Consider the following 57,671-nt stretch of genomic DNA (forward strand, 5'->3'; position numbering starts at 1 on the left):
GGGCAGAACTATATCGGCATCATCGATGTCGATGGCAACTGGCAGGTGATTATCCCGGCGGCGGCGCTGGGCAATCTCCCCGCCGGTTCGAATGCCATTACTGTGGCCGTCACGAACCTGGCGGGAACCACCGTCAATGAAACACGCGATATCGCGGTTGAGGCAGCGGGCACCGGTCCGGCCATCCCGACCCTGACCATCAACGATTTCGCCGGTGATAACCTGCTCAGCAACGAAGAAAAAGGCGTTGATCAGGTCCTGAGCGGCACCACCAGCAACATCGAAGCGGGGCAGGTCGTCACCGTGACGCTTGGCGGCCAGGTTTACAGCGCCAGCGTCGATGCTGACGGTGGCTGGAGCCTGACGGTGCCGTCCGCGGCACTGACGGCGCTGGCCGCTGGCGAGACCACCATCACGGTATCGGTCAGCAACGCTGCCGGCACCACGCTCAACGACACGCTGCCCATCAGCGTCACGGCACCGGTCACCTTACCGGGCGAGCCAACCGTCGCCATCAACCCGTTTGCCGGGGATGATATTCTCAGCAACAGTGAGAAAACCGGCGATCAGCTGCTGAGCGGCACCACCAGCAACATTGAAACCGGTCAGCCGATCACGGTAACGCTCGGCGGTGAGACGTTCAGCACCACCGTGGCCGCAGACGGCAGCTGGAGCGTCACCATTCCGGCCTCAACGCTGGCAGCCTTAGCCGCTGGCAGCGTTACGTTGAGCGTATCGGTCAGCGATCTGGCCGGCACCACGGTGAGCGAAACCCGTGATATCGCGGTAGAAGCCCCGGTGACCGCGCCGGGTACGCCGACCCTGAGCGTGGCGGCGTTTACCGACGATAACCTGTTAAGCAACGAAGAGAAGCTGGACGCGCAGGCGGTGTCCGGTACCACCACCAATGTCGAAGCGGGCCAGATCGTTACCGTGACGCTGGGCGGAGAGTCCTACAGCGGCACCGTCGGCGACGATGGCAGCTGGAATATCAGCATTCCGGCCGATGCGCTTGGCGCGCTGGCGAGCGGTTCCACCACCTTGTCGGTCACGGTCAGCAACGCAGCAGGCATCACCGCCAGTGACAGCCTGCCGATCACGGTTGAAGCCCCGGTCACCGTGCCGAATGCACCGGTTCTGACCATCAATACGTTTGCGGTCGATGATGTGCTGAGCAATGACGAAAAAGCCAGCGACCAGTTGCTGAGCGGCAGCACCACTAACGTTGATGCCGGTCAGATTGTCACCGTCACCGTTGGCGATCAGACCTTCAGCGCCGCGGTAGATACGGACGGTAACTGGAGCCTGACCCTGCCAGCCAGCGCACTGGCCGCACTGCCTGCCGGCAGCGCCACCATCAGCGCTACGGTCTCCAGCGTGGCAGGTACCGGGGCCAGTGAAAGCCGCGGTATCGCGGTAGAAGCTTCGCCTGAACCTGGCGTACCAGCGATTACGGTCAACGTTTTTGCCGCAGACGATCTGCTGGATAACAGCGAAAAAGCGGTCGATCAGACCCTGACCGGCAGCACCAGTAATGTCGAAGCGGGCCAGACGGTCACCATCACGCTGGCTGGCGCAACGTACACTACACAGGTCGGGCCTGAGGGGAACTGGAGCGCTCTGATTCCGTCTGCGGCGCTCAGCGCGCTGGCCGCGGGCAGCACCACACTTACGGTGAGCGTCAGCAACGCGGCAGGGACCGCTGCCACTGACAGCCGCGAGATCAACATTACACCACACCCGCGCCAGGTGAGCCGGGCGTTCTGACCATCAGCGAACCGTTGAGCGGCGATGGCTTCCTCAACCAGCAGGAGGCTGGCAACGATCTGGTGATCTCCGGTTCAGCAGTTGGCGTCGCCGCAGGACAGTCGGTGCTGGTGGCCTTTAACGGCAGCACCTACAGCGGCGTGGTCGGCAGCAACGGATTCTGGAGCGTCACCGTTCCGGCCAGCGATCTGACCGATATTACTGACGGCGTCCAGGCAGTGTCGGTGACCGCCATCGATGCCAATAACACCCTGCTGACCGATTCGGCGCAGCTCAACGTGGTGGTCAGCAATCAGCCACAGATCACGCTTAACGACAGCGCGCTCACGGATGGCATTCTCAACCGCGTCGACGCCAGCAGCGATCTGGCGATCGGCGGCAGCACCGGCAAAGCGGCGGCGGGTCAACAGGTCGAACTGGAACTGAACGGTAAAACCTACAGTGCCACGGTCAATCCTGACGGCAGCTGGAGCCTGGCCGTGCCTGCCAGCGATCTCGCCCTGCTGCCACAGGGGAGCAACAGCCTCAATATCACGGTGATTGATGAAGCAGGCAACCGCGTTGGAGACACGCTGGACTTCAGCGTCGATACCCGGTTGCCGAACCTGATTGTGGCACCGGTGGCCGGTGGCGATGGCATTCTCAACAGCAGTGAAGTGGCGGCCGGGCTGCCGGTCAGCGGATCCGGCGCTGCGCCGGGGGAATTGGTTTCGGTCACGCTGAATGACCAGACTTACACCACCACCGTGGATGGCTCCGGCAACTGGACGGTGACCGTGCCGTCTGACGCGCTGCAGGCGCTGGCGGATGGCAGCAGCTACCGTCTTGACGTCAGCCTGACCGATGCCAGCGGCAATATCATTACGCAAACCCAGCCGCTGGCGGTCAGTACCCAGTTGCCTGAGGCAACGGTGGCGGCACCGGGCGGTGACGGTGTGCTCAGCAACGGTGATCTGACGCAGCCGCTGCTGTTCAGCGGTACCGGCACGGCGGGCGATACGGTGTCGGTGGTATTGAACGACAAAACCTACACCGCCACGGTGGATGGCAACGGTAACTGGACCGCGTCGGTGCCGGTGTCCGATCTCGGCGCACTCACTAACCAGACCTATCCGGTGAGCGTTACCGTCACCGATCCGGCCGGTAACAGCAGTGACCTCTCGACCGAACTGCGGGTAGCTACCGCGGTGCCAGCTTTAACCGTCAACCCACTCACCGATGATGGCGTGATTAACGTTGCCGATGCGCAGCAGCCGCTGAGCGTCAGCGGCAGCGGTGATGAAGGCGATATTATTCGCGTCTCGCTCAACGGCCAGACCTACAGCGCCGTGGTGGCGCAGGAGGGGACCTGGAGTATCACTGTTCCTGCTGCCGATCTGGCTCTGGTGCCGAACGGTGCCCAGGCAGTGACGGTGGTGGCCACCGACAGTGATGGCAACGTCAGCCAGACGACGGATTTAGTGACCTTTGCCACCACGCCACCGCTGCTCGAAGTCTCAACCCCAGCCAGCGACGGCTATATCAACATCGCTGAGCACAGTCAGGATCTGACCATCGATGGCCGTGGCGGCAGCGCAGGCGATGCGGTGTCGGTCGACTTTAACGGCACGGTTTATACCGCGACGGTCGATACCAGCGGCAGCTGGAGCGTCACGGTGCCGGCTGCGGTAATCAGCCAGCTGGCAGACGCTATCTATCCGGTTAACGTGTCGATCAGCGATACGTACGGCAACAGCAGCAGCGTGCTGTCGGATGTTACCGTGCTGGCGGCGACCCCGCCGGCGCTGACCATTGATCCGGTCACGGCGGATAATCAGGTCGATAGTGCCGAACAGCTGAGTGATATTCAGGTTACCGGCACCGTCACCGGCGTACCGGCCGGGCAGCCGGTAGTGCTGGCGATTAACGGTCAGTCTTACGATGGTGTGGTCCAGGCAAATGGCGTCTGGAGCGTCACGCTACCGGCCGGATCGCTGGGCGCGGCCGGGGAGAAAACCTTTACCGTGGCGATCCTCGATGTCGCCGGTAACCCGGCGCAGCCTGCCAGCGGACAGTTCACCGTCATCACCACTAACGCACCGCTGCTGTCGATTGCGCCAATCGCCGAGGATAATCAGCTCAACGCGATCGAAGCGCAGAGCGATCTGACCCTCAGCGGCAGTTCAACCAACCTGGCCGTCGGTAGCGTGGTCAGCGTTACGCTGGTGCCGGGCGGCACCGTTTACAGCGGTACCACCGACGAAACCGGGGCCTGGACGATCACCGTGCCAGCCGGCGATCTGGCTAATCTGGCACAGGGCACCACCACGGTAACCGTGACCTCAGGCGAGGTTTCCAGCAGCCAGACGCTGCTGGTCGCCACCACGCCGCTGACCGCACCGGTCATCAATACGCCGTTTACTGACAGCATACTCAACAGTGAAGAAGCCAGCGCGGCGCAAACCCTGACCGGCACCATGACGCCGGGCCAGGCGGTTAGCGTCAGCGTGGGCGGCAGCAGCTATCCGGCAACGGTGGCGGCGAATGGCGACTGGAGCGTGGTTCTGCCGCCGTCGGCGCTGCAAGCGCTGGCGCAGGGCAGCAATCCGATCACCGTCACTACCACCGATCTGGCCGGCAACAGTGCCAGCACCACGGTGCCGCTGACGGTCGATACCGGCACACCAACGCTGGTGGTTAATCCGATTGCCACCGATGGCATTATTAACGGCGCAGAAGCTGACGCCGATCTGCCGATCAGCGGCACCGTCGCCCCGGGCAGCAGCGTGAGCCTGCTGCTGAACGGCGTCCCCTACGATGCCATTGTTGCTGACGATGGCCGCTGGACCGCCACCGTACCCCGCGCCGATCTGCAGGCGCTGACCGATGGCCGCTACGATCTCAACGTCACGGTGACCAGCGCCGGTGGCAACAGCAATACCAGCGCCTTGCCGCTGACCGTCGATACTGCCGCACCGGACTTCAGCCTCAATTCACCGGCCGGTGACGGGGTGCTGAACGGCGCAGAACAGGCGGCGGGCATCAGCTTCAGCGGAACCGGCAGTGAAGGCGATCGGGTCAGCCTGACGCTGAACGGCGTGACCTATACCGGCACGGTCAATGCCGACGGTAACTGGTCACTGGACGTGCCGCCAGCCGCCCTGGCGGGCCTGACTAACGGCAGCAGCTATCCGGTAGTGGTGACCGTCAGCGACACGGCGGGCAACAGCAGCAGCCAGAGCAGCACGCTGAACGTTGCGACCGCTGCACCGTTGCTGGTGGTCGATCCGATCAGCGGCGATAACGCCCTGAGCGTCAATGATCTGACGCAGCCATTGGTGATCAGCGGCACCGGTCAGAATGGCGATCGGGTTACGGTTGAATTTAACGATACGCTCTACAGCACCACCGTCGGCGCCAACGGTCAGTGGACGTTGCAAATCGCGCCGGACAATCTCACCGGGCTGCCGTCTGGCAGCAACCCGGTAACCGTCACCGCCACCGACGCCAATGGCAACCAGACCAGTCAGACCATCGATCTGAATGTGGTGAACGCACCTGAACTCCAGCCAACGTTGACCGTAGACAGTGATGCCTTTGCCGGCGATGGCGTTGTCAGCGCTGCCGAACAGCTGCAGCCGATTACCCTGCGCGGCACCTCCACCAACGTGGAAGCAGGACAGCAGGTCACCGTCTCTCTCAATGGAAGCAACTACAGCGGCGTGGTCGAAGCCAGCGGCAGCTGGAGCATCGTGCTGCCGGCTGGGGCGCTGGCCGGTCTGGCGGAAGGCAGCCAGACCCTGAACGTCAGCGTGATCAATGCGGTCGGCAACACCAGCAGCAGCCCGCTTAACTTCAGCGTGGATAATACCCAGCCTTCCGTTGCACTGGCCCCGATCACTGGCGATAACTACCTCAACGCCAGTGAACTGACTGGCGATGTGCTGGTCAGCGGCAGCACCAGCGGTCTGCCACAAGGCAGCATCGTAGAGGTGACCGCGAATGGTACCACCGTCACCACCACCGTGGCGGCCGACGGTAGCTGGAACCTGACCTTACCGGCTGGCACATTGACTAATGTCGCCGACGGCCCGCTGACCGTGACCACCACCGTCACGAATGCCGACGGTACGCCACTGGCGACTACCGACACGGTGGTGACGGTGATCGCCACCGCGCTGCCGGTTGCCACCCCAGGCGACGCGTTCGGGGACGGGGTGCTTAATGGCGCGGAAGCGGCGACCAGCGGCACCATCACCGGCACGACCGGCGTCAGCGGCGATGGCCAGGTGGTCAGCGTGACGCTGGATGGCGTCAGCTACAGCGGCACGGTCGATCAGGCCGGCAACTGGCAGGTGACGATTCCGGCTGAAGTGCTGTCAGCGTTACCGCAGGGTGAAACACCGTATACCGTGGTGGTCAGCGATGTGGCCGGTAACAGCAGCCAGGCGGGCGGGACGGTTGCGGTTGATACGCTGCCTCCGCCGCTGAGCCTGAATACGCCGTCAGGTGGCATCATTAATGCCGCAGAGAGCCAGCAGCCGCTGGCGCTGACCGGCAGCAGCGAAGCCAATGCCCTGATCTTCGCCAGCTTCAACGGCAGCAGCGCCAGCACCACGGCGGACGCGAACGGCAACTGGAGTCTCGATCTGCCCGCCACTATCTACAGCGGGCTGGGCAACGGCAACTATCCGCTGACCGTTACCGCCAGCGATGCCGCCGGCAACAGCACCAGTAGTAACACCAGTCTGGCGCTGAAAGTCGATCCTGCCAGCCTGCCAACCCTGACGCTGGATACCTTTGCCGGCAACAACGTGGTGGATGGTGCAGAGCGGCTGACCGATCAGCGTCTCTCCGGCACCGTCAGCAACGTCGAGCCAGGGCAACTGGTGACCGTGACGCTGGACGGCAACGTCTACAGTGCCGCGGTGCAGGCCAGCGGCGCCTGGAGCCTGACCGTACCGGCGGGCGCGCTGAGTGCGCTTAATGACGGCAGTGCCAGCTTCACGGTGGCCGTCAGCGACGTGGCGGGCAACACCGCCACCAACACCCTGGCCTTCGACGTTAACAGCAACGCCTCCGGCCTGGCGCTCAATGCACTGAGTGGCGATAACTACCTGAATGCCCAGGAACTGGCTGAGCCGCTGATCGTAACCGGCAGCTCGGTCAATGTGCCGCAGGGTGGCACGGTGACGGTATTGCTTAACGATGTCAGCTACACCGCGCAGGTCGCGGCCAACGGCAACTGGAGTCTGATCGTACCGGCCAACGCGCTGGCCGATCTGGCGGATGGTGCTTACACCCTGACGGTGACCGCTACCGACAGCGGAGGCGCGACGCTCAGCAGCGCGGCGACGCTCAACGTACTGGCCACCAATCTGCCCGATCCGACCATCACCAGTCCGTTTGGTGACGGCACGCTCAACAGCAGCGACATCACCAGTGCGCAAACCCTCAGCGGGACCACCGGTGCCAGCGGAGACGGCCAGAGTGTCAGCGTGGTGCTGAACGGCAACACCTATACCACGACGGCCGACGACAATGGCAACTGGACGGTTTCTGTCCCGGCGGTCGCCCTGGCGGATCTGCCGGAACAGACCGTCGGCTACACCGTGACGGTACAGGATGCGGCAGGCAACACTGCCAGCACCGACGGCAGTGTCGTGGTGGATCGCACGCCACCGGTGTTAACCCTTGATGCGGTGGCGGGTGATGACATCATCAACATCGCCGAAAGTACGGCACCGGTTATCCTGAGCGGCAGCAGCGACGCCGGTGAAGGGCAGCTGGTTACCCTGACGCTGAATAACCAGGTCTGGACCACCACCGTCAACGGAGAGGGCAACTGGAGCCTGACGCTGCCGGCGGGCGCACTGACGGATATTCCGGCCGGTCTCTATACCGTCACCGTCACCGTGCGTGATACCGCGGGCAACCCGGTCACCGAAACGCGAGAGATCAATCTGGCGACCGCCTCGTTGTCGGTCAGCATTGACACGCCATTCGGCGATGGCTATCTGAGCCGCAATGAAGCTGACTCCAGCCAGACGCTGAGCGGTACCACCGGATTACTGGGCGCAGGCCAGACGGTGAGCGTGACGCTGGGCGGCGAGAGCTATTCAGCGGTGGTTGATGCCCAGGGCAACTGGACGGTGACCCTGACGCCAGCCCAGTTGCAGACCCTGAGCGACGGTATTAATACCCTGGAGGTCAACGTCAGTGATGCCGCAGGCAACAGTGGCTCACTCGCCAGCAGCGTCACGGTCGATTTCACCCCGCCAGCGCTGAACGTGAATGCGATTGGCGGCGACAACACCATCAACTCACTGGAGCTGTTGCAGGATGTGGCGGTCAGCGGTACCGCCTCGGTTGCTGATGCCGGACAGATTGTCACCGTCAGCTTCCAGAATGTGGATTACCAGACCCAGGTGCTGTCAGACGGCAGCTGGCAGGTGACGCTGCCCGCCAGCGTGCTGCAGGGGCTGACGGATGGCAGCTATCCGATCGGGGTCTCGCTGACCGATGCCGCAGGCAACCAGACCAGCATCAGCCAGACGCTGACCCGTGATGCCGACAGCGCGACGCTGCCGACCCTGACCATCGGGCCTGTCAGCGGTGATAACTACCTCAATCAGGCTGAAGCAGGGCAGGATCTGACCGTCAGCGGCACCAGCACCAACCTCGCCGAGGGGCAGGTGGTGACGGTCACGCTGAATAATATCGACTACAGTGGCACGGTCGCGGCCGGTGGCGGCTGGACGGTGACCGTACCGGCGGCCGATATCGCTACTCTGCCGGATGGTGAGCAGGCGCTGGTGGTGGTGTCCGCTGATGTCGCCGGTAACCCGGCCAGCAGCAGTACCAGTCTGGTGGTGGTCGCCAGCGATCAGGCCCAGCCGACGCTCAGCGTCAACGTGGTGGCCGGTGATGATGTGATCAACGCCACTGAAGCGACCGGCGACGTGGTGGTCAGCGGCACCAGCACCCAGCTGGCTGGTGGCACCGCGGTCACAGTCACTTTCAACGATGTCGATTACAGCGCTACGCTCGACGCGAACGGCAACTGGACGGTGACCGTGCCCGCGACGGCCTTCAACGGCCTGCCGGCAGATTCCACCCAGACCTTCAGCGTGCGCGCCAGCGATGTGGCCGGCAACCCGGCCACGGCAACCCATGATGTCACGGTCAATACCACCTTGCCGGTGGTGACGGACATTGCGCTCAGTGCCGGCAGCAGCCTGAACCTGGCGGAGTCGTTGCAGGATCTGACCATCACCGGTAACACCGCAGAAGGTCTGCCGGTGGCGGTCACCTTAAACAACGTCACCTACACCACCACCGCCGGAACGGGCGGGAACTGGTCGGTCACCATTCCGGCCGCCGATCTCCAGCAGTTAGCCGATGGCTCACAAACCATCAGCGTGACGGTAACCGACCCAGCAGGTAACGTCACCACCGATACCACTACCTCGCTGGATGTCGCCTTTAATACCCTGCCGACCATCAGCCTGGCGGCGCCGTTTAGCGACGGGCTGGTGAGCGCCGCCGATGCGGCCGGCGAGCTGTCGCTGAACGGCAGCAGCAGTGTGACCCCAGGCACCATTGTCACGATCCAGGTCGGTGAGCAGACCTTCAGCACCACCGTGGGCCAGGACGGGAACTGGTCGCTCTATCTGGCACCTGGCGCGCTGAGCAGTGAGCCAGACGGCCTGACCGAGGTGGTGGTCTCCACCGTTGATGCCGCCGGTAACCCGGCGCAGGCTACAGCCGGGATTGAAATTCTGCTGACGCCGCCGGTAACGCCAACCTTCGCCACCACGCTGTTTGGTGACAATGTGATCAACAGCAGCGAAGCGGCAACGGTGCAGGTTATCAGCGGTACCACCGCGGTCGGCGACGGCCAGTCTGTTAGCGTGACGATCGGAAACGACAACATTCCGTTGTCGGTCACGGTCGATGCAAATGGCAACTGGACCGCCAGCCTGCCACCAGAGGTGATCGCGAATCTGGGTCAGGGGGAACAGACCCTGACGGTGGTCACCACCGATCGAGCGGGTAACAGCACGGAAGCGACCCAGAGCTTTATCACCGCCACGACGCCGCTTGTTGCGCCTACGCTGGATACGCCATTCACTGATGGCCGTATCAACGCTGACGAGGCGGCGGCAGGCGGTGCACTGAGCGGCACCATCAACGTCACCAATCCGGCGTCGGTGCAGGTTACCGTTAATGGCACCGTCTATTCCGCCACCCTGAGCGACGGCGATAGCCGCTGGACGCTGGATCTGCCACCGGCGGTATTGCAGTCGCTGCCGGATGGTAACTGGCCGGTCACGGTGACGGTCACCGATGTTAACGGCAACAGCGCCAGCGTGGGCGGCAACGTGCTGGTCGCGGTGAATAACCTGCCGGACGTTACCCTTAATCTGCCGTTTGGCGACGGTGCGCTCAGTGCGGCTGATGCGGCAAGCGAGCAGGTGCTGAGCGGCTCGACCGGGCTTAGCGGGGCCGGACAGACGGTTAGCGTGCTAATCTCAGGTTTTAATGGCGATCAACCGCTGACCGCGACAGTACAGACCGATGGCAGCTGGTCGCTGACGCTGACGCCTGCGCAACTGGCGACTTTCAGCAGCGGCAGCCACACCATCACGGTCACCGCCAGCGATCTGGCCGGTAACACCGACAGCACGGCGCTCAACGTGGTGACCGAGGTCACAGCCCCGACCCCAACCTTTAACGACGGTGCATTTGGCGCTGACAGTGTGCTGAATATCAGTGAAGCGGCGGCGGGCGTTACGCTGACCGGCTCCACCGGTAGCATTGGTGATAATCAGGCCGTGAGCATCACCGTCGATCTGAACGGTTCGCGCTACAACGGCGCGGTGGATGGTGCAGGTAACTGGGTGGTAAACATTCCGGCCAACGCGCTGAGTTCACTGGGTGATGGCGCGCATACTCTGACGGTTAACGTGGTCGACGCGGCGGGTAACACCGGCACCACGGAGCTGGCCTTTACCGCCGATCTCACTGCACCGCAGCCGACCGTTGATGCTCAGTTCCTCGATGGCTACATCAATGCCGCCGATGTTGCAGCGGGCTTTACCCTGAGCGGCACCACCGGCGAAACCGGTGCTAGTCAGACGGTGCGGATCACCATGGGTGATGCGGTGTACAGCACGCTGGCCGATGCCAGTGGCAACTGGACGCTGCCGCTGAGCAACGCGGATCTCTCGGTGTTCACTGACGGTAGCTATCCGGTCACCGTGACGGCAACCGATGCGGCCGGTAACAGCAGCACCATCAGCAGTTCGCTGGTGGTTGATACCACGCCGCCGGTGCTGACTGTCGGCACCTTTGCCGGCGATGGCGCGCTCAGCTATAGCGAGAGCATCCAGCCGCAGCTGCTGAGCGGCATGGCTGCCGGTGCCGAACCGGGCACCGTGCTCAGCGTCTCGCTGGGCGCGACGGCGCTCGGAACGGCGGTGGTCGGCGCGAACGGCAGCTGGAGCCTGACCCTGACGCCAGAACAGATGGCCACCTTCAGCCAGCCGACGACGACCCTGGCGTTAAGCGTCAGCGACCTGGCGGGCAACACCACCAGCCAGGATCTGACCTTAAACGTCAATCTCACGCCACCTCCAGGACCGCTGGTGACGCTGGGTACTATTTCAGGCGATAACATCATCAGTACCGCCGATCAGGCGGGCGGGGTAGTGGTGAGCGGCACCTCGGCTAATCTTGGTGCGGGCGGCGCGGTCACGGTAGTGATTAATGACATCAACTATTCCACCACCCTGAACGCCAACGGTAGCTGGTCGACCGTCGCCCTGCCGGTCAGCGATTTCGGCAATGCTGACGGCAGCGTCGCCATTACGGTCATCGCTAACAATGGCACGACCTCGGTATCCACCAGCGGCAGCGTGCAGATCGATCTGACGCCACCGACCCTGACGCTCAACACCTTTGCTGGCGACAATCGGGTCAACGGCAGTGAAAGCGCCACCAGTCAGGTGATCAGCGGCACCGCCGACAGCGCCGAAGTCGGGCGCACGGTGGTCGTCACCTTCAATAACAAAAGCTATAACGCCATCGTACAGAGCAACGGCAGCTGGTCCACTACCGTACCGGCCAGCGACATGCAGGCGCTGCAGGATGGTGCTGCACCGGTGATTACGGCGCAACTGTCCGACGCGGCGGGCAACGTTACCACCGTCAATGAAACGGTGACGGTGGACAACACGGCACCGCTGATCCTGATTGACGCCTTCCTCGGTGACAACCTGATCAACGCGGCGGATCTGCTGCTCAGCCAGGTATTGACCGGCAGTGCCCAGGGCGCTGAAGGGCAAACCGTCAGTCTCTATCTCGGTGACGGCGCACCGATTGCCACGGCGGTGGTCGGTGCTGACGGCCGCTGGAGTCTCGATGTCGATCCACAGGTGCTGTCGAACCTGAATGATGGCGCGCTGGTGTTTGGCGTGCGGGTTAATGATGTCAGCGGTAACCAGACTGACGCCACTCTGACCGTGAATAAACTGGTCAACAGCGCGCTAACCCTGGTGGTCGATTCGGTCTTCGGCGACGGAACGCTGAGCGCCATCGATACCACGGTGGCACAAACCATCAGCGGCGTGGCCACCTCGGCAGGGGTTGGCGCGACGGTCTCGGTAGTGCTGGGCGGAACCACGCTGTCAGCCGCCGTGGGCCAGGATGGTAAGTGGGCGATTGTGGTACCGCCTTCCGTACTGGGGCTGCTGAGTGATGGCGATCTGGCGCTGAACGTCACCCTGACCGATGCGGCCGGTAACGTCCGTAGCGTCCCGGAAACCGTGACGGCGATTGTCAATGCCGTGCCGGTCGTTGGTACCCTGACCGGGCTGTTTGGTGGCGATAATCTTCTTAACATTGCTGAAGCGGCAACCGGTCAGGTGGTCGGCGGGGTGATTCAGAACGCCGCCGCCGGTTCACAGGTCACCGTCACCTTTGGCAGCCATACCTACACCACCACGGTGCAGGCGGGCGGCACATGGAGCGTTAACCTGCCGGGCGGCGATCTTAGTTCACTGCTGGATGGCAACCTGACGCTGGGCGTGAGCGTCACCGATCGGGCCGGTAACGTCGCTTCTAACAGCGCGACCATCGGCATCTTCACCCAGACCCCGTCGATCAGCCTGACCTCACTGTTTGGTGATGGCGTGCTGAACCTGGCGGACATCGCCACCGGCCAGGTGATCAGCGGTGTGGTCAATAATGTGGCGCAGGGATCGGTGGTGACGCTGAACATTGGCAGTAGCCAGCTCACCACCACGGTCGGCGCAGGCGGTGCCTTCACGGCGACGGTCACGCCGGATATTCTGGGCACGCTGGCGCAGGGCAACCTGACGGTCGGTGCCTCGGTCACCGATCCGGCAGGCAATACCGCCAGCACCAGTGCCGGGATCCGGGTCGATACGCTGCTGCCCACCATCACCGTTAATCCGCTGTTTGGCGACGGCCTGCTTAACGTGGCGGATGCGCTGGTCACCCAGGTGATCGGCGGCGTGGTTGGCGGGGCAGAACCGGGCTCGCGTGTGGTGGTCTCTGTCGGATCGCAGCAGTTCATCACCACCACCGATGCCAGTGGCAACTTCAACGTTTCGCTGACGCCAACGCTGTTGCAGGGCATTACCGATGGCAATCTCACCGTCGGCGTCAGCGTTACAGACAGCGCGGGCAACACCAGCAGCACCTCGGCGGGCGCGCTGGTCGGCATTCACAACCTGCCGAAAGTGACGCTTAACCCGCTGTTTGGTGACGGCGTGCTGAACCTGGCAGAATCGCTGGTGACGCAGACCATCAGCGGTACGGTATCAGGCGTGGCGGCGGGCAGCAGCGTCCGGCTGGCGATTGGCAATACCACCGCCACCGCGCTGGTTAACCCGGATGGCACCTTCTCTGCCACTGTATCGCCTGCCATTCTTTCGACGCTGCTGAGCGGCAACTTCACGGTCAGCGCCTCGGTCACCGATCCGGTGGGCAACACCAGCAGCACCAGTGCCGGTGTCTCGCTGGGGCTGATTCAGCCGACGCTGTCGGTGAACACGGTGTTTGGCGATGGCGTGCTGAGCGCAGCGGATCTGGCCTCCAATCAGACCATCAGCGGCAGCTCAAGCCTGGCGGCCGGATCAACCGTCAGCGCCACGCTGAACGGGCTGACCTACACCACTAAAGTGGTGAGCGGCGGTAGCTGGAGTATCAGCGTTCCGAAAGCGGATCTGGCGGCAATCACCGACGGCAGCAAAACCGTCAGCGTGACCGGCACCGACGCCTATGGCAACGTGGCGAACAGCAGCGGTGCGCTGAGCGTGATTGCGCATACTGCGCCGACGGTCGCCATCACCTCACTGTTTGGTGACAATGCGCTGAGCGCAGTGGATGTCAAAACGGCGCAAACCATTAGCGGCAGTACCACCAATGCGGAAGGATCGGTGGTGCGCGTGGCGCTGGGCGGACAGACCTACAGCACCACGGTGAACAGCAACGGTAACTGGAGCCTGTCGATTCCGGCGGCCAGCCTGGCGGCAATTGCCGATGGTCAGTACACCGTCACCGCCAGCGTCACCAATGGCGCGGGCAGCAGCGGCAGCGGCTCGGCCGCACTCGGCGTAGTCAGTCACACCACGCCGACGGTCAGTCTGGGCAGCTATTTTGGCGGTGACGGTTACCTGAATATTGCCGAAGCCAATACCGCCGAAACCATCAGCGGCACCAGCACCAATGCCGCCGGCGGCACGGTAACGGTTAACCTCGCGGGCAATATCCTCACCACCACCATTGGCGCGAATGGGGCATGGAGCATCAGCGTACCGTCAGCCACCCTGAAAGGGATCTCTGATGGCAGTCATCCGCTGACCGTAACGGTGGCTGATATTGGCGGCAATACCGTCACCAGCAGCAGCTCCTTTACCGCACTGTCACACAATTCACCGCTGGTGGGCGCCGATCCGGTGCTCAGCATCGTGACGTCGTTGCTGACCGGACTGACGGTGCAGGGCGGCTCGCTGAATGCGGCGCAGGGATCGAAAGTCAGCGTCACGCTGCTGCTCGCCAACGGCAGCAACGGACCGACGATCAATACCACCACCGATGCGCTGGGGCGTTACTCCGCTAACTTCGCGCCGTCGTTGTTGTCGGTTGGCGGCCTGCTGCTGTCGCTGGGTACGCTGGCAAAAATCACCATCACTGATGTGGCAGGCAACAGCTATTCGACCACCAATACTCTGCTGTTAGGGTCATTGTTGCCGATTACGACTGCCGCCACCGAATCGGTGGCACTGTTCCCGGTGGCCGATGACAGCGCCACGGTGGCCAGTGCCGGCGGTGAAACGCAGCACAACACCAGCAGCAGTGAGGAAAACGTCACCCATGCTGCGGTGGTCTCGACCCTGACCACCGACGCGGATATCACCGCGCCGGCCAGCAGCAGTGAAAGCGCTTCCGCACCGGAAACCGTTGCCGCCGCTGCGCCAGCCGGGGAGGCCAGCTACACCATTGGTGGCGTGGTGATCACGCTGGCTGATGGCAGCACGGTGGAAGGTGCAGCGGTTACCGGCAGCAGTGGGGCTGATACCGTGACGGTCAGTGATCTCAACTTTACGCACATCGATGGCGGCGCAGGCACCGATACGCTGGTGCTGAACGGGGAGCATCTGAATCTGGATCTCACCTCGCTGGGTCTGAAAGTCGAGCACATTGAAGTACTCGACCTCGGTAAAACCGGGACGAACTCGGTGAAACTCGATCTGAATGAAGCTCTGAGCATTACCGACCAGCAAAGTGATGATTTGATCATCAAGGGTGCCGATGGCAGCCAGGTGACGCTGGCGAACAGCAATGGCGGCATCTGGGCGGTAACCGGCGAGCGTACCGTGCAGGGGCAAACCTTCGAGGTTTATCACAATTCGGCGCTGACCAGCGATAACACGCTGGGCGATGTGCTGGTGCAACATAACCTGCAGGTGCATATCGTGTAGTGCGGCTAAAATATCAGTAAACCTGATGGAATCAGCGGGTGTGTGAGCGCCCGCTGATTTTTTATTTTCCGGCCGTGATAATTCCATTTTCAAGATTTTCGCCACTATTCATCAGCAGGGTGAAAGATTAGGGTAGGGGCAGCAAACGGCGCCACGCCGGTTAATGCAGAAAATCTGACATCTAAAATTTTTAGCGGCTTTTTTAGCAGCTTATTCATTAATCCTTGTTACCTGCGGGTAACCGGTTCCGACCAGCGGAAACGGGCAGCTTACGCTTGCCTGACATAACTGCGCCAACCTTAACGATCAGTTTATCTGATGGTTTGCGCCTGCGTTTCTGTTCTGAATTGAGGTTACCTATGTCCCAGCGTGATACGTTTCGTGCCGTCCGGCTCGAATCCATTTTTCAGGCGGCGGTGAGTGAATTTGCCGTTCCCGATAACACCGCGCGCAGCCTGGCCCCGGCAGTGACGTCCACCATCGCAACGCCGTCTGCCGATCTCTTCACCGACAGCGCGCTCAGTCCGGCGATTGGGCTGACGACGCTGGCGGTTACCGCGGCCGCAGATACTCAGCCGCCCGCCGCGCTGCGGCCGTATGAACCGATCGCCAGCGATGGGGTGATCGCCAACTGGGAAGTGCAAAACCCGGTCCATCTGCGTGGTCAGGCGGTGGGGGAGGCGGGATCAACCGTCACCCTGACCTTCAACGATCAGAGCTGGCAGAGCACCGTCAATCAGTGGGGCTACTGGAACGCCTCGATGCCCGCCGAGGTGCTGAACGGACTGCCGGACGGCAATCACACCCTGACGCTGACCATCACCGATAAAGCCGGTAACAGCACCGACACCACGGTCGATTTTGGTCTCTACGCCGACCGCAGCCTTAAGCCGACTCTGACGGTGGACACCATCAGCGGCGATAACGCGGTTAACATTGAGGAGAGCGTGTATGGCGTCGACATCAGCGGCAGCGGCACCCATCTGCCTGCTGGCTCACGGGTAAATCTGACGCTGGGCAGCATCACCACCACGGCGATTGTTGGCGGCGACGGCAAATGGACCGGCACCTTTCACGAGAGCGATCTCAAAGCGCAGCAGGATGGCGTCTACAGTCTGATGGTTAATGCGGTTGATCCGAATGGCAACACCACCACTGAATCTCACCCGCTGACGCTGATCACCCACCTGAGCAGCCTGCCGCAGATTAGCTTTGATAAGGTGACGGCGGATGATGTGATCAATCTGGCGGAAACCCAGCAGGATTTACTGCTGAGCGGCACGCTGTCGACCGTGATGCCAGGCCATCGGCTGGTGATCACCGGTGCCAACGAGAAAGATTATGCCGCCACGCTGAGTGAGGATGGACACTGGCAGGTGGTGATCCCGGCGGCGGATGTGCAGGCTTTTATTAATATCGGCGAGATCCGCGCCTGGTCGATTGACGGTGCCAACAACTATACCGACGCCAGCCATGAGCTGAATATCAAAACCGGCTTTATCCCGATCTATGTCGAAATGGATATCGGCGGCGATATGATCCTCAACTATCAGGAAGCGCAGCACGATCTCAGCCTCTATGTTGAGGGCGCTAACGAGCTGGTGATCAATGGCAAAACCTACCAGCCGGACGCGAAGGGGATGGTGACCCTGAGCGCCAGCGATCTGCAGGCGCTGCCGGAGGGACCGGTCGCCGTCACCTATCATCGCTGGGATGAGTATGGCAACAGCGACACCCAGACCAACAGCAGCCTGTTCACCGTGGCTACTCATCAGCGTCCGACCCTGACGCTGGATACGCCGTTCGACGACAACGTGATTGACGCTGCGGATGTTAACAGCTGGCATCTGATTCAGGGCAGTTCGACCCACCTTGAGCCAGGCAGCCTGGTGCAGTTAACCCTCGGCGATCAGCACTACAGCGCCAGCGTGAAAGCAGACGGCGGCTGGGCGCTGACCATCCTGGCCGGACAGCTGGCGCCGCTGGATGATGGTGAATATCAGATGACGGTGAGCGCCAAAGACAGCGCCGGCAATCTGGCCAGTGCCAGCCAGACCGTGACGGTGGCCTCACATACTGACGCTGCTGCCACGCTGAATCTGCTGTCGGTCGATCAGCTACTGGATAACCTCAGCCCGACAGCGGCAGCCGAAACGCTGCCGGCGGCGAAGGCGTCTGCCGCTGTTGCTGCGCCGCACGACAGCAATCTGGTGACCGATTCCCCTTACACGCTCGCCGACCACTTATGGCAACACCCCGCCGTTCATCCGCTAGTCTGACCTGAAACACATTAGTTAACGTACTGCCTTCCGGACGGGTTTGTTAAGCCCGTCTGGATTGGCAGGCGTAACATCATCGATTAAATTTTGCGCGATTGAGAAAATAATTAATTATTTCATCGATATTTAGCAGGAAGAAGCGCGGGATATGATCTAATAATGTTAAAGGTCGTTTAGCGTCTGGCTTACGAACCATAAATTAATTGACGCAGTCCGACGAGGCGAAAGCCCGCAACGGCGCACCGTTTTGCACTCTTTGTTCACCGGGAAAACACCATGCTGCTAAGAACCCCTGTTGGTAAACATAATGAACAAAGTGCGATTGACCTTTTTGTTATGCGCCCTGAATGGCGTAGTGTTGCCTGCGGCCATTGCCGCCCCCTTGCCCAAAGCTGAATTTAACTGGCGTGCCGCCCCCAGCGAAGAACAGATAGCCACCTTAACGCTGCGTGACGCCATTCTCCGCGCCTTCGCCCGTAATCCGAAAATCTCGCAAGCGGCGGCTCAAATCCACGTTGGCGAAGGCGATCTCGACGCCGCCAAAAGTGCCTGGTATCCGCAGATTTCCCTACAGGGCGCGGCAGGCCGATCGCATCAGACCGATTCCGCCGGCAGCCTGAATAACAATGGCTCCGGCGGCATTATGCTCAGCCAGCTCCTGTACGATTTTGGCCGCACCGGCGGTGCTATCGACGAGCAGCACGCCTTGTCAGAGGCCTACCTGTTTGGCCTGTTCGACTCAATGACCACCGTGGCAGAAGATACGCTGCAGGCCTATCTCGAAGTCAAACGTTATCAGGCGCTGGCGGAAACTGCCCACACCAATATCGCCTCACTGGAGCGGGTACGTGATATCGCCCGCCTGCGCGCCGACGCCGGACTCAACTCGCAGTCGGACGTGTTACAGGCGGAAACCCGTATCGCCGCGATGCACGCCACGCTGGAGCAGTATCGGGCGCAGCTGCGTTCAGCCAAAGCCCAGCTGACGGTGCTGACCGGCGTGGTGCCGGCGGCCCTGCCTGAACTGCCGCAGGCGTTACTCAATCAGCAGATCACCCTCGATAAAATCGCTTACGCCAACAGCGCCGCGGTGCGCAGCGCCCAGGCGAAGCAGGAAGCCGCGCGCGAGCGGGTGCGTCAGGCGCAGTCCGGCCACTGGCCAACTATCAAAGTTCAGGCTGGCCGGACCCGCTACGAAAACGATCGCCAGTCTTACTGGGACGATGAGGTCCAGCTGCAGGTTGAAGCGCCGCTCTACCAGGGCGGCATGGTCAATGCTAAAACCCAGTCCGCCGAGGGCGATCGTGAAGCGGCGCAGGCGGCGGTTCAGCAGGCCAAACTCACTATCAATCAGAATGCCTCCACCGCCTATGCCGACATGATTGGCGCGCAGCAACGCCAGGCAGCCGGTGAAGTGCAGCTGGAAAGCGCCGACCATACCCGCAATGTCTATGCCGATGAGTACCGGCTCAGTAAGCGCAGCCTGAACGATCTGCTGAGCGTGGAACAGGATGTGTTTCAGGCGGACAGTTCACGCATCACCGCGCTTTACGATGGCTGGGATGCCACCGTGCGCTATGCCGCTGCGGTCGACAATCTGCTCGATATCCTGGGTATCGATCGTCAGCGCAGCAGCGGCGATCTCCTTCCTTCGCTGCAATAGCGAGCTTTCGCATTAAAAGGCATTAACTATGAGCGCACAAAACCTGAATACCGATAACTGGATTGCCGCCATGCTGCGCGTGGCTGCGCGGTTCGGTAAACCTGCCGACGGCAAAACACTGCGCCAGCAGATGCGTTGGTTTGAACATCTGCCGGTGGCGCAGCAGCTGGAACGGCTCTCCGGGCTGCTCGGGCTGCATCTGACCATGGTGCCGCAAAATAAGCTGCGCTGGCGTCAGGAGATCACCCCGGTAGTGCTGGTACTGGAAAACAGCAGCGTGGCGGTACTGGAAGGAATCGACCCGGACGGCAGCGCACGCTACTGGCTAAGCGAAGGCGGCGACGTGGTGCGTGAAGGCGCGCTGTCTGAACTGCTGGCCCGCGCACAGGGCGAGGTCGGGGTGATTGGCGTCGCAGCGCGCGGCCGCGATGCGCGCATCGATGAATTCGTCCAGCCGTATGAACCGCACTGGTTCTGGAAGAACTTTCGCGGCATGGGCCGGCGCATCACCGAGATTTCGCTGGCGTCGGTGATCAGCAACGTGCTGGCGCTGGCCGGCATTCTGTTCTCAATGCAGGTCTACGATCGGGTGATCCCGGCGCAGTCGCAGGCCACGCTGTGGGTGCTGTTTGTCGGGGTGCTGATCGCGGCGGCGATTGAGTATCTGATCCGCCTGATGCGTACCCAGGTCTCCGACTTAATGGGCAAGCGCATCGACCTGAAAGTCTCTGCCATGCTGTTCGCCCGGGCGATGAGCATTCGCAATGAAGCACGACCCAAATCGACCGGTTCGTTCATTTCGCAGCTGCGTGAAATCGATCAGGTACGTGAACTGCTGACCTCCACCACGGTGGGTGCGGCCGCCGATCTGCCGTTTGTTATCCTGTTCCTGATCATCATGTCATTTATCGGCGGCTGGCTGGTGCTGATTCCGCTGGCGGCGATACCGCTGATCGTGATCCCTGGCATGCTGGTGCAGATCCCGATGGCGCGGCTGGCGAAGGAGGGGCTGCGCGAAGGGGCGCTGCGTAATGCGGTGCTGGTGGAAACCATTGAAGGTATTGAAGATATTAAAGCGCTGCAGGCGGAACCCTATTTCCAGCGCCAGTGGGAACAGACCCATGAGGTCAGCGCCGCTATCAGTAATCAGCAACGCTTATGGGGCGCCCGGCTGACCGGCTGGGCCGCCACGGTGCAGCAGCTCACCTATGCCGGCATGCTGGTGTTCGGCGTCTATCTGGTTCTCGATTCGCAAATCACCACCGGCACTCTGGTCGCCTGTAGTCTGCTGTCGTCACGCACCATCGCGCCGCTGATGCAGCTCACCATGGTCTTTTCCCGCTGGCAGCATGCCAAAATGGCGATGAAAGGGCTGGATGAGCTGCTGAAGAAGCCGCTCGATCAGCCCGACGCGGCGACCCTGGCGCACTGTCCGACGCTGACCGGCCAGTACGATCTGCGTAACGTGCATTACAGCTACGACGAAGAGAATGAAAAGAACGTCCTCAACGTGCAGCAGTTGCAGATCAAACCGGGCGAGAAGATTGCCATTCTGGGTAAAGTCGGTGCCGGAAAATCAACCCTGCTCAAAATTCTCGCCGGTCAGGCGATGGCGAGCCAGGGCAAGGTGATTGTTGATGGCGTGGATATTGAACGCATCGATCCGATCGATCTCCGCCGCCAGCTCGGCTGGTTGTCACACGATTCGCGACTGTTTTTTGGCACGCTGCGGCAAAACCTGATGCTGGGCAATCCGCACGCCAGCGAACAGGAGATGTTACAGGCGCTGCGCATCAGCGGCGCGCTATCGCTGGTACAGCAGGATGCGGCCAGTCTGGATCGTATTATTAATGAAGGCGGGCGCGGCCTGTCCGGCGGGCAACGTCAGATGGTGATGCTGAGCCGGATGATCCTGCGTCAGCCGCAGGTGGTGTTGCTGGATGAGCCGACCGCCGCCATGGATGAGCAGCTGGAAGAGCATGTGATCCGTCAGCTTCAGGGCTGGATCAGTGGGCGCACCCTGATACTGGTCACGCACCGTCCGGCGCTGCTGAAGATGGTCGACCGCATTGTGGTGATGGATAACGGCCGGATTGTGGCCGATGGGTCGCGTGACGAGATTCTGCGCCGCGCCACGACTCCGGCCGCCCAACCGGCGGCAGGGCCGAATAAAGGAGATGCTGCATGAGCCTGGTGATGATTGATAAAGATCTGGCGCGCCATGAACGCCGTACGTCCGCCATTATCTGGCTTTGCACGGCAGCGCTGGCGATATTCCTGATCTGGGCGCACTTCGCCATTCTGGATGAGGTAACCGTCGGCACCGGCAAAGTGACCCCTTCCAGCCGCGCACAGGTTATTGACAGCCTGGATGGCGGCATCGTCAAACAGCTCAACGTGCATGAAGGCGATATTGTCGAGAAAGGGCAGATACTAGCGACGCTGGATCCAACCCGCTTCCAGTCCAACTTCGGTGAAGCGCAGGCTAAAGTGCGCACCCTGCGCGCCTCCTCGGAGCGGCTGGATGCGGAGCTGTCAGGCACGCCGCTGCAGTTCAGCGCGGAAACCCTGAAGGAGCCGCAGCTGGTGACGCGGGAAAGGCAGCTGTATGAATCCCGGCGGCGCAACCTGACGGAAACCATCAGCAACCTGCAGCAGTCGCTGAAGCTGGTGCAGGATGAGCTGCGCCTGACCGAGCCTCTGGTCGCTAAAGGCGCGGCCGGTCAGGTCGAGGTGATCCGTTTGCGTCGCCAGGTCAGCGACCTGCGCGGCAAAATTGACGAGGCGCGCAATGACTATCTGGTGCGCGCCCACGAAGAGCAGGTGAAAAACAATGCTGAACTCGATGCGCAGCTGCAGGTGGCGGCGGGGAAAGAGGACCAGCTGACGCGCGCCACGCTCTATTCGCCGGTGCGCGGCATCGTTAAGGATATTCAGGTGACCACGGTGGGCGGGGTACTGGAGCCGGGCGGCAAGCTGATGGAGATTGTGCCGCTGGAAGATCAGCTGCTGATTGAAACCCGCATTAATCCGCGCGATATCGCTTACATCCGTCCCGGCCTGGCGGCAATCGTCAAAATCACCGCCTACGACTCCTCTATCTATGGCGATCTGCCGGGTGAGGTCGAAATCGTCTCGCCGGATACGCTGCAGGATGAGGTTAAGCGGGATCAATACTACTACCGGGTCTATGTTCGCACCCAAAAAGCGGAACTGACGAACCGTGCCGGCCGTAAATTCCCGATCGTGCCCGGTATGGTGGCCAATGTTGAAATTAAGACGGGTCAGAAATCGGTGATGGATTACCTGCTTAAGCCGCTGAATAAAGTTAAAGAATCAATGCGCGAACGCTAAAATCACGGTCCGGATATTATCGCAGTGTGCTTAGTTACGGTGATAAATTAAGTGGGCGGATATATCGCCAGATAAGCGGCAGGCAGTGCGGAAATTAACCTTCTGTGCGGCAAAATAATAAAGTTAATTAATCGCCGGAAACCATGTTTACATAAAACGAATCGCAACGGCGGATCGCAGGCAAAAAAAATGCCGGACAAACATGTCCGGCGGGAAATTAGGGTAAACATCTCATTCGGGGTGAATGAAGGGAATAATGAAATAAATGATGATAGCGGGATCTATTGTATTACCTGATGACGCATAAGTTTTATCATTCAGTGCTTCAGAGCATTCCGATGTAACGTGTTGATAACAAACGAGGCGAAATTCGATTGGCTTTTTGTGCCATATTTTTTATCGATATGTGCTGGTTATTAGTTCCCCAAAACTTACATTCAGAAATAACTGTTTCGAACTATGAAACAGTTTTGGAAATTTAGTAGCATTTTCGTGATGGATTATTGCCCGTTATAAAACAACAATGGCTTGCCGGCTGAATTTTTAATCATTCAGTTCGCAGTGGCAAATAATAAAGGCACATTACAGAGGGTAATAAAATGAAACGTCGCGTTCTCTCCCTGATGATCCCTGCGTTGCTGGTCGCAGCAGGATCAGCAAACGCAGCTGAAATCTACAATAAAGACGGCAACAAATTAGACCTGTTTGGTAAAGTCGATGGTCTGCACTACTTCTCTGATAACGATGGTTCTGATGGCGATCAGTCTTACGTCCGCTTTGGCTTTAAAGGCGAAACCGAAGTCAGCGATCAGCTGACCGGTTACGGCCAGTGGGAGTATCAGGCGGCGCTGAACAATGCAGAATCTGAAGGTACAGCTGACAGCTATACCCGCGTCGGCTTTGCCGGTGTGAAGTTTGGCGATGCAGGTTCATTCGATTACGGTCGTAACTACGGCGTAGCCTATGACATCGGCGCATGGACCGACGTGCTGCCAGAGTTCGGTGGTGATACCTATGGCTCGGATAACTTTATGTTCCAGCGCGGCAACGGTATGGCGACCTACCGCAACAGCAACTTCTTCGGCCTGGTCGATGGCTGGAACTTTGCGGTGCAGTATCAGGGCAAAAACGGCAATGGTGATGAGTCACCAAACGGTCGTGATGTGCTGGGCCAGAACGGTGACGGCTGGGGTCTGAGCGCCACTTACGATCTCGGTTCCGGTTTTGGTATCGGTGCGTCGGCTTTCCAGTCTGACCGTACCAACGATCAGAACGGCAACCAGGCGGGTATCCTCGGTCGTGGCGACAAAGCAGAAGCCTACACCGGCGGTCTGAAATACGATGCCAACAACATCTATCTGGCAGCGATGTACACCAAGTCTTACAACGCAACCCGCTTCGGTAGCAGCGATTCGCCGGTGTTTGGTTATGCGGATAAAGCGGAAAACTGGGAGCTGGTGGCACAGTATCAGTTCGACTTCGGCCTGCGTCCATCACTGGCGTATGTCACCTCACGCGGCACCGATGTGCAGGGCTGGGGTAAACAAAACCTGAAGAAATACATTGATGTAGGCGCGACTTACTACTTCAACAAAAACATGTCCACCTATGTGGATTACCAAATCAACCTGCTGGATGACAACGAGTTCACCGACCAGGCCGGTATTAATACCGACGACGTGGTGGCACTGGGTCTGGTTTACCAGTTCTGATTTGTGCAGGTGCGCAGCGCTGGCTGCGCACCTGAGTCATTAATCCTTTTCCTTTATCTCATCTGCCGTTCGCCACTTTTTCGCTTTCGCAACTGCCGTGACCGGTGAGACCACACTGCCAAATCGGGCACCTTCAAATGCCACGCCCGCCAGAGAAAAGGCTGAAAAGCTCAGCCACTGATGCCAGGCTGCCTGCAGGTTCTGTGACGTTTTCATTCTGCACCTCTCAGAGATAAACACTGTTTCAACAGTGCAGAATTCATGCCAGCTTTACCGCTCTGATAGCCACGGCCCTGCCGCCGCTTCTGGTAAACTTGCCGCGCACGCTGAGAGGGTCATTGCCCCGTTCAGGTGCAGCGCTGCGGGTTAATGGCGCGGCCGTGACAGCGCCATGTGACGATGGCGGCGCTGATGCCAGACTTTGTAGCTGCTGTAAATGAACAGGCCCAGGGCGATGGCAAGAATCACGTAGATCATCTGCTGCTCCTTAATTAAACCAAACCGTTAAACGTAAATCGCCCGGTTACGGGCGGATGCATAGTAGATGACCGGTTGATACTGGCGTCATTGACTGAAGGATTCAACCCTCTTTTACGCTCTTTACCAGCGATTTATGCTTTGTAGCAGGAATTGATAAATTTTTACAAGTGAGGATTAATGAGATATCAGATTAATCTGCTGTCTTTGCCGTTTGCCATCCTGTTGTTAGCCGGTTGTGATAAGCCAGCGGCGACGTCATCAATGGTGCTGGAAGGCAAAACCATGGGCACGGTCTGGCGGGTCAGCCTGGCCGACGTCGACAGTGGCCGCAAAGCTGCACTGCAGCAGCGCATTCAGCAGCAGCTCGACAGTGACGACGCCGAACTCTCTACCTGGAAGCCCGATTCGGTGCTGTCGCGCTTTAATCAGAGCCGTGCGCTGACGCCGCAGCCGGTCAGCGAGAATATGGCGGACATCGTCACGCTCGCCTTGCGCATTGGTGCTAAAACCGGAGGGGCGATGGATATCACCGTCGGACCGCTGGTCAATCTGTGGGGCTTTGGCCCGACAAAACAGCCGAGCCATACGCCGGATGAGGCGGAAATAGCGGCGGCCAAAGCGCAGACTGGTCTGCAGCATCTTCGGGTAGTGCAGGGCGCGGGTGGCCAGTGGCTGCAAAAGGATCTGCCTGGCTTGTATGTTGATCTCTCAACGGTAGGCGAGGGCTTTGCCACCGATCATCTGGCGCGCCTGATGGAGCAGCTGGGGATTAATAATTATTTGGTGTCGGTTGGCGGGGCAGTGCTGAGCCGCGGGCTTAACGCCCAGCACCAGCCGTGGCGGGTCGCCATTCAGAAGCCGACCGACCGTGAGAATGCGGTGCAGGCGCGGGTCGATCTACAGGGACACGGCATCAGCACCTCGGGCAGCTATCGCAACTATTATGAACTGGACGGCAAGCGCGTTTCTCACGTGATCGACCCGCTTACCGGCCGACCGATTGAGCATAAACTGGTTTCGGCTACCGTGATCGCGACCACCGCGCTGGAGGCCGACGGCTGGGATACTGGCCTGATGGTTCTGGGCAGTAAAAAAGCCAAAGCGCTGGCAATCCAGCAGCAGCTGGCGGTCTATCTGATCAGTAAAGAAGGCGATGGTTTTGTGAGCTGGATGTCACCGCAGTTTGCCGCCTTTTTGATTAAACCCGAGTCGACAGGAGCACCCTGATGTTAGATCTGTTTAGCGAAGAGCAACCGTGGCAGGAACCGCTGGCTGACGGCGCGGTGATCCTGCGCCGCCGGGCGCGCGATGAGGCTGAAGCGTTGTATCAGCAGATTCTGGCCATCGCCGACCAGAATCCGTTTGCGCATCGCATTACGCCGGGCGGTCACCGCATGTCGGTGGCGATGACCAACTGCGGCGACTTCGGCTGGTCAGTGGATTCACGCGGTTATCAGTATCAGCAGCAGGATAACCTCAACGGGCGCAAGTGGCCACCGATGCCGCCGCTGTTTCGCAGTCTGGCGCAGGCCGCAGCGCGTGAAGCGGGCTTTCCCGATTTTAACCCTGATGCCTGCCTGCTCAATCGCTATGAACCTGGCGCGAAGCTGACCCTGCATCAGGACAAAGATGAGAAAGATCTGCGTCAGCCTATCGTCTCGGTCTCGCTGGGATTACCGGCGGTATTCCAGTTTGGCGGTTTTGAACGTGGCGACACCACCCAGCGGGTGCTGCTGGAGCATGGCGATATTGTGGTGTGGGGCGGGCCGTCACGCCTGCGTTATCACGGCATCCTGCCGCTCAAGCCGGGCGTGCACCCGTTGGTCGGCGCGTGGCGCTATAACCTGACTTTCCGCCGCGCCTTTTAATTCACCATGCGGTGCGCGGCGCAGTGCGAATAACTATTGCTATCATTTTGCATCACATTACACTGCAGGCTGTTTTTTGACTGCTGGATTGCCTGCATGACGTTGTTAAGCGTTGTTTTTCGCCAGTTTCGCTGGCCTTTTATCGGGGTTATTGCGCTGACGCTGCTGAGCGCAGTGTTGGGTATTGGCATGATCGCCTTTATCAACCGCGAAATGATCGTCGCGATCAATACTTCCTATGCGGTACTGCCGCAGTTTCTGTTGCAGCTGGTGGTACTGATGGCGGTTACGCTGGCCTCCCAGTTGGCGCTGACGATGCTGGGCCATCAGTTTGTCTGGCGGATGCGCGGTGAATTTATCAAACGCATTCTTGATACCCGGGTGGAGCGGATTGAGCAACTCGGCAGCGCGCAACTGCTGGCGGGTCTGACCAGCGATGTGCGTGCCATTACCCTGGCCTTTGTGCGTCTGCCGGAGCTGATTCAGGGCGTCATCATCACTCTGGGTTCAGCGATCTATCTGGCCTGGCTGTCACCCAAAATGCTGCTGGTGACCAGCGGCTGGCTGGCCGTGACGCTGGTGGGTGGCTGGATGCTGGTGTCGCGCGTTTATCAGCACATGGCGAAGCTGCGTGAAATCGAAGATCACCTCTATCGTGACTACCAGACAGTGATTGACGGACGCAAAGAGTTGCAGCTTAACCGTGAGCGCGCCCGGCAGATCTATAAAAGCGTCTATCAGGAAGATGCCACCGCCTGGCGACACCATATTGTGCGGGCCGATACCTATCATCTCAGTGCGGTGAACTGGTCGAATATCATGACGCTGGGCGCCATCGGCATGGTCTTTTTTATGGCCAACAGCCTCGGCTGGGCCAACACGGCGGTGGCGGCGACTTTTTCCCTGACGCTGCTGTTTCTGCGCACGCCGCTGCTGTCGGCAGTCGGCGCTTTGCCCACCTTGCTCAGCGCGCAGGTGGCATTCCGCAAACTCAATGCCTTTGATCTGGTACCTTATCAGCCCGAATTCCACGCTTCTCCGTCCAAAGCTGACTGGCAGACGCTGGAGCTGCGGGATGTCTGTTTTCACTACGGTGAAAATGGCTTTAAGGTCGGCCCGATCAACCTGACCCTGCGCCGCGGTGAACTGGTGTTTCTGATTGGCGGCAATGGCAGCGGTAAATCTACCCTGGCGATGCTGCTGACCGGCCTGTATCAGCCGCAGTCCGGCAGTCTGCTGCTGGATGGTCAACCGATTGACGCTGACGGGCTCGATCACTGGCGTAAACACTTCTCGGCGGTATTCACTGATGTGCATCTGTTTGATCGGCTGATTAGCCACGAAGGCATTCCGGCGAACCCGGCGTTAGTGCAGCAGTGGCTGGAACGGCTGAAGATGCAGGACAAACTGAAGATCGAAGGTAATAAAGTGCTGAATCTGCAGCTCTCCAAAGGGCAGAGCAAACGGCTGGCACTGCTGCTGGCGGTGGCTGAAGAGCGGGATGTGCTGCTGCTGGATGAATGGGCCGCCGATCAGGACCCGCATTTCCGTCGTATCTTCTATCGTGAACTGCTGCCGTGGTTGCAGGCGGCCGGCAAAACGGTATTCGCCATCAGCCACGATGATCACTACTTTATTCACGCCGATCGACTGCTGGAGATGCGAGAAGGGCAACTGAGTGAACTGACCGGCAGCGAACGCGATCTGGCCACGCTGGACTCGGTAGAACGCACCGATACCGGGCTTTGATGCAGGCTGGCAAAGCTTAGCAAAAAGGCATATTGGCGGCCTGCGCGGCTACCACGTTATGCTGGAATTCAGCAGAGAGCAGGCTCTCTGCCATCCTGAAACTTCTTCTGTCGTCATGTGTTTACCCCGGCTAAGCCGCATTGCTTAGCCGGTTTTTTTATGCCTGCTGCATCAGCAGGGTAATCACCTGATCGTCCTGCCACAAAAACTGCGCCTGCAAGCGGGTCCCTGTTGTGAAGCGATCGCTGAAATGATGAGTGAGCTGTAAAGTGGCGCACTGACGCCGGAGATCGACCGTTTCCAGCGCCGCCTGCTGAAAATCCATCGGCTGATGCAACTGGGGCCACAGCGCCTTATAAAGTGATTCTTTCAGAGAAAACAGCAGAGTGGCGGCAGCGTTGAAGCTGATGGGCAGCGCCCGCAGCAGTTGCTGCTCCTGAGGATTCATCAGCAGGTCAGCGGTTTCATTGGCCGTTGTGTCTGACATCAACTGTTCGACATCCACGCCGACACCACCAGGCTGACAGGTTGCTGCCAGCACCACTACGCCTGCGCTGTGCGACAGCGAAGCCTGCACGCCGGCGGGCCAGCAGGGCGAACGATCGGCGGCGTTGGTCAGAATAAAATCATCAATACCGAGACGCGCCATCACACAGCGGGCCAGCAGCCGACTGGCGAGATATTCGGCACGGCGCTTATTTACCGCCCGCTGCAGGCGATCGGGCAGCGGTAGTCCCCATGCAACAGCAAGCGCATCACTGTAGTGTTGCGGATCAAAGCGGCTCACCGCCAGCCAGGGATCGCTGTCGCTCAGATGCTGAGAAAGGATAAAGCCGCCTGCAGGAGGCGGCAGCGGAACGTCGGGATAGCGCATGCGGTGCCGTAATCAAAGCCAAAAGGGCATTAAATCAGGCGTAGGAAGCCGGGGCAAGCCGACCGCAGGGATCAGTCGTTCGGGGGAATGGCAAAACTTTTCAGTGAAACGACAAAATGGTGGTGACCTTTGCTGATGCGAGCGCCGCGGTCGCACCAGTGGCTCGCCAGACGAAAGAAATCGTCGCTGCCAATGTCGTACGCCAGTTCCACTTTGCTAATGCCTGAATGCAATAATGCTTCTGCATCCTTCAGGCTTTTCGCTTTGATCGCCATAAAAATTATCCATCAATTTCAGGGGAGTCCAGAGTAGGCAATTTCTGTGACATTTTTGTTTCAGTTTGATGAATTGGCGTCGCGTTGTGCTTATTTTGTGAGGCAGACTGGATTTCGCTGCAACAGGTAACTGCCTGAAAGCGTGCAGGATGTTGTCTGGCTGAACGGGAGGTTATGCGGGATGAGCCGGGCGATCGGGCGACATCTGACAGAGCTTAGCGGCAACCGCCATAGAAAAGGCCGCGTCTGGCGCGGCCTTAGTGGGTTACTTCTTGTCTGGCGGTGTTTGTTGCTTATCGCCGGACTCTGGTGCTTCGGTTGGATCGTCTTTTTCGATTACTGTCATGAACTCTCCTATCGTTACCCACACGCTTTTTAGTATAGATCGGAATCCTCAGAGCGCGAGCTACGTGACCGTTTGATGACAAAAACGCGGCTATTTCGCTTTGCGTGACGTTTTTGCCGCGCCTGAATGCGGCAGAGCAGAACACTGTCCTGCGCCACGCCACGCCACGCCACGCCACGCCACGCCGCTTCTGCTTTATTGCTGACCAGCCAGGTAGTCGTGCCGCATCCTGCCCACAGCGGCAACTGTGACAAAAGTGGCGCTGTACAGCTTCAGGTGATCACCACCCTAACCAAAATCAACATGATCATTTCGGGGGCCGTTCAGCAAGGGCGGCGATCATCGCGCATTTTGCGGAACAGGTTCTGTGCGGTGCCGGCTTGAGGTCAGTTCAGCGGACAGCAACGCACTATGTCTTCTGTTCCGGTATCTGAATATTATAATCAAATAAATTCTGATATTCTTTAATGGCTACTGCTAAATTGAATGGTATAGAATTATTATGACTGCCTTTTGTTTGCCTTCTTATATTTAATATCAATTATCATTACATTTCCCTCTGATTTTAATATTTTTATTATTGAGGATTGGGTGGGGTTTTTAATTTAAATCATTGTTTTAATGCTGTCAGCTTTTAATAAATGTTTAAAAAATAAATGATAAGTGGATATCTCTTCTTGAATCAGATCAAACAAACATGATAAACAAAACTACTGGATAATGCAGTATTCAAGAGTTATTCTGCAGGCAGCTTAACATATAACTGAGGATAGAGAATGGAAGTTATCCCTAGCGATATACAGTCAAGGCTACAACTAGTCATCTCGAAAGCGGCAGTGCTCTTACCATCTGACGTAGGTCAACAGCTTCTTGCTATGGTCACCCCCTCAGCATTAGCAACTATGGCGGGGGTAATCATGGTTTGGGCTGGTGCGCACTTTTTTGGGATTGGTGAAATCGCTGATTTAGTGCTTCTCATTGTAGGTTGGGTAGCAGTAGGAGGCGTAGCGCTTGAAGCGGCTAAGAAGTTGTTTGATTTTGCAACGAAGACTAACGCAGCTCGTAGCGAAGGAGATCTTGACGTTGCTGCTAAGGATTTAGCAGACGCGATCACTCTGATAGGCGTTAATACTGTCCTCGCACTTCTTTTAAAGAAGAAGCCTGGTGATACATTTAAAACTCCTTTCAGGGGAGTAAAAATGCCTAGGTACAGCAGCGATATTGGAAGGAAAATGAACCTGCCTCGCAATGGAGGCTGGCGTTATACTCCTAAGATAAAAATCACAAAGCATAGTGACGTCGTTCAGGGACGCACAAAACCCTGGGGGGACGTAGAAGTAGGACGCAACTACTATCCTGGTGCAATGTCGAAAGAAGACGCATATTTGCAGATGCTTTCAACTCTTTATCATGAACAGGTACACATGGCAATTGCGCCTAAGTTCTATTTATTAAGAGAACTTAGGGTTTTCATGAGACAAAGCGCATATAATAAATCATATATATTACGATATCTGGAAGAGTCACTTGCTGAAACTATTGGCTTATTAAGAGCCAGAGGGATGAGTAGAGGATATATCATTGAAGGCTTCAAATTCCCTCTTGGAAATACTTACGAAATTACATATACATTATTGCGGCATGAAACCGCAGGTATTCTTTTGGGGCCAGTAGTGGTTGGAGGGTTGATGTATAATGTTTGGTATGGAGTTCAGCAATGATATCGGAAAATAAAGCTGTTGAAATTGCCAAAGAATATGCAAGGGTAACAGGTCATGGTTGGGACGAACGTTTTCATGAGGCTGTTAGATCGTCTTTTGATGGTAAATCTGTTTGGGTTATTTCAACCTCAGATTTGAAATTTTCTGAAGATCTTCCATGGATGATGGAAAACATGCCTAATCCAATTAAATATTATATAGATGTCTTTAGTGGTGAATGTATTGCTGTAGGGGGAAGAGGTAGTGCGATTCTTCGATTAAATAAATGAAAATATTCATTAGCGATTTTATAAAACATGAGAGTGTTTTCTCAAAAAATTAAATGCTTTGTATGCAGGCTTCAAAGGAATAAAAGTATACAGAATTGTGAAGCCTGCTAACAGAGTTATCGAATAAGATACAATGTTTTCTTGTGTACCACTGCGAATGGTATAAATGAGTCCTGCGAGAAGGATTGCTATTAATATCATTGCAACTATGAATCTTTTCTTTAACTGTGAAAGGAGCCAGGGATAAGGATAACCGTCTTTCTCAGCATGCTGACGTATCACAGAGACTTCTTTTGGTGTAAATCCCTCTTTTACAAGAATTTCTTCGATTTGCATTTTTTTCATAATAAGCGTCATTCATTTGTCTTACGATAGTATGATTGTAAATCATTACCTAAGCCCTATACAAACCGAACAGACCTTTGAAAGGCTTCTGGTTTTTTTTGAATGGTTTCCTGGTGCTAACACTTGCGCATAAAATATGTGCTTTGAAATTTCGTTGAAAAATGAGCTTGTTAATTATTGGATTCAATTAAGGTGATACTTTCCAGTTTCCATCACTCTTCGTAAATTTGAATTCAGCTACGGTTTGCTTTTCGCCCATGAAGGATAGTGTTATATCGGTATTTACTTTGCAGAGGTATGTACCTTTGGCCTCTGATTCCTTACAGGAAACCTTCTCAGCTTTGTTCAGAGTCGTGAGCATGTCTTTGCTGTTCTCACCGAAACGTTGCTTGGCTTGCTGGTTTGTATGGTCAATGTTGTCCTGCATAGCTTTCTGGATTTCGGAAGAAGAGGGTTTGCTGTCGCAACCAGTGAGCAAAACTGAGGCTTTGTTGAATAAATCGAACTTTTGCTGAGTTGAAGGATCAGATCACGCATCCTCCCGACAACACAGACCATTCCGTGGCAAAGCAAAAGTTCAGAATCACCAACTGGTCCACCTACAACAAAGCTCTCATCAACCGTGGCTCCCTCACTTTCTGGCTGGATGATGAGGCGATTCAGGCCTGGTATGAGTCGGCAACGCCTTCATCACGAGGAAGGCCCCAGCGCTATTCTGATCTCGCCATCACCACCGTTCTGGTGATTAAACGCGTATTCCGGCTGACCCTGCGGGCTGCGCAGGGTTTTATTGATTCCATTTTTGCCCTGATGAACGTTCCGTTGCGCTGCCCGGATTACACCAGTGTCAGTAAGCGGGCAAAGTCGGTTAATGTCAGTTTCAAAACGTCCACCCGGGGTGAAATCGCACACCTGGTGATTGATTCCACCGGGCTGAAGGTCTTTGGTGAAGGCGAATGGAAAGTCAGAAAGCACGGCAAAGAGCGCCGTCGTATCTGGCGAAAGTTGCATCTTGCTGTTGACAGCAACACACATGAAGTTGTCTGTGCAGACCTGTCGCTGAATAACGTCACGGACTCAGAAGCCTTCCCGGGCCTTATCCGGCAGACTCACAGAAAAATCAGGGCAGCCGCGGCAGACGGGGCTTACGATACCCGGCTCTGTCACGATGAACTGCGCCGCAAAAAAATCAGCGCGCTTATTCCTCCCCGAAAAGGAGCAGGTTACTGGCCCGGTGAGTACGCAGACCGCAACCGTGCCGTTGCTAATCAGCGGCTGAGCGGAAGCAATGCACGGTGGAAATGGACAACGGAATATAACCGTCGCTCGATAGCGGAAACGGCAATGTACAGAATGAAGCAGTTGTTGGGAGATTCACTGACGCTGCGTGACTACGATGGTCAGGTAGCGGAAGCTATGGCCATGGTGCGTGCGTTGAACAGGATGACAAAGGCTGGGATGCCAGAAAGCGTGCGTATTGCCTGAAAATCCAGCCAGCTACAGGGTCGTTCGCAAGAAATCTTATTTATTCAACAAAGCCCAAAACTGACAAAGACAGGACTACAACTGTTGAAATTTTATTCATTTCTTAATCCTTTATTTGATATTGATAATTATTGTGTTGCTGTGGTTTTGTTGAGTGTCTGATCAAAAATTTCACGCCACTGCTTTAATTGCATTTCCGTATCACGGATCCCGCGTTCATGGTGAAACCGGCTTTTACGGGGGTGAAATTTGATCTGCCATTCCGGGCATTCAATATCTTTTACTTGGATAAAGAACCCTGAGTTTTCGGAATTTTTAAGGCGGGTAGGGTTGTTTTGACCTTTAGCTCCTGCCATACCGACTAAATCGAAAAGCTACGATTTCACCTCCAACGGCTAAGTGATATCGCCAGCCTTTGACGTCACTAAACTTGTAAGCTTTCTTGCGCTTACCAGCTTCAAGCGTCATAAGCTCACGATTCGTATCAATGGTCATTTTGCTGTCCTGAAATTCATTGCTCCACAATCTGTTGTCATTGACGTTCAGCAGGTCGATAGTTGAGGCGTTTGCTCTTTTGTGTGTGTACGACACATATGCCGTAAGGAGTAAGAAGAATGCAGGTAATGTCCACATGAACAGGAACCCTGCAGTGTCTTTTGGATTTGAATCAGTCAGTATTGTAGTGGTCAACAAAAACTGGCCACGGCTTTAGAGTTTTTCCAGAACAATCTTTCTGATTCATTCGGCGTCAAACCACCATTATATTGATGGGGTCTGAGCTGGCTGTAATATCCTGTGATGTAATTCGTTATTGCCGTGCTGGCCTGGCTAAAATTCGCGTAGCCATTATCCGGTACCCACTCTGTTTTCAGGCTTCTGAAGAACCGTTCCATTGGGCTGTTATCCCAGCAATTTCCCCGGCGACTCAGGCTTTGCTTTATCTGATATCTCCACAGTAATTGTCTGAAATTCCTGCTGGTATAGTGGCTGCCTTGATCCGGGTGATACAGTAAATTAGCCGGCTTTCCTCGCGCTTCCCAGGCCATGGACAGCGCTTTAACTGTCAGTGCAGAATCCGGGAAAAATGACATAGCCCAGCCAACCGGTTTACGGGAAAAAAGATCAAGCACTACGGCCAGATAAGCCCAGCGTTTACCCGTCCAGATATAAGTCACATCACCGCACCAGACCTGATTAGGCTCGGTTACAGCAAACTGGCGTTCCGGATAATTGGGGATCTCAACGTGTTCCTTAGACACCTTCTTATACCTATGGCCAGGCTGCTGACAACTGATGAGACGAAGCTCTTTCATCAGCTTTGTTGCCCGCCAGCGGCTAAGTTTTACACCTTTGTTCGTGACCATCGCTGCAATATTACGTGCGCCTGCGGAGCCGTTACTTTCGCGATAACTTTCACGAACAAGACTGAGTAATGTCACTCGCGTGGCATCAGGCTTTTTTGGTTGCCGCCAGTATTTATAGCTGCTGCGATGAACCCCAAACACATTGCACACAACGGCAACGGGAAACCGCGCCCTGAGTTTCTCAACTAATGAGAACTGTTCAGGGAGTCTGACATCAGGAGCGCGGTAGCCTTTTTTAATATATCTCTTTCCATTTCAACGCGTTGAACTCTTTTCTTTAGCTCACGTATCTCAATCTGCTCAGGTGTCATGGGTGAAGCTATGGGTGATTTTCCCGCTCGCTCATCTTTCAGTTGTCGAACCCATTTGTCCATCGTGGATTTGCCGACATTCATCGCAGTGGCAGCGGCGGCAACGGTGTAGTGCTGATCGAGTACAAGCTGAGCAGCTTTGAGGCGAAACTCGGGGCTAAAGTGGCCAAATTTACTATGCCACTACACTTCAATTGTTTCCTGAATGATAGTCTTTATCCTGGATATCCTTCTAGATACTCTCCTGCTATTAAATTTTAATTGAGGTTTAAAGATATAATGATTCATTACTCTGACCGATGTATTTTGTTAGGAGAACTCTTTTTTCGCTGTTTTGCCAGTGCTAGAATGTTTTTTAAGTATTCAAAATGATTGATGATCTTTTTCATTACAATGGCTCCAAGGGAAATCCCAAGAAGAAAAAACAAACCTAATATCGAAATTATATTAGCAACATCAGAGTCGAATAATCCTTTAAATAAAATATTGCCTATTTTTTCAAATCCACCCAGAGATTGTACAGCAGAGTATGATAATCCTAAAATAGATATAATGGCAGTTTTAGTACCAAAGAAATCTGATATACGTGCTTTAAATCGTTCAATTTTAAGATTTAACCAATATGTTGCATATTCCAACTCGGGAATAGAATAGTGATCGAGTTGTTCAACATTCTTCTCATCGTGATTGATTTCTATTTGAAAGTCGTTTAAAACTTCCTTCCGCATATTAAAGAAGAATTTCATATCAGCGACTATAGGTGTTGATAAGCATATAATTCCAAAGATATGATTCATTATAAGTAGCAATAAAGCGTAAATTTCTACGCTCTTTTTATCAATATTAAAAGTTAAGCATAGAATAATTAGTGCCCCCAACAGCAGAAGGCATAGAAGGCATCCAAGCAAAGAGTAGTTTTGTATTTTTATTGAGGTTTTTTTCTTGGATTTTATCAACGCAAATGGAGTATGTGATTCCATTTTACTAAGAATGCTAACTATCTGATTAACTCTATTCATTTTGTTCTCGCACGACTAAATTTAGATGTTATTGATCTAGGCAATCTATCTTCACTGATTTAAATCAGAACGCAATACATAATTAACAGTGACGATTTTTTAATGTTTGAAGATTTAAAATCATTTAAATTCTTCTATTATTTTTTGATTATAGTCTTCTAAATATTTTTGTAATTCATTTCTGTCAATTAAACGTACTTTTGCTGATTCTGCAAGTTCTTTAGCCGAATTGGTAAAATATGAGTTCGTAATAACCATTGCTTCGTCACATGAGTAAAATGCCTTAGCGGAGATAGCTTGTTGTACTGCTGAATTACCAACTGAGCCAGAGTAGTTTTTTGCCTGGATAACAATATTTTTGTCAAAGCGAGTGACAAATAGATCTGCACCTTGATCTTGGGTTCTCTTGGTTTCTTTAACATCATACCCAAGAGTCTGGAAAATTTTGACTAAGAAGTTTTCAAATTCAAAACCATTCATTGAATCCACTGAGTACATATTAACATATTTATCGGGATTGAAGTGCTCAAGGCGTGTAGCCAATCTTTCGACTAAAATGTCAAAGTATATAGTTTCACAGATTGATATATATTTTCTAACATTATCAATCGATATTAATGGTGTGCCTGGAGTGTTTTGAGCATTCTCATTGAAATCTAATGCAGAGAAGGTTATTTTATTGTTCCAGACATAATATAGAAATAAAGAGAGATCTGCTCTAAAGGTTGTTCCTGCTTCTTCAATCCATGATTTTAAAGATTCTGTGAGTGTAGGTTTGATATGCCTTTTGATCTCATTCGCAAATCCACTATATAAAGCGTTGAATGATGTGGTAAGTAAAAGCTTGTCCAAAAGCATTGGCAGCTCTTCTAACTCATCAAAGCCCTTCCGAACAAGTACTTCGCGAAACAAAACAAAATCAGAGTAGGTACTTTTATCTTCTGTCAGATTATTCTCTGAACGCTTATCATGTGAAAATTTTGTCGTGTAAATAAAATTTGTGAAGTAAGGATCCTTAAACGTTGCATATTTATCTAGAACATTTTGAAGTAGACTATTGAGTTGGGATTGCTCTTTCTTTTTCCCGAACAGGTCTTTTATAACTCCTTTTGACTGATATTGAAATTCTGGATAAAAAGAAGGGTTAAGAGGTATCATTTCTTCTGAGGTTATGGGGATGTGTGTTTTTGTACCCCATGATTTTGTTGGCGTTGGAACTCCGCCAGAACACCATGGGCAAATAATTTCAAAAGATGTCTTACTGCATGAATAACATTGATAAATCATTAGGCTATTTCCTTTTTAAATTATTAGGCTTAGTCACGGTCTTTGGATCTTAAGGTTTAGTTGCTACTCTTTTAGTTGAGTATAATAGTAGATGCAAATACTTTTCATAGTTTCACGTCATGGTAATGATTTACTGAATCATTTTCCAATCCTGATGAAAAGCTATAGTTGCCACTTGCTGATTGTTCAACATGCCTAACCCACCAAGCCATCATTTCTCTTCGTTTATCAAGATACTGAGAACGGTTATAAGCTCTCCTGACCTCATTGGTATCAATGTGAGCCAGTGCTGCTTCAATGACGTCAGGTTGAAATCCCTTCTCGTTGAGAACAGTTGAGGCTATGGATCTCATACCATGCGCAACAAGGATATCTTTGAAGCCCATACGTTTCAGCGCCATGTTTGCCGTCTGACTGTTCATTGGTTCCAGGGGATTGCGGTAACCGGGAAAAACGTGTGGTCTATGCTGGCTGATTGGCTTCATAACTTCTAGCACAGCAAATGCCTGTTCAGACAGCGGAACAATATGCATGCGTTTCATTTTCATGCGCCCAGCAGGAATATGCCATTCCTTTGTCTCGAAGTTGATCTCATCCCAGCGAGTCATCGCCGCTTCTGCCGGTCATGTCATTGTAAGGAGCTGCCATTCGAGGAGACAACGCGTCTGTCTTCCAATACTCGCAAATGCGAGATTCTTCATAAGCAGAGGTAGCTGTTCAGGTAAGAGAGCGGGGCGGTGTTTTACTTTTGGCTTATGAATGTCTTACCGATTTTTGCCGCTGGGTTTCAAGTGACTAAGCCAGAGTTCAAAGCGTAATCCATAACCTCATTAATATGCTGACTTAGCCTTTTAACAGTTTCGAGTCTTCCTGCTGCATGAGTTGGGTTTAGGGATCCAATGAATTGTTGGGCAGTAATGCTTGAAATAGGTATAGAGCCAATATGTGGGAACACATATTTACTCATTGAACGCCAGATATCGTTAAGAGTGTGAGTTGCTAATCCGGCTGCCTCTTTGGTCTTAGACCACTCAGCTGCAAATTTTTCAAACGTACTTTCACTCACATTCTTCTGACGAAGTCGCTCTGCCATTTTGTGCTCTTGAGGCTCGACGTCTTTGCTGAGAAGAGCGCGGGCTGATTCACGATTTGGCAGGCTTCAGAAAGCGAAGCGGAAGGGTATGAACCGAAGCTGAGCATGGCCCGTTTACGGGTGAAGGGTTGGTAATAACGAAACCGCCAGAGTTTTGAGTCTCCGTGAGTACCTGCAGTTCCAGATCGTCCCGTCATAAAGAACCAGTGATCGTCCAGCAGCTTTGACGTTCTTCACTTCTGTATTCTTTAGGGACTTGGTCTGTGTTGCCATAAGCAGTCTCCATTCTGTTCCCTGGAAGGCTTAGGCATATCAAAAAGCAGTCTTAGAAACGTATGCCCATGGGTATGCCTGAATCAGGTGGATTCCACAGTATCAATCAGGATTTCACTAGACAAAAGAAAAAAGCAGGTTTCAACAACCTACTGTTTCTTATAGATTTCTCTGGACATTACAAGACAAAACGTTGGGAGAATTTGGTCGGCACGAGAGGATTTGAACCTCCGACCCCGGACACCCCATGACCGTGCGCTACCAGGCTGCGCTACGTGCCGAACTCTGGACAATCAGTCTACTGGTTCTCGCCATGAATGCAAGACGCCAGCCAACTATTTGCCTCATTATTAATCAGTTAGCGATAAATCGCTTCTCTTCCGTCAGCACCTGTAACAGCAACGCCAGCTCCGGTTTATGATCTTTTAACGCCTTGCCCTGCGCATCATAGGCACGGTAGCTGCCGTTATTGTTCAACACCAGCGTAACCTGCGGCGTGGTAATCACCAGCTTGTTCTCTTCGCTGCTGGCAACCCAGTCGTGACGACGGCGCGCGGCAAACAGATCTTCACCCTGTGAATAGTTAACCGGGTTGGTGCGGACATGCAGCAGGCGCTGCATCAGCGTTGCCATCACATCCTGATGGTCAGAAAGACGATCCACCGTTTGCGCAGGGGTATCTGGCCAGTGAATCACCAGCGGCACCTGCAGGGTTTCGCGATTACCGGCGCTGTCAGGATTCCCTTCCAGCGCCAGTCCACGCTGGGCGGTAATCACCACCACGGTATTTTTCAGCAAATCACGCGCCTGCAGCGTGTTAAGCACCGCGCTAATCTGCTCATCAACCGCCGGTGCCTGACGCAGATAGCTGCGCTGACGTGCTTTCGCGTTGTCACCGGTGACGTTCGGGCCATTCAGCGCCACCCACGAGAACCACGGATTGCTGGCATCGTGCTGTCTGTCCAGCCAGTTCTGCCACTGGGTGACGGTGCTGGCATTCGGCTGACTGTTGCTGGCAGGCAACGAGTAGTCGGTCAGCAGCGCCTGGCGATAGAGTGGGGGATTAAACCCTTCTGACGAGAACAGGCCAAACTGATAGCCCTGGGTGCTGAGCGCACCAAGCAGGGCGGACGGCGTGCGGGACGCCAGTATTCCGTTCATGTAGCTGGAAGAGATACCGTAAAACAGGCCAAACAGCCCTTTTTCCGGCGTATCACCGGCGCTGTAGTGCTGGGTAAAGCGCACATTTTCACTGGCAAACTGATTCAGCTGAGGCAGTGCTTTTGCCAGCGTGGCGTTGTTCAGGCCATCGACGGTCAGCACCAGCAGGTTATTGCGGGTCCCGGCGTCGCGGAAGGTAATCTCACTCAGCGGGTATTCAACCGACACCGCTTCCGGATCGCCTTGCTGTACCAGACGGCGCTGATACTCCTGCGCATCCAGTAAGCCGTGTCGCTCAAGGAAGCGACGGGCGGTCATCGGATAGGAGAGCGGCAGGTTAGCGCGCTGCATGGTGATCGGGCGATAGAAGTTGGCATCGGCCCAGATATACATCAGATGGCTGGCAAAGAAGGCGCTGATAAACAGCGCAGCAACCGGTTTACCAAATGAACGGCGATTGAGGCTGCGCAGCTTCTGCCAGCTCCAGGTGGCAAACAGCATCTGGACCAGGAAGATCAGTGGCACGCTGATAAACATCAGCTGCCAGTCACGTGCCATCTCGCTCTGGTCGGGGTTGATCACCAGCTCCCACACCACCGGATTGAGGTGCAGGTGGAAGCGGCTGAATACCGCACTGTCGACCATCACCAGCGTCAGCCCGGCGGTGGCGACCACCGCCGAGATCACCCGCAACAGCCGTTGCGACATCACCACAAAGGTTAGCGGGAAGATGATCAGCAGATAGGCGGCAAAGACGATAAAACTGAAGTGGCCAACCCAGCTGCTATAGGCGTAGATACGCCCCGCCAGCGAAGAAGGCCAGTCAGCGACCAACAGGTAGCGACTGCCTAAAATCAGCGCGAAAAGGATGTTAAACAGAGCAAACCAGTGCCCCCAACTGATCATCTGGGAGACTTTTTCGCGGTAGCGCTGCCGGTTGGTTACCATATTATGAGATCAAATCAGCAAATTAATGGGCGTTATCGTCACGTACCGACGCCTGCAAGGCATCAGCGAAAGATCGGGCCAGTGAACGACGTTGCGCAGGGGCGACATCGCTGTTTATCAGGTTGGTCACCATGTTTCCCAGTACCATCAGGGAGAGATCGGTCGGGGCTTTGTCCTTTTGCAGGATTTGGGCCATTTCCGCGAGGAGTTGTTCCACGCGTTCATCACTGTAACGGGAAGATTGTGGCATATCGTTATCTGAGCTCATTTCAAAAGGCGATATATTACCGGAACAGCGACCTTTTTTCCGCAATTTTATCGAAAGCGCACTGTTCGCTTTACGCATTGAGTTGAAAGCCGATGCCGGCGGTGTTTGAATACGCGCCTGTGCTAAAAGGAGAGTCTACCATGAGTCTGGATATCGACCAGATTGCCCTGCATCAGTTAATTAAACGCGATGAAAACCAGCTTGAACTGGTGCTACGCGATTCGCTGTTACCCGCCACCAACACGGTTAACGCCATGGTGGAGGAGCTGCACCGGGTTTACAGCGCGAAAAGCAAAGCCTATGGCCTGTTTACCCCAGAGAGTGAACTGGCGGACGCGCTGCGTAATTGTCGCCAGGGCAACGATGATTTTCTCGCTTTTAGCCGCGCGGCCACCGGTCGCCTGCGCGATGAGCTGGCAAAATATCCGTTTGCCGAAGGCGGTGTGGTGCTGTTTGTTCACTATCGCTATCTGGCCGTGGATTATCTGCTGATTGCGGTGCTCAACAGCCAGTCGAGCATGCGGGTTAACGAGCAGATGGACATCAGCAGTACCCATTATCTCGACATTAATCATGCCGATATTGTGGCGCGTATCGACCTGACCGAATGGGAAACTAACCCGGAATCAACCCGTTACCTGACCTTCCTGCGTGGCCGCGTCGGACGTAAAGTGGCTGACTTCTTTATGGATTTCCTCGGTGCTGAGGTGGGCTTAGACACCAAAGCGCAGAACCGCGGTCTGTTACAGGCGGTGGATGATTACTGCAGCGAGTCGAATCTCGATAAGCAGGAGCGTCAGAACTACCGTCAGCAGGTCTACAGCTACTGCAACGAGCAGTTGCAGGCGGGTGAAGAAATTGCGCTGGAAGATCTGTCGGGCGAGCTGCCGCCGCTGGGCGAAAAAACCTTCCAGACGTTTACCCAGGAACAGGGTTACGAGCTGGAAGAGAGTTTCCCGGCCGACCGCAGCACGCTGCGGCAGTTAACCAAATTTGCCGGCAGCGGCGGGGGACTGACGCTGAATTTTGATGCAATGCTGTTAGGTGAGCGCATTTTCTGGGATCCGGCCACCGATACCCTGACCATCAAAGGCACGCCGCCGAACCTGCGCGATCAGCTTCAGCGCCGGACCAGCAGCAAATAAAAAAGCCGGGCTGAGCCCGGCTTTACCTGCGCGCCACCGTTTTCACCTGGCAGCGCCAAAAGAAAAGGGCCGGTTTCGCAACCGGCCCTTCTGCTTTCAACGAAGCTCGCGATTAAGCGCGAACGAAGTCGATGTGAAACAGTTTTGGCTTGAACGGGTGACGCTGAACAGCCTGAACTTTCACTTTGGTTTCTTTACCGTCAACAGACAGGGTCAGCACTTCGTCGTAGAAACCTGGCTTAGCTTGCAGGTTCATTACGGAGTCGTGATCCAGGTCGATGGCAACAGCCGCTTCAGAACCACCGTAGATGATGGCCGGGAAACGGTTTGCTGTACGCAGGCGGCGGCTCGCACCCTTACCCTGCTCTTTACGTTCTACTGCATTGATAGTGAGCATTAATATATCTCTTTATTTAATTCCTGCTACAGGCGACCCAGTAACAGGCAGGTTATTCAATACCGCTGATGCACATGCAAAAGCGGGCGGCAGTATAGCCGTTATGCCAGGTGGTAGCAAACGATATACCCGCCAGCCGGGTTCGGTATCCGGTTAGCCGGACCCGATAGCGCTCATTAGCGCAGCTCATTGGCGCGACGGAAGCGCCCCTGATAGTCAAACATCTTCTCGCGGATCTGCCAGAACTGGCCTTTGGCCCGCGCTACCACAAAATCGGGATGGCGCAGTAACGGCTGCAGCGTCAGCACGTCGGCCGCGGTTTGCCAGCCAAGCGGCACGCCCGGCGCACGCTGGTGTGGGCGCATAAACAGCTGCTCAAACGCCTTGCGCTGGGCTGGCGTCTGCAGGCGGAAACGTTCGCTGACGCTGGTGCCTTCCTCATCGTAATAGGTCGCTTTCAGCCATTCACCTTTGGCATCGCGGCCCTGTTCCAGCGTCATTCCGCCGCAGCGCAGCACCAGCGCATCTTTTAATTTCAGCGCGGCCTTCAGCATGTCGTCCGGATCGACCAGAATTTTGTCGCACTGGTGACAGCGTCGGGCGGCGATATCATTTTCTGCACCGCAGTCGGGGCAGCTTTTGAAGCGGAAGCGGAAGTCGCACTGCTCGCGCTCACCGTCGTCATCTTCCAGCACACCCTGACAGCGGCGGCCAAAATGCTCAATCACCATGCCGTCGGCGGTGGCTTTGCCCCAGAAGGTATTGGCAAAGCCGCAGGCAGGGCAGAACACCTGTACCGGCTGATTATCACTGGCACCTTTGGGCGCGCCCACTTCCGGGGTAAACAGGTCGTGCGGGTTACCGGCGTAATCAAGGATCAGGCAATCGGTTTTGCCCGGCGACAGCCGCAGGCCGCGGCCCACAATCTGCTGATACAGGCTGACCGATTCGGTCGGGCGCAGAATGGCGATCAGATCAACGTGTGGCGCATCAAAACCGGTCGTCAGCACCGCCACGTTAACCAGAAACTTCAGCTGCTGCGCCTTAAACGCCACAATCAGCGCATCGCGCTCTTTGGCCGGGGTCTCCGCTGATATCAGGGCGCTGTTGTCGGGTAACAGTTGCAGAATTTCACGCGCGTGCTCGACCGTAGAGGCAAATATCATCACGCCGTGTCGATCTTCTGCGAACTCGACAATCTGACGGATGATATGCGGCGTAACGCGCTGCTGCTGTTTCAGTTCGCGGTTGAGATCGGCTTCACTGAACAGGCCGTTGGACTGTGCCGTCAGGCGGCTGAAATCATACTGCACCACCGGCATATCGAGCCGCTCCGGCGGCACCAGAAACTGATGTTTAATCATGTAGCGCAGCGGCAGCTCGTAAATACAGTCACGAAACAGCGCCTTTTCATCGCCGCGAACCATGCCGTGGTAGTGAAACTGGTAAATCCAGCCCTTACCGAGCCGGAACGGGGTGGCGGTCAGGCCGAGCAACCGCAACTGCGGATTGTGCTGCCGCAGATGGTTAAAAATCTGCTGATACTGGCTCTCTTTGTCATCGCCAATGCGGTGGCACTCATCGACAATCACCAGTGAAAAGGCGCTGTCGAACTGGTCCAGGTTGCGGGCGACCGACTGCACGCTACCAAACACCACTTTACGCTGACTCTCTTTTCGCTGCAGGCCGGCGGCAAAGATATCGGCTTCCAGCCCGTAGGCCTGATATTTACTGTGATTCTGCGCTACCAGTTCTTTCACGTGCGCCAGCACCAGCACCCGGCCGCGTGCCAGCCGGGCCAGCTCGGCAATCACCAGACTTTTTCCGGCACCGGTCGGCAGCACAATAACCGCAGGGTGGTGATGACGACGGAAATGCGCAACGGTGGCATTGACCGCGTCCTGTTGATAGGGGCGTAAGGTAAAAGACATGGCTATCACTTTTGGCAAACTGAGGGTAATTATGCCACGAAAGCGCGGTAAACGCGCTGTCAGGCGGGCGCGGATCACGCTATACTTCCCGTACATTTTCAACGGTTAACCAGGCCGTTTCAGGTTCCCTCCGCAGTAACAGGCAAAACGAATTCATGCGACTCGACAAATTCATCTCTCAGCAACTGGAAATCAGCCGTGCCATCGCCCATCGCGAGATCCGTGGCCAGCGTGTCACCGTCAACGGTGAAGTGGTGCGCGACACCGCCTTCAAACTGCTGCCCGACCACGAGGTCGAATATGACGGCAACGTACTGCAGATGCAGACCGGGCCACGCTACTTCATGCTGAATAAGCCGCAGGGTTACGTCTGTTCAACCGACGACCCCGATCATCCGACCATTATCTATTTTATCGAAGAGCCGATGGCATTCAAACTGCACGCCGCCGGTCGTCTCGACATTGATACCACCGGGCTGGTGCTGCTGACGGATGACGGCCAGTGGTCACACCGCATTACCTCGCCGCGCCATCACTGCGAAAAAACCTATCGGGTGACGCTGGAGTCGCCGGTCAGCGACGATACCGCCGCGCAGTTTACGGCCGGCGTGCAGCTGCACAATGAAAAAAGCCTGACTAAACCGGCGCAGCTGGAGGTGATTACCCCAACAGAGGTACTGCTGACCCTGAGCGAAGGGCGTTACCATCAGGTGAAACGGATGTTTGCTGCCGTCGGTAATCGGGTCGTGGGCCTGCATCGCGAGCGAATCGGTGATATTTCGCTGGATACAGATCTGGAACCGGGTGAATACCGGCCGTTGACCGCCGAAGAGATCGCCAGTATCGGCGTGCCGAAAGAGCTGCAGGCAAAATAACAGAGCAGGCTGACTGCAAGCGCGCAGCGGCCGATCGGTTTAATCAGCAAGGGCAGGAGAGGCTGTGCGCAAGGAAAAGAATTCGCCGGTAGGATTGGTGGTAATCCTCGGTCTGTTAGCGATGTTGATGCCACTGTCGATTGACATGTATCTGCCGGCGATGCCGCAAATTGCGCATGAGTTTGGCGTTTCTGCCGGCAGCGTGCAGATGACGCTCAACCTCTACATCCTCGGGTTCGCCATCGGCCAGTTGATTTACGGCCCGCTGGCCGACAGCTACGGCCGCAAGCCGGTGATTGCCCTCGGCACGCTGATTTTTGCCGTTGCTGCCGCAGCGTGTGCGCTGTCGCAGACCATCGATCAGCTTATCGCCATGCGTTTTCTGCATGGATTATCGGCCGCCGCCGCCAGCGTGGTGATCAATGCCCTGATGCGTGACAGTTACTCGAAAGAGGATTTCTCGCGCATGATGTCGTTCGTGATGCTGATTACCACCATTGCGCCGCTGCTGGCTCCGATTATTGGCGGCTGGCTGCTGTTGATCTGGAACTGGCACGCCATTTTCTGGGCGCTGTCGGCGGCGGCGGTGGTCACCACCGTGCTGGTTACCACGCAGATTCGGGAAACCCTGAAACCCGAGCAGCGACAGCGTTTCCATCTGCGCACCACGCTGGGAAATTTCGTGATCCTGTTCCGGCACAAACGCGCCTTCAGCTACATGCTGTCGAGCGGATTTTCGTTTGCCGGGCTGTTTACCTTTCTCAACGCCGGCCCCTTTGTCTATATCGAGCTGAACCACGTTTCACCGCAAAACTTTGGCTATTACTTCGGCCTTAACGTGGTGTTTCTGTTCATCTTAACCCTGATTAACAGCCGGGCAGTGCGCCGTTTTGGCCCGGTGGCGATGTTCCGTCTGGGTCTGTTGATTCAGTTCTGCATGGGCATCTGGCTGCTGATCGTCAGCGCCTTTGATCTCGGCTTTTTGCCGCTGGTGATGGGAGTGGCGATGTTTATCGGCTGCGTGTCGATGGTCTCATCGAACGCGATGGCGGTAATCCTTGATGAGTTCCCGCATATGGCGGGTACCGCCTCCTCGCTGGCCGGCACGCTGCGCTTCGGCGTGGGTGCGTTTGTCGGCGCGCTGCTGTCGCTGGTCAGTTTTAACAGTGCCTGGCCGATGGTTGGCACTATTGCCCTGTGCGCCACGCTCTCTCTGCTGCTGTTCTTCTACGCTTCCCGTCCCCGTCACGCCACACATTAAGCGCGTTCAATCGATCAGGCCGTCCCGGTTATCCCGCGCGGCCCGATCTGTTGCGCCACTTTGTTTCTATATTGTGAAAATATTTAGCTAATAAAGTAACCACATTGCGTCTAAAATGATTGTTAAGTGCTGCCGAACGCGGTACATATAGCCTGAATTGCGATACCACTCGCAAAAAATAAATTCAGCGATTCGCTTTAGTGGGAAATGAGAAGCCGGGCCTTGACGTCCGGACACTGATGCTGGCATAGCGGGCGTCAGCCACTGAGGGGATGGCGAAGTAAAACTCCTGGGGACATTGATAATTATGCTGCAACTTTCGATTGTGCATCGCTTACCACAGCGCTTTCGCTGGACCAGCGATCATCACAGTGCCATCGAAGCGGATGACACCACGCTGGACGATCAGGATTTTATCGCGCTGCGGTTAATCAGCCACGACGGCATTCCGGCCTGGGAGATCCTGCAGCAGCTGAAAGAGGTGCTGGCTGACATCCAGGTCGACTGTAAAGTCGCCGAGTGCGAAGGGCAGCCTTGCCTGTTTATCCAGCGCCGCGACGAAAGTGCCACCAACTGCTGCCTGAAAAATCAGGGCGTGGCGATTGCCGAAACCTTTATCCCTCGCTAAGTTGCGCTGAGCGCAGCAGTTCGCGGGTGTATTCCGCCGCGGGCGAGGCAAACAGCGTTTCACACTCTCCCTGTTCCACCACTTCCCCCTGACGCAGCACGATAAGCTGGTGGCACAGGGCGCGCACCACCTCAAGATCGTGACTGATAAACAGATAGCTCAGCTGACGCTGCTGCTGTAACCGACGCAACAGCGTCAGGATCTGTTTCTGTACCGTGCGATCCAGCGACGAAGTCGGCTCATCCAGCACCAGCATCTCCGGTTCAAGGATCAGCGCCCGGGCGATGGCGATGCGTTGCCGCTGACCGCCGGAGAATTCAGCCGGATAACGATGACGGCTCTCCACATCCAGCCCAACCTCCTGCATCACCGCGATAACCCGCTGTTCCTGCTGTTGTGCCGTCAGCTCGGGCTGATGCACCGCCAGCCCTTCGGCGATAATCTGTTGCACCGTCATCCGCGGATTGAGCGAAGAGTTCGGATCCTGAAACACCACCTGAATGCGCCGACTCAGCGGCAGCAATTGCCGCCGTGACAGTTGATGCAGCGGCTGGTCGTCAAACCAGACCTCGCCGCCGGCCTCAATCAGCCGCAGCAGCGCCAGGCCGGTGGTGCTTTTACCTGAACCGGATTCGCCCACCAGCCCGAGACTTTCGCCGCGCCGCAGCGTAAAGCTCAGCGCAGAGAGCGCCCGTTTTTCACCCACCTGGCGGCGGAACAGGCCACGGCGCAACGGGAAGCTGACCCGAAGCTGATCGACCCGCAGGATCACCGGCGCATCGGCGGGCAGCGGCAATGGCCTGCCTTCCGGCTCTGCCGCCAGCAGCTGTTGGGTGTAGGGATGCTGCGGCTGACTGAGCAGCGTCCGACAGCGATTCTGCTCAACCACCTTTCCCTGACGCATCACGCTGACACTATCCGCCAGCTGACGCACAATATTCAGGTTATGAGTGATAAACAGCATCCCCATATTGAATTCGCGTTGCAGCTCGCGCAGCAGGGTCAGAATCTGTGCCTGCACCGTCACATCCAGCGCGGTGGTCGGCTCATCAGCTATCAGCAGCGCTGGCCGGGTTAACAGCGCCATAGCGATCATCACCCGCTGACGTTCGCCGCCCGACAGCTGATGCGGAAAATCGTGGAGCCGGGCGGCGGGCTGGCGGATCCCGACCCGATCCAGCACGCTGAGAATTTCGCCGCGCGCTGCCGCAGGCCGCATACCGCGATGCAGCGACAGCACTTCGTACAGCTGCTTCTCCACGGTATGCAGCGGGTTCAGCGACACCATCGGCTCCTGAAAGATCATCGCGATCTGATTGCCGCGAATGCCGCGCAGCCGCTGCTCACTGGCGCGCAACAGATCCTCACCGTTGAACAGGATCTCCCCACCTGGCCAGGCGACCGTCGAGGGAGGCAGCAGCCGCATCACTGACAGGGCGGTGACACTTTTGCCGGAACCCGATTCGCCCACCAGCGCCAGCGTTTCACCGGCCTCAACGCGTAATGAAACCTCATCCACCACCCGATGCAGCTGCTCGCCCTGACGAAAGGCGACCGAAAGATGGTTGATAGCAAGCAGTGGCGCAGCCATTCAGACTCCTTTGCCCGGATCGAAGGCGTCACGTACCGCTTCGCCGATAAAAATCAGCAGCGATAACAGGATCGCCAGTGAGAAAAAGCCCGCCAGGCCGAGCCACGGCGCCTGCAGATTATTTTTACCCTGCAGCAGCAGTTCCCCCAGCGAGGGCGAACCGAGCGGCAAGCCGAAGCCGAGGAAATCGAGCGAGGTCAGCGTGGTAATCGATCCACACAAAATAAACGGCAGAAAGGTCAGGGTGGCCACCATCGCATTCGGCAGCATGTGGCGCAGCATAATCCGGCTGTCACTAACGCCCAGCGCCTGTGCCGCACGGATATAGTCGAAGTTGCGGGTGCGCAGGAACTCGGCCCGCACCACGCTGACCAGGCTCATCCAGCCAAAGGTCACCGTCACCAGCAGCAGCCACCAGAAACCAGGCTGAATCACGCTGGAGAGCAAAATCAGCAGAAACAGCGACGGCATGCCGGACCAGACTTCAATCAGCCGTTGTCCAATCAGATCAACCCTGCCGCCGAAATAGCCCTGCACCGCGCCGACCACCATGCCGATCACGCTGGAAAACAGCGTCAGCAGCAGGCCAAATAGCAGTGAAATACGCGTGCCGTACAGCAGGCGCGCCATCACATCACCGCCGGTTGCGTCGGTGCCCAGCCAGTTCTGCGCCGAAGGCGGGGAAGGGAAGGGCACCTGGGTAGCAAAATTGATGGTGCTGTCACTGAAGCGGATCGGCGCCCAGATCGCCCAGCCTTGCTGATCTATCCGCTGCCGCAGCCAGGGGTCCTGATAATCGGCGGCGGTTGCCAGCACGCCGCCGTAATCGGTCTCGCTGTAGTCAAACAGCACCGGCAAATACCAGCGCTGCTGATAATGCACCAGCAGCGGCTTGTCGTTGGCGATCAGCTCGGCAGCCAGCGACAGCAGGAAAATAAACAGGAAGATCCACAACGACCAGTAACCGCGTCGGTTATGGCGAAAGCGCTGCCAGCGCTGCTGATTCAGGGGAGATAAGCGCATCAGCGGCCCTCGAAATCAATACGGGGATCGACCAGCGTATAGGTTAAGTCGCTGAGAACATTCATCAACAGGCCGATCAGGGTGAAAATATAGAGCGTACCAAACATCACCGGGTAGTCGCGCTGCAGGGTCGCGTCATAGCCGAGCAATCCGAGGCCGTTAAGTGAAAATATCACTTCGATCAGCACTGAACTGGTGAAGAACATGCTGATAAAGGTGGCGGGGAAGCTGGCAATCACCAGCAGCATCGCGTTGCGGAACACGTGATGATACAGAATGCGGCGCTCCGGCACCCCTTTGGCGCGGGCGGTGACCACGTACAGTTTACGGATCTCATCCAGAAAGGCGTTTTTTGTCAGCATGGTCAGGGTAGCAAAGCCGCCAATCACCGTTGCCAGCACCGGCAGTGCGATGTGCCAGAAATAGTCGAGCACCTGACCGTACCAGGGCAGGCTGTCATGCTGCGGTGAGGTGAGGCCGCGCAGCGGGAACCAGTCGAGATAGCTGCCGCCGGCAAACAGCACGATTAACATGATGCCGAACAGAAAGGCCGGAATCGAGTAGCCAATAATGATGAAGGTGCTGCTCCAGATATCAAAAGCGCTGCCGTTGCGTACCGCTTTACGGATGCCAAGCGGGATCGACACCAGATAGATAATCAGCGTGCTCCACAGACCCAGACTGATCGACACCGGTAAACTCTCTTTAACCAGCTGAAGCACCGAGGCGCTGCGGAACAGGCTGTCGCCAAAATCAAAGCGGGCATAGTCCCACAGCATTTCGCCATAGCGTTGCCAGATCGGCTTATCAAAGCCGTAGCGCTGCTTAATCTCCGCAATCACTTCGGGATCCAGCCCGCGCGCGCCGCGATACTGATTATCCGCCGGGTTAAGTGCATTCAGGCTGGCGCGGGACCCCGCGCTGTCGGCACCGCCGCCCGCCAGACCCGTGGTCTGACCGAACTGGATATTGGCCAGCGCCTGATCGACCGGACCGCCCGGTGCAATCTGTACGATAAAAAAGTTAAGGGTGATGATCGCCCACAGAGTGGGAATAATCAGCAACAGCCTGCGCAGAAAGTAAGTTGCCAACGGTCCACTCCTTAGCGTTTGCTGGCCGGCAGCCGGGCAGCTTTGTTCACGTCATACCACCAGTTTTCCAGCCCGAGGCTGTAAGCCGGTTTGCCGGCCGGATGGGAAAACTTATCCCAGTACGCCAGCCGTTGCTCTGCGTTGTACCACATCGGAATCATATAGGCATTCCACATCAGAATGCGATCCAGTACCTGTGCCAGCGGCCGAAGGGCAGGGAGATCGCCCTGATGTGCCACAATCTGTTTGACGAAATGGTCGACCAGCGGATCTTTAACCCGCGCGGTATTCCACGACGAGGCGATGTAGTCCGACTGCCAGTAAATCTGCAGGCTGGAGGAAGGGATCGGCATAGCAGAATAGGCGGTGGCGATCATGTCATAGTCGCCCTCACGCAGCCGCCGCAGATACTGTGAACTGTCCACCTGGCGCAGAGTCAGGGTGATACCGAGCCGCGCCAGATTGTGCTGCAGCGGAAGCGCCCATTCCGTACTGGTACCGCTGCGTAACAGCAGTTCGACGCTAAACGGCTGACCGGTTTTCTGGTTCACCAATCGGCGATGGTTAATCTGCCAGCCCGCCTGTTTCAGCAAGGAAAACGCCTGAAGCAGACGGGCGCGATCGTAACCGCTGCCGTCGGTAACGGGCGGGTGATAAGGCTGGGTGAACAGTTCAGGCGGCAACTGCGCCCGCCACGGAGCCAGCAATGCCTGCTGCTGCGCATCGGGCACACCGCTGGCGGCAAACCCGGTATTCTGGAAATAGCTGCTGGCGCGCTGATAAGCACCATAGAACAGCGCCTTGTTCATCCACTCAAAATCAAACGCCAGCGTCAGCGCCTGGCGGACCCGGCGATCGTGAAACAGCGGTTTTTGATTGTTAAACGCCAGCCAGCGGGTATCAATCGCGGCCTGATTGGGCAACGTCTCTTTCACTATGCTGCGATCGTCGAAATGGCGGCCGCGATACTGGGTGGCCCATTTTTTGGCGGAGGTTTCCTCCCGTAAATCGAACGCGCCCGCTTTAAAAGCCTCAAACGCCACGTTGTCATCCAGATAATAGTCGTAGCGGATACGATCAAAATTAAACCGTCCGCGGTTAACCGGCAGATCGGCTGCCCAGTAATCTTTTACCCGGCTGTATTCAATGAACTGGCCGAGCTTCCATTTAGTGATGCGATAAGGGCCGCTCGACAGCGGCGGCGAACTCAGGGGTTCGTTGAACTTCTTATCGTGCCAGAATTTTTCAGCCAGCACCGGCAGCGTCAGTAATCCCAGCATCCGATCTTTGTCCGGCTGCTGCGCATCAATTCGCACCGTCAGCCGATCCAGCGCTTTTACGGTCACGCCGCGATAGGCGACGCGAAACTGCGGCACCCCTTCAGTCATAAATTTGCCAAAGGAAAAGGCCACGTCCTGAGCGGTGATTGGGCTGCCATCCTGGAAGCGGGCCTGCGGTTTAAGGCGGACTTCGATCCAGCTAAAGTCGCTGGCGTAGCGGGCAGAGTGGGCAATCAGCGGATAGTAGCTGCCGGGCTCATCATCCGAGCTGGTATAGAGCCCGTCATACAAGGCTTCAGTGTAGATGCCCGGATTACCGCGAGAGGCATAGCGGTTAAAGTTGTCGTAGGTACCGACCACCGCCATGGTGATGCTGCCGCCTTTGGGTGCCTGCGGATCGGCATAATCATAATGGCTGAAGTCCGGCGGATATTTCGCTTCGCCGGCCTGCGTAAAGGCAAAGCTCTGTTGAATGCTGGCGGCCAGCAGCGGGCCGCTCAGGACGCCGCACAGCAATAATAATCCAGCACGAAGCAGCACCACGTTTACGCTCTCCTGTGATTTTTTCGATTCCGCGCGTCAGGCATTGTGACGCTGAAAATAGTCTATCAGCGTTTCAGGACGCAGCGGACGGCTAAAAATGTAACCCTGCAGATGCGTCACGCCACGATTGATCAGCCAGGCGGCCTGCTCTCCGGTTTCGACGCCTTCCGCCACGCTTTTCAGATTGAGCTTTTTCGCCAGCTGCAACACCGTATCCAGCACCGGTGAGGTCAGGGTATCGGTCCCGATGCTCTGCACAAAACCGCGATCGATTTTAAGGTAATCAAACGCGTAGCGCTCCAGATAGATCAGCGCGCTGTGTCCGGTGCCGAAATCATCAATCGCAATATTAATCTGCTGCTGATGCAGCCAGTCAAACAGTTCGCCGACATTCTCATCGCGCACCATCGCACGCTCGGTGATTTCAAATACGTAAGTGAAGTGGGCCGCCGGCATGGTGTCGAGCCAGCGCAGCACGTCCTGACGAAAACAGCTATCCGCCAGGTGCAGCGGAGAAATATTCAGGCTGAGGCTGGCATGGCGGGGAATGGTGTGACAGAGCAGGTGGGCATCACGCGCCACCAGCTGGAACAGATGGCGGGTCAGCGGAATAATCAGGTTTTGCGCTTCGGCGTAGCTGATAAATACATCCGGCGGGATCGGCCCCTCGGTCGGGTGAGTCCAGCGCAGTAGCGCTTCCATGCCGTAGGGCTGACCATCATGTGAGGTCACCAGCGGCTGATACTCAATATGAAACTCGCCACGCTTCATCCCCTGTATCAGATCTTTTCCGGGGCGCTGATAGGCTGACAGCAGCAGCCAGCAGCCGCCGGTCACCAGCAGGGAGAGCAGCAGGCTGCTTAACAGAATATTTTGATAATCGCTGAGCGACAGGGTCGAGCCATATAACACTAACTGCAGCGGGTAACCGGCCAGGGACTGCTTCAGTAATGGCGGTGGCAGCCCGTGGTTTTCCACCACGCCGGGCTGCCAGCTGGTTAACGCCGTGCGCTGCGCCACCAGCGCCATGCCGGTAATCTCCGGCTGGCGCGACGCCAGTAACAGATAGGGATTCAGTGTGATATTGAGGGTGGCGAACACCCCGGACTGAACGCTGCCGGGATTCCTGATCCACAGCGCCAGCGCCGGTTTATTGGGCTGCAGCGGCGTGCCGCGCATCAGTTGCAGATCGATGTCGCGCGTCGTATCACTCTGCGGCGCAATAACGCTGAGCGGCAGGCTAAAGCTGCCGGTGGCAGAGGAGCAAAACGCGTTACCGTCATTAATCAGCAGAATGGCGCGCAGATTACCGGCAAAAGCGGCGCGTGAGGTCAGTTCACGGTTGATGGTCTGGCAGGGAGTTTGCGTAAACGGAAGCAGAGGGCTGAGCGTGCTGTTAATCAGAGAAGAGAGCGTTTGCTGCAGGGCCGTTCGACTATTCTCTACTAATTGCTGGTGCTGTCGATCGCGCTTATGCCAGAGATGGTTAAACGACAGCGCTGTAAAGAGTAAAAAGAACAGGCAGCCGACCATCGCGCTACTCCATGCGATTCGACGAGGATAGGTTGCATGGCGCATCAGCGCCCCCGACAGTGGCATGAGGTGCTTCCTCTGATAAAATTATTATTATGTTATTGCGCACGACTGCTTCGGTGTAAGCGACCGAGAATATAACGAGAAGGCGGGGAATGTCTCGTTATTCTTCTGAAAGGCAATGGTTTTTAAGCCATCAGTCTGAGGCGGGCAATGGCAACAGACGAAAAAAAACGCTGCGTAAGCAGCGTTTCATATTCTCTGGCTGAGAAGGAGATCAAAGTCGGTAATCAGGTCGGGTTACGACTTAATACGCGTCGCCCTTCACGATAACGCTTTTTCCAGTAATCGTCGTTCAGGTTGGAGATCATCACACCACTGCTGGTGGAAGCGTGAACGAAGTTATCATTACCGAGATAGATGCCAACATGACGGCCAGTGGAGCCGGCGCGGAACAGTACCAGATCGCCAGGACGCAGTTTAGTGCGTGAAATCTCTTTACCGGTGCCCTGCTGCTCTGAGGTAGAACGCGGCAGTTCTAAGCCAAATTGATCGCGGAAGGTGCGTTGTACAAAGGCGGAACAATCGATACCGCGTTTGGTATCGCCACCCAGGCGATAGCGCACGCCTTTCCAGACAGCGTATTGATCCATGATGCGTGACTTAACGTCAACGTTACGCACCATTTCTTCAAACTCATCCTGAGACGCCTGAAGTAAAAAACCATTGTGGTTGTTAACTTCATGATTCTCGTTATTCGCGTTTTGACCGTTATGGGTACTGCTACAAGCTGAGAGGAGAGTTGCCAGTGCCACTGCAGGCACGATTCGCCAGATATATCTCAGTATTGGTTGAGACTTGACCATTATTCGGGTTTTCCTTCGATGTCCTTACGACAAGATTGTCGCCAGCCAGATGACAAAACAGGGAGATTAATAAGCGAAACAGACTAAGACAATTCCTTAATTACTAAAATGTGTTAATGGACACATTTTTACTGTAAAAAAAAGCGAATTTGCTGCTGCTGTTACCCCACAGCGACTGAGGTTAACCGATTACAGACGCCGTGGCGAGTGCTTTCCGTTAAATTCTTATAGGTTTTTCTGATGTGAAATCAAACCTTAACACACTGACTACTTTAGCAACAATTGTGGGGAAATGATGGTGAGAGCAGGGGGTGAAAAGGGCGCTAATTCCGCCTATAGCCTGCTGTTTGGGAATTTTCTTTATGGACAATCAGAAGTGGCGGTAATTTAACCAATCAAGCCGGTCATAACCTTTTCTTTTAATGGATTTAATTAGCATGCTAATAATGTACTGGCTTTTTTTATAAGCGCGGGCGGTTAAGAATAACGCCATTATTACGCCCGCGCTTATCATTCAGCTTAGCGGCTTATATTTGCCCGGTAATTTGCGATAAAACCAATTTACCAGCGCATCACTGGCCGGGGTTAATAACCACCAGCTTAATCCGACTAATACTACCGACAGTGAACCCACGGCAATATCGGTGAACCAGTGCGCGCCAGCCATAACGCGAGGCAGCGAGAAAATAACCACAATCGCCGCCGCAATTAAAAAACGACCGAAGCCAAAATAACGCCAGATAAAGCAGGCGAAGATCATCAGCATCATGCCGTGGTCGCCAGGGAAACTGTCTTTCGATGCATCCTTAGCCGGAATACCGGTCAGCTCACTGACCCGATGTACGTTTTCGAAGAACAGCGTCGGGCTGGAGTGTTTCACCGGCAGCAGGTGACCGAGCTGGTTAAGGACCACCGCGGTTAATAGCATGGTGATGCCGATAGCCAGCATACGACGCCGCGCCTGCGGGGTTTCACCGCGCCAGATCGACAGATAGAGCAGGCCCATCGCCAGCAGCGAGACGGCATCAAAACCACGATAGTTGGTGATCGCCACCAGCAGCGCAAAGCCGGAGTGAATGATCATCTGACTATTAAAGCCAAAGAAAATCGCTTTATCGATACCGAACCAGAAACCATGTTCAGGCGGCAGATACCACGACAGGAATAGCACCACACCCAATGCATTAAGCAGCAGGATGGTAATAAGGCGAGTTACGCGCATAGTTAAACTCATGATTAAAAAAATAACCGCCGACAATACCCTTGTCAGCGTAAACGGCACTTCAACAACGCCGATTGTAGTCTATTCCAGTCAGCCTGCTGCGAATCAATGATCTCAATACGGCTGTCGGCGGGCGGCTGCGATCGCGTTTCAATTTGCAGATCGTCGCCCTGACGATTAATCGTCAGCGATCCTGCCTCAATATGCATTACCCCTTTAATTCGATCGCCCGGCGCCTGGCGCACCCATTCCAGCAGCGCCGCCCGGTCAAACTGCGTTTCGGCGTCGAACAGCCAGCCACAGGCGCTGTAGTCCTGTCCCTGATTCAGCGCCCGACGCCAGCGCGCCGGATGATCAAGCCGCATGACCGCTACGCCACTGGT

40 protein-coding genes, 1 tRNA gene and 2 pseudogenes (2 of these 43 only partly in view) are annotated in these 57,671 nt (G+C 56.0%); 18 read left to right on the top strand and 25 right to left on the bottom strand.

Annotated elements, in window-relative coordinates; genetic code table 11:
• From ACLIBF_RS06875 to ompC, 7 genes are all read left to right on the top strand, one after another.
• Positions 1-1,767, top strand: partial view of an Ig-like domain-containing protein gene (locus ACLIBF_RS06875; RefSeq protein WP_448309491.1) — the 3' portion only. Its footprint begins 2,262 nt before the window's first position; 1,767 of the gene's 4,029 nt are visible here — the last part of the coding sequence; the start codon falls outside the window, past its left edge; the stop codon is at positions 1,765-1,767.
• 14 nt (positions 1,768-1,781) lie between these two features.
• Positions 1,782-15,758, top strand: coding sequence for a beta strand repeat-containing protein (locus tag ACLIBF_RS06880; protein ID WP_448309492.1), 13,977 nt, complete (start codon positions 1,782-1,784; stop codon positions 15,756-15,758).
• A 359-nt stretch (positions 15,759-16,117) separates the two neighbouring features.
• Positions 16,118-18,037: an Ig-like domain-containing protein gene (locus ACLIBF_RS06885; RefSeq protein ID WP_279810011.1), complete on the top strand. Its 1,920-nt coding sequence runs from the start codon at positions 16,118-16,120 to the stop codon at positions 18,035-18,037.
• 307 nt (positions 18,038-18,344) lie between these two features.
• Entirely contained in the window at positions 18,345-19,700 is a 1,356-nt protein-coding gene (locus ACLIBF_RS06890; RefSeq protein ID WP_069728983.1) for a TolC family outer membrane protein, read from the top strand.
• A gap of 28 nt (positions 19,701-19,728) precedes the next feature.
• Positions 19,729-21,888, top strand: a complete 2,160-nt coding sequence (locus ACLIBF_RS06895; RefSeq protein ID WP_279810012.1) for a type I secretion system permease/ATPase — start codon at positions 19,729-19,731, stop codon at positions 21,886-21,888.
• Positions 21,885-23,054: an HlyD family efflux transporter periplasmic adaptor subunit gene (locus tag ACLIBF_RS06900; protein WP_031377246.1), complete on the top strand. Its 1,170-nt coding sequence runs from the start codon at positions 21,885-21,887 to the stop codon at positions 23,052-23,054. Before ACLIBF_RS06895 ends, ACLIBF_RS06900 begins: the two co-directional genes overlap by 4 nt.
• 599 nt (positions 23,055-23,653) lie before the next feature.
• Complete coding sequence (gene ompC, locus ACLIBF_RS06905) at positions 23,654-24,766, top strand: porin OmpC (RefSeq protein ID WP_448309493.1); 1,113 nt, start codon at positions 23,654-23,656, stop codon at positions 24,764-24,766.
• A 39-nt stretch (positions 24,767-24,805) separates the two neighbouring features.
• Here the strand turns inward: ompC and ACLIBF_RS06910 are convergent, their stop codons facing one another.
• Positions 24,806-24,982: a hypothetical protein gene (locus ACLIBF_RS06910; protein ID WP_162836812.1), complete on the bottom strand. Its 177-nt coding sequence runs from the start codon at positions 24,980-24,982 to the stop codon at positions 24,806-24,808.
• A gap of 150 nt (positions 24,983-25,132) precedes the next feature.
• A complete protein-coding gene (locus ACLIBF_RS06915) occupies positions 25,133-25,243 on the bottom strand; it encodes a response regulator (protein WP_193387668.1) in 111 nt (36 codons plus the stop codon).
• A gap of 180 nt (positions 25,244-25,423) precedes the next feature.
• Here ACLIBF_RS06915 and apbE point away from each other — a divergent pair, with 180 nt between their 5' ends.
• The 3 genes from apbE to ACLIBF_RS06930 all read left to right on the top strand — a co-directional run bounded on the left by apbE (position 25,424) and on the right by ACLIBF_RS06930 (position 28,863).
• A complete protein-coding gene (gene apbE / locus ACLIBF_RS06920) occupies positions 25,424-26,473 on the top strand; it encodes an FAD:protein FMN transferase ApbE (RefSeq protein WP_031377244.1) in 1,050 nt (349 codons plus the stop codon).
• Positions 26,473-27,114, top strand: coding sequence for a DNA oxidative demethylase AlkB (alkB, locus tag ACLIBF_RS06925; RefSeq protein ID WP_031377243.1), 642 nt, complete (start codon positions 26,473-26,475; stop codon positions 27,112-27,114). The genes apbE and alkB overlap by 1 nt, the downstream gene beginning before the upstream one ends.
• Before the next feature lie 96 nt (positions 27,115-27,210).
• Positions 27,211-28,863, top strand: coding sequence for a multidrug ABC transporter permease/ATP-binding protein (locus ACLIBF_RS06930; protein ID WP_279810014.1), 1,653 nt, complete (start codon positions 27,211-27,213; stop codon positions 28,861-28,863).
• Between the two features lie 157 nt (positions 28,864-29,020).
• Here ACLIBF_RS06930 and ACLIBF_RS06935 read toward each other — a convergent pair whose 3' ends face one another.
• Positions 29,021-29,737 carry a 4'-phosphopantetheinyl transferase family protein gene (locus ACLIBF_RS06935; protein ID WP_279810015.1) on the bottom strand — a complete coding sequence of 239 codons (717 nt, stop codon included), beginning with the start codon at positions 29,735-29,737 and terminating at the stop codon, positions 29,021-29,023.
• 71 nt (positions 29,738-29,808) lie between these two features.
• A complete protein-coding gene (locus tag ACLIBF_RS06940; RefSeq protein ID WP_031377240.1) occupies positions 29,809-30,012 on the bottom strand; it encodes a hypothetical protein in 204 nt (67 codons plus the stop codon).
• Between the two features lie 450 nt (positions 30,013-30,462).
• Between ACLIBF_RS06940 and ACLIBF_RS06945 the strand changes: the two genes are divergently transcribed.
• The 3 genes from ACLIBF_RS06945 to ACLIBF_RS06955 all read left to right on the top strand — a co-directional run bounded on the left by ACLIBF_RS06945 (position 30,463) and on the right by ACLIBF_RS06955 (position 32,348).
• Positions 30,463-30,609 (top strand): hypothetical protein, encoded by a 147-nt coding sequence (locus ACLIBF_RS06945; protein WP_448309494.1) that lies wholly within the window; start codon positions 30,463-30,465, stop codon positions 30,607-30,609.
• Positions 30,610-31,134: 525 nt separating this feature from the next.
• A complete protein-coding gene (locus ACLIBF_RS06950) occupies positions 31,135-32,079 on the top strand; it encodes a hypothetical protein (RefSeq protein WP_448309495.1) in 945 nt (314 codons plus the stop codon).
• A complete protein-coding gene (locus tag ACLIBF_RS06955; protein WP_128088276.1) occupies positions 32,076-32,348 on the top strand; it encodes a hypothetical protein in 273 nt (90 codons plus the stop codon). The genes ACLIBF_RS06950 and ACLIBF_RS06955 overlap by 4 nt, the downstream gene beginning before the upstream one ends.
• An 18-nt stretch (positions 32,349-32,366) precedes the next feature.
• Here the strand turns inward: ACLIBF_RS06955 and ACLIBF_RS06960 are convergent, their stop codons facing one another.
• Both ACLIBF_RS06960 and ACLIBF_RS06965 read right to left on the bottom strand, forming a co-directional pair.
• Positions 32,367-32,693: a hypothetical protein gene (locus ACLIBF_RS06960; RefSeq protein WP_279811425.1), complete on the bottom strand. Its 327-nt coding sequence runs from the start codon at positions 32,691-32,693 to the stop codon at positions 32,367-32,369.
• A 187-nt stretch (positions 32,694-32,880) separates the two neighbouring features.
• Complete coding sequence (locus tag ACLIBF_RS06965; protein WP_448309496.1) at positions 32,881-33,120, bottom strand: hypothetical protein; 240 nt, start codon at positions 33,118-33,120, stop codon at positions 32,881-32,883.
• Between the two features lie 134 nt (positions 33,121-33,254).
• Here ACLIBF_RS06965 and ACLIBF_RS06970 point away from each other — a divergent pair, with 134 nt between their 5' ends.
• Positions 33,255-34,178, top strand: coding sequence for an IS5 family transposase (locus tag ACLIBF_RS06970; protein WP_001118645.1), 924 nt, complete (start codon positions 33,255-33,257; stop codon positions 34,176-34,178).
• Between the two features lie 128 nt (positions 34,179-34,306).
• Here ACLIBF_RS06970 and ACLIBF_RS06975 read toward each other — a convergent pair whose 3' ends face one another.
• The 9 genes and pseudogenes from ACLIBF_RS06975 to ACLIBF_RS07015 form a co-directional block, all read right to left on the bottom strand.
• Positions 34,307-34,534, bottom strand: a complete 228-nt coding sequence (locus ACLIBF_RS06975; RefSeq protein ID WP_279811430.1) for a DUF4755 domain-containing protein — start codon at positions 34,532-34,534, stop codon at positions 34,307-34,309.
• A complete protein-coding gene (locus tag ACLIBF_RS06980) occupies positions 34,521-34,811 on the bottom strand; it encodes a DUF4755 domain-containing protein (RefSeq protein WP_425029055.1) in 291 nt (96 codons plus the stop codon). Before ACLIBF_RS06980 ends, ACLIBF_RS06975 begins: the two co-directional genes overlap by 14 nt.
• Positions 34,812-34,864: 53 nt before the next feature.
• Positions 34,865-36,015 (bottom strand): annotated as a pseudogene (locus tag ACLIBF_RS06985) (IS3 family transposase); the annotation flags it as partial.
• A gap of 125 nt (positions 36,016-36,140) precedes the next feature.
• Positions 36,141-36,872 (bottom strand): hypothetical protein, encoded by a 732-nt coding sequence (locus ACLIBF_RS06990; RefSeq protein WP_448309497.1) that lies wholly within the window; start codon positions 36,870-36,872, stop codon positions 36,141-36,143.
• Positions 36,873-36,992: 120 nt separating this feature from the next.
• Positions 36,993-38,159 (bottom strand): restriction endonuclease, encoded by a 1,167-nt coding sequence (locus ACLIBF_RS06995; RefSeq protein ID WP_159223551.1) that lies wholly within the window; start codon positions 38,157-38,159, stop codon positions 36,993-36,995.
• A gap of 104 nt (positions 38,160-38,263) precedes the next feature.
• Positions 38,264-39,525: pseudogene (locus ACLIBF_RS07000) on the bottom strand (integrase domain-containing protein).
• A 204-nt stretch (positions 39,526-39,729) separates the two neighbouring features.
• A tRNA-Pro gene (locus tag ACLIBF_RS07005) sits at positions 39,730-39,806 on the bottom strand.
• Positions 39,807-39,879: 73 nt separating this feature from the next.
• Positions 39,880-41,634 carry an LPS biosynthesis-modulating metalloenzyme YejM gene (yejM, locus tag ACLIBF_RS07010; RefSeq protein ID WP_031377239.1) on the bottom strand — a complete coding sequence of 585 codons (1,755 nt, stop codon included), beginning with the start codon at positions 41,632-41,634 and terminating at the stop codon, positions 39,880-39,882.
• 22 nt (positions 41,635-41,656) lie between these two features.
• On the bottom strand, positions 41,657-41,884 hold the full coding sequence (locus ACLIBF_RS07015; protein ID WP_009089108.1) for a YejL family protein: 228 nt from the start codon (positions 41,882-41,884) through the stop codon (positions 41,657-41,659).
• Between the two features lie 158 nt (positions 41,885-42,042).
• Here ACLIBF_RS07015 and yejK point away from each other — a divergent pair, with 158 nt between their 5' ends.
• Entirely contained in the window at positions 42,043-43,047 is a 1,005-nt protein-coding gene (gene yejK / locus ACLIBF_RS07020) for a nucleoid-associated protein YejK (RefSeq protein ID WP_069728977.1), read from the top strand.
• 112 nt (positions 43,048-43,159) lie between these two features.
• Here yejK and rplY read toward each other — a convergent pair whose 3' ends face one another.
• Positions 43,160-43,444, bottom strand: coding sequence for a 50S ribosomal protein L25 (gene rplY, locus ACLIBF_RS07025; protein WP_013358540.1), 285 nt, complete (start codon positions 43,442-43,444; stop codon positions 43,160-43,162).
• A 176-nt stretch (positions 43,445-43,620) separates the two neighbouring features.
• Entirely contained in the window at positions 43,621-45,375 is a 1,755-nt protein-coding gene (locus ACLIBF_RS07030; RefSeq protein WP_279810168.1) for a DEAD/DEAH box helicase, read from the bottom strand.
• A 155-nt stretch (positions 45,376-45,530) separates the two neighbouring features.
• Between ACLIBF_RS07030 and rsuA the strand changes: the two genes are divergently transcribed.
• From rsuA to ACLIBF_RS07045, 3 genes are all read left to right on the top strand, one after another.
• On the top strand, positions 45,531-46,250 hold the full coding sequence (gene rsuA / locus ACLIBF_RS07035) for a 16S rRNA pseudouridine(516) synthase RsuA (RefSeq protein ID WP_031377237.1): 720 nt from the start codon (positions 45,531-45,533) through the stop codon (positions 46,248-46,250).
• A gap of 64 nt (positions 46,251-46,314) precedes the next feature.
• Entirely contained in the window at positions 46,315-47,511 is a 1,197-nt protein-coding gene (locus ACLIBF_RS07040; RefSeq protein ID WP_279810167.1) for a Bcr/CflA family multidrug efflux MFS transporter, read from the top strand.
• Between the two features lie 307 nt (positions 47,512-47,818).
• A complete protein-coding gene (locus ACLIBF_RS07045; RefSeq protein WP_031377235.1) occupies positions 47,819-48,139 on the top strand; it encodes a hypothetical protein in 321 nt (106 codons plus the stop codon).
• Here ACLIBF_RS07045 and yejF read toward each other — a convergent pair.
• The 8 genes from yejF to ACLIBF_RS07085 all read right to left on the bottom strand — a co-directional run.
• Positions 48,126-49,730: a microcin C ABC transporter ATP-binding protein YejF gene (gene yejF / locus ACLIBF_RS07050; RefSeq protein ID WP_279810166.1), complete on the bottom strand. Its 1,605-nt coding sequence runs from the start codon at positions 49,728-49,730 to the stop codon at positions 48,126-48,128. The two genes, ACLIBF_RS07045 and yejF, sit on opposite strands and share 14 nt — an antisense overlap.
• On the bottom strand, positions 49,731-50,753 hold the full coding sequence (locus ACLIBF_RS07055; protein ID WP_031377233.1) for an ABC transporter permease: 1,023 nt from the start codon (positions 50,751-50,753) through the stop codon (positions 49,731-49,733). It abuts the gene before it with no gap.
• Positions 50,753-51,844 (bottom strand): microcin C ABC transporter permease YejB, encoded by a 1,092-nt coding sequence (locus tag ACLIBF_RS07060; protein ID WP_031377232.1) that lies wholly within the window; start codon positions 51,842-51,844, stop codon positions 50,753-50,755. The genes ACLIBF_RS07055 and ACLIBF_RS07060 overlap by 1 nt, the downstream gene beginning before the upstream one ends.
• A gap of 11 nt (positions 51,845-51,855) precedes the next feature.
• Positions 51,856-53,664, bottom strand: a complete 1,809-nt coding sequence (locus tag ACLIBF_RS07065) for an extracellular solute-binding protein (protein WP_279810169.1) — start codon at positions 53,662-53,664, stop codon at positions 51,856-51,858.
• Between the two features lie 39 nt (positions 53,665-53,703).
• Positions 53,704-55,266 (bottom strand): cyclic di-GMP phosphodiesterase, encoded by a 1,563-nt coding sequence (locus ACLIBF_RS07070; protein ID WP_448309498.1) that lies wholly within the window; start codon positions 55,264-55,266, stop codon positions 53,704-53,706.
• A gap of 224 nt (positions 55,267-55,490) precedes the next feature.
• Entirely contained in the window at positions 55,491-56,066 is a 576-nt protein-coding gene (gene mepS / locus ACLIBF_RS07075; RefSeq protein ID WP_031377229.1) for a bifunctional murein DD-endopeptidase/murein LD-carboxypeptidase, read from the bottom strand.
• A 514-nt stretch (positions 56,067-56,580) separates the two neighbouring features.
• Positions 56,581-57,288, bottom strand: a complete 708-nt coding sequence (locus tag ACLIBF_RS07080) for a phosphatase PAP2 family protein (protein ID WP_031377228.1) — start codon at positions 57,286-57,288, stop codon at positions 56,581-56,583.
• Between the two features lie 44 nt (positions 57,289-57,332).
• On the bottom strand, positions 57,333-57,671 hold the 3' portion of the coding sequence (locus tag ACLIBF_RS07085; RefSeq protein WP_069728975.1) for a CobW family GTP-binding protein. 636 nt of this gene lie beyond the right edge of the window; 339 of the gene's 975 nt are visible here — the last part of the coding sequence; the start codon falls outside the window, past its right edge; the stop codon is at positions 57,333-57,335.

It is taken from the genome of Pantoea sp. PGP6 (assembly GCF_053474785.1).

Coding starts and splice junctions, on each gene's coding strand:
- ompC (WP_448309493.1), top strand. CDS start 23,654: ATGAAACGTCGCGTTCTCTCCCTGATGATCCCTGCGTTGCTGGTCGCA.
- ACLIBF_RS07045 (WP_031377235.1), top strand. CDS start 47,819: ATGCTGCAACTTTCGATTGTGCATCGCTTACCACAGCGCTTTCGCTGG.
- ACLIBF_RS07055 (WP_031377233.1), bottom strand. CDS start 50,753: ATGCGCTTATCTCCCCTGAATCAGCAGCGCTGGCAGCGCTTTCGCCAT.
- ACLIBF_RS06955 (WP_128088276.1), top strand. CDS start 32,076: ATGATATCGGAAAATAAAGCTGTTGAAATTGCCAAAGAATATGCAAGG.
- ACLIBF_RS06975 (WP_279811430.1), bottom strand. CDS start 34,534: ATGGCAGGAGCTAAAGGTCAAAACAACCCTACCCGCCTTAAAAATTCC.
- rplY (WP_013358540.1), bottom strand. CDS start 43,444: ATGCTCACTATCAATGCAGTAGAACGTAAAGAGCAGGGTAAGGGTGCG.
- ACLIBF_RS06960 (WP_279811425.1), bottom strand. CDS start 32,693: ATGAAAAAAATGCAAATCGAAGAAATTCTTGTAAAAGAGGGATTTACA.
- mepS (WP_031377229.1), bottom strand. CDS start 56,066: ATGGTCAAGTCTCAACCAATACTGAGATATATCTGGCGAATCGTGCCT.
- yejK (WP_069728977.1), top strand. CDS start 42,043: ATGAGTCTGGATATCGACCAGATTGCCCTGCATCAGTTAATTAAACGC.
- ACLIBF_RS07030 (WP_279810168.1), bottom strand. CDS start 45,375: ATGTCTTTTACCTTACGCCCCTATCAACAGGACGCGGTCAATGCCACC.
- rsuA (WP_031377237.1), top strand. CDS start 45,531: ATGCGACTCGACAAATTCATCTCTCAGCAACTGGAAATCAGCCGTGCC.
- ACLIBF_RS06990 (WP_448309497.1), bottom strand. CDS start 36,872: ATGAATAGAGTTAATCAGATAGTTAGCATTCTTAGTAAAATGGAATCA.
- ACLIBF_RS06900 (WP_031377246.1), top strand. CDS start 21,885: ATGAGCCTGGTGATGATTGATAAAGATCTGGCGCGCCATGAACGCCGT.
- ACLIBF_RS06895 (WP_279810012.1), top strand. CDS start 19,729: ATGAGCGCACAAAACCTGAATACCGATAACTGGATTGCCGCCATGCTG.
- yejF (WP_279810166.1), bottom strand. CDS start 49,730: ATGGCTGCGCCACTGCTTGCTATCAACCATCTTTCGGTCGCCTTTCGT.
- alkB (WP_031377243.1), top strand. CDS start 26,473: ATGTTAGATCTGTTTAGCGAAGAGCAACCGTGGCAGGAACCGCTGGCT.
- apbE (WP_031377244.1), top strand. CDS start 25,424: ATGAGATATCAGATTAATCTGCTGTCTTTGCCGTTTGCCATCCTGTTG.
- ACLIBF_RS07015 (WP_009089108.1), bottom strand. CDS start 41,884: ATGCCACAATCTTCCCGTTACAGTGATGAACGCGTGGAACAACTCCTC.
- ACLIBF_RS07070 (WP_448309498.1), bottom strand. CDS start 55,266: ATGCCACTGTCGGGGGCGCTGATGCGCCATGCAACCTATCCTCGTCGA.
- ACLIBF_RS06890 (WP_069728983.1), top strand. CDS start 18,345: ATGAACAAAGTGCGATTGACCTTTTTGTTATGCGCCCTGAATGGCGTA.
- ACLIBF_RS06950 (WP_448309495.1), top strand. CDS start 31,135: ATGGAAGTTATCCCTAGCGATATACAGTCAAGGCTACAACTAGTCATC.
- ACLIBF_RS06915 (WP_193387668.1), bottom strand. CDS start 25,243: ATGATCTACGTGATTCTTGCCATCGCCCTGGGCCTGTTCATTTACAGC.
- ACLIBF_RS06885 (WP_279810011.1), top strand. CDS start 16,118: ATGTCCCAGCGTGATACGTTTCGTGCCGTCCGGCTCGAATCCATTTTT.
- ACLIBF_RS06935 (WP_279810015.1), bottom strand. CDS start 29,737: ATGCGCTATCCCGACGTTCCGCTGCCGCCTCCTGCAGGCGGCTTTATC.
- ACLIBF_RS06930 (WP_279810014.1), top strand. CDS start 27,211: ATGACGTTGTTAAGCGTTGTTTTTCGCCAGTTTCGCTGGCCTTTTATC.
- ACLIBF_RS06965 (WP_448309496.1), bottom strand. CDS start 33,120: ATGCAGGACAACATTGACCATACAAACCAGCAAGCCAAGCAACGTTTC.
- ACLIBF_RS06910 (WP_162836812.1), bottom strand. CDS start 24,982: ATGAAAACGTCACAGAACCTGCAGGCAGCCTGGCATCAGTGGCTGAGC.
- ACLIBF_RS06940 (WP_031377240.1), bottom strand. CDS start 30,012: ATGGCGATCAAAGCGAAAAGCCTGAAGGATGCAGAAGCATTATTGCAT.
- yejM (WP_031377239.1), bottom strand. CDS start 41,634: ATGGTAACCAACCGGCAGCGCTACCGCGAAAAAGTCTCCCAGATGATC.
- ACLIBF_RS07080 (WP_031377228.1), bottom strand. CDS start 57,288: ATGCGCGTAACTCGCCTTATTACCATCCTGCTGCTTAATGCATTGGGT.
- ACLIBF_RS06980 (WP_425029055.1), bottom strand. CDS start 34,811: ATGTGGACATTACCTGCATTCTTCTTACTCCTTACGGCATATGTGTCG.
- ACLIBF_RS06995 (WP_159223551.1), bottom strand. CDS start 38,159: ATGATTTATCAATGTTATTCATGCAGTAAGACATCTTTTGAAATTATT.